Origin of the sequence: Prevotella disiens, assembly GCF_900454955.1 — a bacterium.
GTDB lineage: Bacteria > Bacteroidota > Bacteroidia > Bacteroidales > Bacteroidaceae > Prevotella > Prevotella disiens.
In genome coordinates this window covers 1845487-1903157 of record NZ_UGTL01000001.1, presented here as the reverse complement: position 1 = coordinate 1903157, position 57671 = coordinate 1845487, and the positions used below count along the sequence as shown (strand labels likewise).

Here is a 57671-nt window from a genome sequence, read left to right as displayed (position 1 = left end):
AGTTTGTCAGCCAATTAATGATAAGCATGCTTTGTTAGTTTATGAATATGGTACAAAAGTAACCAAATTCCGCTAAAAATCTGCAATATCTACCATAGTTTTATTTATTCTCAACGTTATTAGCATTTATTTTACTACTTTTGCATGTAAGAAATGAAATTGCAAATGCTCGACACTGAAAATATTATCATTCCTGCTGAAGAAGAAAAAAGCAGTATTCTTCGCACTGAAGGTCTTGTGAAACGTTACGGAAAGCGCACTGTGGCAAACGGTGTGAGTATCAATGTGCGTCAAGGAGAGATTGTTGGCTTGTTAGGACCAAATGGTGCAGGTAAGACAACGTCGTTCTATATGACCACAGGATTGGTTATCCCCAATGAAGGTCATGTTTATATTGACGACCAAGAGATTACGAATTACCCTGTTTACAAGCGTGCGAAGGCTGGTATTGGCTATCTTCCGCAAGAAGCAAGCGTATTTCGTAAGATGAGTGTTGAGGACAATATCATGAGCGTTTTAGAGATGACGAAACTCACAAAGGAGCAGCGTATTGAAAAAATGGAAAGTCTTATCAAGGAATTTCGTTTAGAGAAAGTGCGCAAAAACCTTGGCGACCGCCTTTCGGGAGGTGAGCGTCGTCGTTGCGAGATAGCTCGTTGTTTGGCAATCGACCCAAAGTTTATCATGCTCGATGAACCTTTTGCGGGTGTAGACCCTATTGCAGTGGAGGACATTCAGCACATTGTTTGGCGATTAAAGTTTCGCAATATTGGTATTCTTATTACTGACCACAATGTACACGAAACGCTAAATATTACCGACCGTGCTTATCTTTTGTTTGAAGGGCAAATTCTTTTTAAAGGAACACCAGAGGAATTGGCTGCCAACAAGATAGTAAAGGAAAAGTATTTGGGTACAGATTTTGTTTTGCAAAAGAAAGATTTCCAATTGTTAGACGAGCGAAAACGCGCCAAAGAAGCAGCTTTAGAACAAGAATAAATAGCTAAAAAGTTTTTCTAAAGACAGTAAAATCATAAAAACAAAATATAAATGGCAACAGTAGACGACAAGAAGATTATCTTCTCAATGGTGGGCGTGTCAAAGATTATCCCACAAAATCAAAAGCAAATTCTGAAGAACATTTACCTCTCGTTCTTCTATGGTGCCAAGATAGGTATCATCGGTTTAAATGGTGCGGGTAAATCAACTTTGATGAAAATTATTGCTGGTATTGAACAGCCTACATCGGGCGAAGTGGTATTTAGTCCAGGTTATTCTGTGGGTTATCTTCCTCAAGACCCACCTCTCAACGAAGAGAAAACCGTAAAGGAAAACGTGCAAGAAGGTGTTCAACACGTTTACGACGCATTGCGCGAATACGATGAAATCAACGTGAAATTCGGTTTGGAAGAATACTATGGCGACCCAGACAAGATGGATAAGCTCATGCAACGCCAAGCTGAAGTACAAGATGTTATTGATGCTACCGATGCGTGGAATATGGATTCTAAACTTGACCGTGCCATGGCTGCCTTGCGTTGTCCTAATGGCGACCTGCCTGTAACCAATCTTTCGGGTGGTGAACGTCGTCGTGTGGCTCTTTGTCGCCTATTGTTGCAAAAGCCAGATGTGCTTCTTTTGGACGAACCTACCAACCACTTAGATGCTGAAAGTATTGATTGGTTGGAGCAACATTTGCAACAATACGAGGGTACAGTCATCGCTGTTACCCACGACCGCTACTTCCTTGACGATGTGAGCGAGTGGATTTTGGAACTCGACCGTGGCGAAGGAATCCCATGGAAGGGTAACTATTCTTCATGGCTCGACCAAAAAACAAAACGCATGGAGCAAGAAGAAAAGACCGCCTCTAAGCGCAGAAAGACACTTGAACGTGAGTTGGAGTGGGTTCGACTTGCACCAAAAGCACGTCAGGCAAAGGGTAAGGCTCGTTTGAACTCATACGAACAAATGTTGAATCAAGAGCAAAAAGACCGTGAAGAGAAACTCGAAATCTTTATTCCAAATGGTCCTCGCTTGGGTAATAAGGTTATTGAGGCGCAACATGTGCAGAAGGCTTTCGGTGAAAAAGTATTGTTCTCCGACCTCAACTTCATGCTTCCACCTAACGGAATCGTAGGTGTTATAGGTCCAAATGGTGCTGGTAAAACAACACTCTTCCGTCTTATCATGGGCTTGGAAACCGCTGACGGTGGTAATTTTGAAGTAGGCGAAACCGTAAAATTGGCGTATGTAGACCAGCAACATAAAGATATTGACCCTAAAAAGTCGGTTTACGATGTGATAGCACAAGGCAACGAAACCATCAGAATGGGCGGTCGCGACATAAACGCGCGTGCTTACATTTCACGTTTCAACTTCTCTGGCACCGACCAAAGCAAACTTTGTGGCGTGCTTTCAGGTGGTGAACGCAACCGTTTGCAGTTGGCTTTGGCTTTAAAACAAGAAGGTAATGTGCTTCTTTTGGACGAACCTACCAACGATATTGACGTAAACACCTTGCGAGCATTGGAAGAAGGTTTGGAAACCTTTGCTGGTTGTGCTGTTGTCATCAGCCACGACCGTTGGTTCTTAGACCGTATTTGTACCCATATACTTGCTTTTGAAGGCAATGGCGAGGTGTTCTTCTTCGAAGGAACCTACTCTGAATACGAAATCAACAAGGCTCGCCGATTGGGCAATGAAGAAATAAAGAAAGGTCGTTACCGCAAATTGATGGAAGATTAAACCCTATTTATTCGGGGAATAAATACAGCAAAAATAAATCGAACACGGCACATCGAAAGAAATTCGGTGTGCCGTATTTTGTTTAATCGAGGTTTACTAAAATTCCATTGTTATGGCTTAGTAGAAAAAATGTAGGATTTGTATTTCTATATTTTGCCTATTTGGACTGCTTGTAGTAGCCTTGTAGGGGCGGAATTTATTCCGTTCCTCATAACTAAAAAATGATTTTTTAATTAGTAGTAACATGATAAAAGCTTATGAGGAACGGAATAAATTCCGCCCCTACAAATTTCCATTACTTCGCAAGCCCATTTCCTAATACAAAAAATAAATTATTTTCGTCTAACTGAGCTTGTAGAAAATATTCCCAACCTTTTTTCTTCTAAGTCTTCATTATTTGTTTGAAATCGCAAAGTGCCTATTTTTTACTTCAAAACAATAGGTTTTAGCGTGCAAAACAATAGGTTTTAATTTTATTCTATGTTTAATAGCGCCATCAACTCTCCTTGATAACGCCATCAAAATCGTTTCATGGGCTATCAAAATGAAGTTACCCAAAATGTACACTTGATGAAGCGAAAAATTTTGCAGTTTTCTTTTCATTGTTTTATGGTGGAGATGAAAAGTAAAACTTTGTTTTTATTTTAACAGTGTAACAATACAAAATTATAGTGTTCGTATAAGAATACTTAAAAATTGCAATGTGTGGTTTACAATACCATTACACAATGAGGAAAATGTGTGCAAAGTGTAAAAAAATATAATAAAAACATGATAAAATACTTGGTGGAAAGTAATAAAATACCTAATTTTGGCAACAATAAACCTAAAATATTAAATATTTTCCTTTCATGAAAACAGATTTTGAAATAGCCCACGAGGCAAAGCTCGAACTCATTGAGCGCATAGCAGAAAAAGCGAATATTCCAGTAAAAGAACTCGAACCATACGGAAAGTATATCGCTAAAGTGCCTTATCGACTCATTGATGATGAGAAAGTGAAGAAATCAAAATTAATACTCGTTACCGCTATCACACCAACAAAGGCGGGTATTGGTAAAACAACAGTTAGTGTAGGCTTGGCACTCGGTATGAATCGCATCGGAAAGAATGCTATTCCTGCCCTTCGTGAACCTTCATTGGGGCCATGCTTCGGTATGAAGGGTGGTGCTGCTGGCGGTGGTTACGCACAGGTGTTGCCAATGGAAAAAATAAACCTCCATTTCACAGGCGACTTCCATGCCATTACTTCTGCTAATAATATGATTGCAGCCCTTTTGGATAACTATATTTACCAACACCAAGACGAAGGCTTTGCCATGAAAGAAATATGGTGGCGTCGTGTCTTAGACGTGAACGACCGTAATTTGCGTACAATTATTACAGGTTTGGGTGGTAAAACAGACGGATTGCTAACCGAAGGCGGTTTCGATATTACCCCTGCATCGGAAATTATGGCTATCCTTTGTTTAGCAACCGATGAAGAAGACTTGCACCGTCGCCTTGATAATATCATTCTTGGTATCACTATTGAAGGCAAACCGCTTTACTTGCGTGAACTCAACGTAACGGGTTCTATCGTAGCTCTTTTACATGAAGCTATCAATCCGAACCTTGTTCAAACAATAGAAAATACACCTGCTATCATTCATGGTGGACCATTTGCCAATATTGCGCATGGTTGTAACAGTATTTTAGCTACGAAAATGGCAATGAATGCAGCTGATTATTGTATTACAGAAGCTGGTTTCGGAGCTGACCTTGGTGCTGAAAAGTTCCTTGATATCAAGTGTCGCAAGGCTGGTATTTCACCAGTTTTGACCGTTCTTGTAGCTACTGCACAAGCGTTGAAGATGCACGGCGGTATTGATGTAGCCGAAATTAGCAAACCAAACGTTGAGGGTTTGAAAGCTGGTTTATGCAATTTGGACAAACATATTGCCAACTTGAAATCTTTTGGACAGACAATTGTGGTTTGTTTGAATCGCTTTGCTACCGATACAGACGAAGAATTGGCTATCGTTAAGGAACATTGCGAAGCACAAGGCGTAGGCTTTGCTATCAATACAGCCTTTGGTGAAGGTGGTAAGGGTGCTGAAGATTTGGCACGTTTGGTAGTTGAAACCATCGAAAAGAAACCATCTCAACCTTTGAAATATGTTTATGAAGAAACAGACGATATAGAAACAAAGGTTCAAAAAATAGCAAAGAATATTTACGGAGCAGATAGAGTGATATTGCGCCCAGCAGCTAAACGTGATTTGGCACGTATCAAAGAACTCGGTTTCGATAAATTCCCTGTATGTATTGCTAAGACCCAATACTCATTCTCGGAAGATGCAAAGGCATATGGTGTACCTACCGATTTCTCAATCACCATTCGCGATTTCGTCATCAATGCGGGTGCTGAAATGATTGTAGCCATTGCAGGTACCATTATGCGTATGCCAGGATTACCAAAAAGCCCACAAGCAGAACGCATTAACGTCGTAAATGGAGTAATAGAAGGCTTGTCATAAAGCATTATCCATAATTGCAAAGTCTCGGGGAAGTTTCTTTCTCGAGGCTTTTTTTGTTTATTAATTACAAAATTAGCTACCCATTGGCGGAATTAGTTTGGCTATTATTCGGATAACTCATGTCATTTTGTTATCAGTTCACCAGATTTGAAGTAATAAAGCTGCTATATGATGTCATATTGTAAAAAAACATCTCATAAGAACCATTCCTTTTATCGTAAGCAACGATTTTGCTAAGTCATACGAAGCATATAAACGAAATAAAATGGAGTTGAATATGGTCGTGGCGAGAAATCTAAAGTTGCAAGCAAGCAATGATACTTTGTAGGGGCGTGATTTATCACGTTCCTCTCAGCAAATTATAGGGTGTTAGGAACGTGATAAATCACGCCCCTACAAAATACCATTACTTGCCAAACGTCAGCTATTGTACACTTTGAAAAAGAACATTATATTACGTCAAACTATGGTCATTTGTTTCCGAATTTTAAACAAGATTACCATTACGAACATTATTTTATGAGCATTTGCTTTCTTGTCAAATTCTTAAAAAACTTTTTTTTCTTATTATATATTGTGTAGTTAGGCAAAATTTGAGTACCTTTGCGCCTCGAAGTCTTTAGCGTAATTTAGTTTTACACGAAGGCGGATATACTTTTGATAAATAAATAATAAAATAATAAAACTTCAAAGATGAAAATTTCATTTGAAAATCCCGACAAAATCAATGGTCTTTTGACAATTGTTGTCGAAGAAGCTGATTACAAAGACGATGTTGAGAAGGCACTCAAAGACTATCGCAAGCGTGCCAATATGCCTGGTTTCCGTCCTGGACAAGTACCTATGGGCTTGTTAAAGCGTCAAGTTGGTCCACAAATTAAAATGGATACTATCAACAAGTTCTTAGGTGAAAACCTTCAAAAGTATATCGTTGATAACAAAATCCACATGCTTGGACAACCAATGGCATCTGAAAAGCAAGAAGCAGTAGAATTGGAAAATCCTGCTCCTTACACATTTATGTTTGACATTGCAGTAGCTCCAGAATTCAATATCGAACTTACAAGTAAGGATTCAATTGAATACTACGATATTAAAGTAGACGATAAGCTCATCGACCAACAAGTAGAAATGTTCGCAAGTCGTGCTGGACACTACGATAAGGCTAAAGAGTTTGACCCAGAAAAGCGCGATATGCTCAAGGGTGATATTCGTGAATTGGACGAAAAAGGCAATACACTCGAAGGCGGTGTAACTGTTGAAGGTGCGGTAATGATGCCACAATATATTAAGGTAGAAGACCAAAAGAAACTTTTTGACGGTTGCAAATTGGGCGATATTATTACTTTCAACCCACGCAAGGCTTACCCAAAAAGTGATGCAGAAATCTCTTCATTGTTAAAGATTGACCGTAAAGAAGTTGGAAACCACACTGGTGATTTCACTTTCCAAATCACAGAAATCTCACGTTTCGTAAGTGCTGAAAATAACAAGGAACTTTGGGACGCTATTTATGGTGCAGATGCAAATATTAAGGACGAAGCTGGTTTCCGTGCTGCTATCGCTGAAGGCATCAGCAAGCAACTTGAAAACGATTCAAACTACAAGTTCATGCAAGACGTTCGTGCATACGCAGAAAAGAAAGTTGGTGAATTGAAATTCCCTGATGAACTTTTGAAGCGCATTATGCAGGCTAACAACCAAGATAAGGACGCTGAATTTATTGAAAAGAACTTTGCTCCAAGCATCAATGAACTCAAGTGGCACTTAATCAGAGAAAAAATTGCAGTTGCTAATAATATTAAGGTGGAAGATGCTGACGTTCGTGAAAGCGCAATCCAAATGGCACGCGCTCAATTTGCACAATACGGCATGGATAATGTTCCTGAAGAATATGTAAACAATTACGCTAATGAAATGTTGAAGAAGCGTGAAACTATTGATTCATTGGTTGAAGCTGCACTTAATCGTAAGCTCTCTGCTGCATTGAAAGCGGTTGTTAAATTGAAGAAAAAGTCTGTTACAATGGACGAATTTAACAAACTTCTTGCTCCGGAACAAGAAGCTGCTGCTGAAAAACCAGCAAAGGCTAAGCGCACAAAGAAGGCTGATAAAGCTGAAAAAGAAGAAAAATAAACCGACTTTGCCTTTTTATAAGGTAGAGAAAGTTTCCTCATAAACAACAATATCCTTACTCAAACCATCTCGCTTGTAGATGTGTTCGATAAGGATATTGTTGTTTTTATTTGTTCTAAAAGTAAGAAATTAATCAAAATAAACCCACTCACCCAACAAAAAAGTTGTTATTTTATGCACTCATTCTCTTTTTTTTTATTATCTTTGTGTTAGAATACGGAAATTTGTCATGTTCGACATGGCATGTTTTTTGTATGAACGACTCAGGAAAGCAGATGTTGTTTCAGCTTTATAGTCAAACAAAATGAATAAAAAAGAATACGCAATGAACGATTTTAGAAAGTTTGCCACCCAAAAATTGGGTATGAACGGAATGGTATTAGATGATGTAACAAGCATGCAAAATCAGTACCTTAATCCATACATCTTAGAGGAACGTCAGTTGAACGTTACGCAAATGGACGTGTTCTCACGTTTGATGATGGACCGTATTATCTTCCTCGGTACGCAAATCGACGATTATACAGCCAATACTTTGCAGGCACAGCTCCTTTATTTGGACTCTGTTGACCCTGGAAAAGATATTTCAATTTACATCAATTCGCCTGGTGGTAGCGTTACAGCAGGGCTCGGCATCTATGATACGATGCAATTTATTACGAGCGATGTTGCTACTATTTGTACGGGCATGGCAGCTTCAATGGGCGCAGTGTTGCTCGTTGCAGGTCAAGAAGGCAAGCGTTCGGCCTTGCCACACAGCCGTGTTATGATTCATCAACCACTTGGTGGCGTGCAAGGACAGGCATCAGATATTGAAATAGAGGCAAAAGAAATCTTGAAATTCAAGAAAGAACTTTATACCATCATTAGCAATCACTCACACCAATCATACGAAAAGGTTTATCAAGATAGCGACCGTAACTATTGGATGACCGCAGAAGAAGCAAAAGAATATGGTATGATAGACCAAATATTAATAAGAAAAAAATAAGTCAATGCCACAGAAAAAATGTAGTTTTTGCGGAAGAAGTGAATCAGATGTACGCTTGCTCATAACAGGTTTGACAGGCTATATTTGTGAAGATTGTGCGCAGCAAGCTAACAACATCGTGCTTGAATCTGGGATATTAGGTGCTAAAGACGAAAAATTCAATGACATCGACATAAAAAAAGTGCCGAAGCCAAAAGAAATTAAAGCCTATTTAGACGAATATATCATTGGGCAAGACGAAGCAAAACGTTATCTTGCAGTGGCGGTTTATAACCATTATAAACGATTGCAGCAACCCAAAGAAGACGATGATGTAGAGGTTGAAAAGAGCAATATCATTATGGTGGGCTCAACAGGTACAGGTAAAACTTTGTTGGCTCGTACTATTGCAAAACTTTTAAACGTACCTTTTACAATTGTAGATGCTACCGTTTTTACAGAAGCAGGCTATGTTGGTGAGGATGTTGAGAGCATTTTGTCGCGTCTTTTACAAGTGGCTGATTATAATGTTGCAGCTGCTGAACGTGGAATCGTATTCATTGACGAAATTGACAAGATTGCACGAAAAAGCGATAATCCAAGTATTACACGCGATGTGAGTGGAGAAGGCGTTCAACAAGGTTTGTTGAAACTGCTCGAAGGTACTATGGTGAATGTTCCACCAAAAGGCGGACGCAAGCACCCAGACCAAGATTACATTCACGTTGATACTCGAAATATTCTTTTTATCTGCGGTGGCGCATTCGATGGAATAGAGCGCAAGATTGCTCAACGCCTGAATACCCATGTTGTGGGCTATAATTCAGTGCAGAATGTGGCAAAAATCGACAAGAAAGACTTGATGAAGTATGTACTTCCACAAGACTTACGTTCGTTTGGACTTATTCCTGAAATCATCGGACGTTTGCCAGTTCTGACCTATCTCAATCCTTTGGACAGAGAAGCGTTGCGAAAAATTTTGGTAGAGCCTAAGAATTCTATCGTAAAACAATATATTAAACTTTTCAAAATGGACGGTATAAACCTTTCATTTACTAATGAAGCATTGGATTATATTGTGGATAAAGCCGTAGAATATAAGTTAGGAGCGCGTGGATTGCGTTCTATTGTTGAGGCTGTGATGATGGAACAAATGTTTGAATTGCCGTCAAAACGTGTGAAAAAATACGAAGTTACGGCTTCATACGCAAAAGAACAATTGGACAAAGCGAAACTCAATAAAGTTGAGTAAGCTGAAATAAATATGCAAATTCGTCTCCATGGTGCTAAAAAGCATGGGGGCGAAGATGCAAAACCAACACTTTAGAAAGGAGAAACTAAACTTTAATATGGCACAAGAAGTCAATCTTACAGAGAAATTGAAGCACTTCTTTGGATTTGATAAATTCAAAGGTGCTCAAGAAGCGATTATTCGCAATGTCTTGGCAGGCAACGATACTTTTGTATTGATGCCTACAGGAGGCGGAAAGAGTCTTTGTTATCAATTGCCTTCGCTCATAATGGAGGGAACGGCAATTGTTATATCACCTTTGATAGCATTGATGAAAAACCAAGTCGATGTGATTAATGGGATTAGTGAGGAAGATGGTGTAGCTCATTACCTCAACTCTTCGCTCAAAAAGACCGAGATTGACCAAGTGAAAGCCGATATTCATAGTGGCAAAACAAAACTACTTTATGTTGCGCCAGAGTCGCTTAACAAAGAAGATAGCATTGAGTTTTTCCGCACTGTGAAGGTTAGTTTCTATGCAATTGATGAGGCTCACTGTATTTCTGAGTGGGGACACGACTTCCGACCAGAGTATCGCAAGATTAGACAAGCTGTAGACCAAATCGGGAAAGCGCCTATTATAGCTCTTACAGCAACGGCAACGGACAAGGTAAGGAGCGATATTGTGAAGAGTTTAGGCATTGAAGGTTGCAGCGAATTTAAGAGTTCGTTCAATCGTGCTAACCTATATTATGAGGTAAGACCAAAGAAAAACGAAGAAGATACCAATCGTCAGATTATAAAATTCATCAAGCAAAATCAAGGCAAAAGTGGTATTATCTATTGTCTTTCACGCAAAAAGGTGGAAGAATTGGCTGCGGTTTTGCAAGCAAACGAAATAAAAGCCGAACCTTATCATGCTGGTTTAGACTCTGAAACACGTTCCAAGACGCAAGATGACTTCCTCATGGAGAATATTGATGTCATTGTTGCTACCATTGCTTTTGGTATGGGCATTGATAAACCCGATGTTCGCTTTGTCATTCACTACGATATTCCAAAAAGTTTGGAGGGCTATTACCAAGAAACAGGGCGTGCTGGGCGTGACGGAGAAGAAGGAAAATGTATTGTTTTCTATTCTAAGAACGACCTCAAAAAGCTTGAAAAGTTCATGGAAGGCAAGCCTGTTTCTGAGCAAGATATAGGTCGCCAACTGTTACAGGAAACTGAAACTTACGCTGAATCATCGGTTTGTCGTCGTAAACTCCTACTTCATTATTTCGGAGAAGAATATCTTAAAGATAATTGCGGTATGTGCGACAATTGTTTGCACCCAAAAGAAAAGATAGAAGCGCAAGCACCATTGCTCATGGTACTAAAGGCTGTGAAAGCATTGAAGGAGAATTTCCGTCAAGAATATGTTATCGATTTTGTGAAAGGGCGTGGTACTGACGACATAAAAGACCATAAACACGACGACCTTGAAGAGTTTGGATTGGGCGAAAAGGAGGATACAAAAATTTGGAATCCTGTTATTCGTCAAGCATTATTGGAAGGGTATTTGAAGAAAGATGTAGAAAACTACGGACTTATTAAACTTACCGCAGCTGGCAAACGCTTCATGAAGAGTCCAAAATCTTTCATGATTGTTATGGACAAGGAGTTTAAAGCCGACGATGTAGACGAGAGTTTGGTAGGCGGAATTAGTGTTGCCGACCCAGAATTGTTTGCTATGCTTAAGGATTTGCGCAAACAAATGGCACGCAAATTAGGCGTTCCTGCTTACGTAATTTTCCAAGACCCATCGTTAGACCAAATGGCAATGATGTATCCAATCACGGAACAAGAGTTGCAAAACATACAAGGTGTTGGTGTCGGTAAGGCAAAACGTTATGGCGCAGAGTTCTGTAAGTTGATTCAAAAGTATTGTAAGGAGAAAAATATAGAACGTCCCGAAGAGTTACGCGTGCGTACTGTGGCTAAAAAGTCAATGCAAAAAGTGAAAATCATTCAAGGTATTGACCGCAAATTGCCATTAGATGACATTGCCATCGCCGAAGGATTAAGCTTTGACGACCTCCTTTCAAAGATAGAAGAAATCGTGTATAGCGGAACAAAACTTAACATTGACTATTTTTTGGAAGATGTTTACGATGATGACAAGATTGACGATATTTACGATTACTTCATGAATAGCCATACCGATGATATTGACGAGGCTCTGAAAGAACTCGATGACGATTACAGCGAAGAGGATATTCGATTGGTACGTATCAAGTTTATATCCGAAATGGCTAACTAAGCACGCTTTTTTAACATAACATTTGAGGGCTCATGATTCTTATTTGAATGATGAGCCTTCATTGTTCGAGACGATACAAATCCGTTGTGGATAGAAGAAAGCAATCCTTTCTTGCATAGAAGTCATCAATATAAAAGTGCGCTTACTTATACTTGTACTTTACCAAAGCAACAAGCCGTTTTGATGATGAAAGCAGGTTATACTCGAAACATCAATCCAATAGCTTCGGTTTACTATTTTAATCCAATAACGGGCGTATATCGAACGCATGAAGAAAACGTGAAAGGTGGTGATGACTATGAAATTAAGCTTGTTTTTGACAAAGGATTAGGCGACTCTTTCCATTCGGTAACCAACTTGACGACTAATATAGCATCGGATTGGATTGTATGGCGAAGTTAAAGCATTGGGAGTTTGTAAATCAAATGACCGATGAAATCCATTCAGGCTATCTTACCCCGAAATGAACAAACACCGCTTGATTTGGACTGCCAGTGCGAAGTGGTTGTTCTGGAAAAATAAAGGCTCACTTCAGTTAGGATATAACGATATTCTCAACCAACTTGTCTTCAAGCGCAGTAATATTACACCTACTTTGCGTTCTGAAACATGGCAAGATTTTATGCACAATTACGTTAGCCTCACGTTCAAATATACTTTCGATGCGAAAGGAAAGAAGTAGAAAAAGTCAGCTAAAAGGATAGAAAAGGGCTGGTGTTTTTGCATACAAATGCAAACTTAAAATTTAGTTCCTATTCTTTCGAAATTTAAAACAGCCTGTTTTGAAGTCCAAAAGCTATTGTTTTGAGTTCCAAAACAATAGCTTTTTTTTATGGGGATTTTTATCCATTTTCTTTGTATAACACAATTTACCCTCTCATTAGCGTCTTGCAGCAAAGACGATGAAGAAAGTTCTGATGGCTCTATCGTTGGCATTTGGAAAGTCGAAGAATATGCATTGAATGGTGTTAAGATGCCTATTGCTCCAGAAGACCTCTCATATTCAGAGTTTAAAAACAATGGAACAGTTGTAACCTATGAACTTGATGAAGATGGAAAAACATTTTTTGCAAACTCTCCAGAACCTTATTCTTATGATAGTGAAAAGCATCTCTTGACTATAGGTGATGAAACTGTAAAGGTTTTGAAATTGACTCAAAGCACAATGATAGTTGATGGTCAAATTATAGACGAAGATACTCATACCAAGGGAATGCAGAAAATGACTTTGAAGCGCGTTTCTAAAGTAGGAGAAAAATAATAATTGATAAAACCAATGCTATGAATTGCAAAAAATAGCATTGGTTTTATTTTTAGTTTAACTCTTTTAGAAGTCTATTTACTACCACTAAAAGCCTACGATTCTCACAAGCAAAAAAGAGTTTGTGCCGAACTTGCCGACTTAATCAAGTAGACTTATAATCTTTTGTCGTTAAATACTTTTAAATTCATGGTAGAAATTAGCAAAAATAATAATCTATCTGAAGAATAATTAGTAAATTTGCACGCAATAAATTTTCTAATATACACTATGTCTTCATTTGTTGCAGATAAAATCATCATGGACGGATTGACTTACGATGACGTCCTTTTAATCCCAGCTTATTCTGAGGTACTACCCAAAGGGGTAGAGTTGAAAACCAAGTTTTCTCGTAACATAGAACTGAATGTTCCTTTTGTTACGGCAGCAATGGATACCGTAACCGAAAGTTCTATGGCAATTGCCATTGCACGAGAGGGTGGTATCGGTGTGATACATAAGAATATGACCATCGAAGAGCAAGCCCGTCAAGTGGCAATCGTAAAACGTGCCGAAAACGGAATGATTTACGACCCTGTTACGATACGTCGTGGAAGTACCGTAAGAGATGCTTTGGCGATGATGGCTGAATATCATATTGGTGGTATCCCTGTTGTTGATGATGAAAAACATTTAGTCGGAATTGTTACCAACCGTGATTTGCGCTTTGAACGCCGTTTCGATAAGACGATTGACGAGGTGATGACACATGAAAATTTGGTAACAACACATCAGCAAACCGACCTTACTGCTGCTGCACAAATATTGCAAGAAAACAAAATAGAAAAGCTACCAGTTGTCGATAAAGACAATCGTTTGGTAGGTTTGATTACTTATAAAGACATTACCAAGGCAAAGGACAAACCAATGGCTTGCAAAGACGAGAAAGGTCGTCTGCGTGTAGCAGCTGGTGTGGGTGTTACTGTCGACACAATGGAACGTGCTTCAGCTTTGGTGGAAGCAGGTGTTGATGCCATTGTGATTGACACTGCACACGGACATTCACAAGGTGTAATTGGAAAATTGCGTGATGTAAAGACTGCCTTCCCTAATCTTGATGTTGTGGTGGGTAATATCGCAACAGGCGAAGCTGCAAAATTCCTCGTTGAAAATGGGGCTGACGCAGTGAAAGTGGGCATTGGTCCAGGTTCAATCTGTACAACTCGTGTCGTAGCAGGTGTGGGAGTGCCACAATTGAGTGCTATTTACGATGTTTATTCAGCCTTGAAAAGCACAGACGTTCCTTTGATTGCCGACGGTGGTTTGCGCTATTCGGGCGATGTTGTTAAGGCTTTGGCAGCTGGCGGTAGCTCTGTAATGGTAGGTTCGTTGGTTGCAGGTACAGAAGAATCTCCAGGCGACACCATTATTTTCAATGGTCGTAAGTTTAAGAGCTATCGTGGTATGGGTTCATTGGAAGCAATGGAACAGAAGAACGGCTCTCGCGACCGTTATTTCCAAGGCGATATAAGCGATAATAAAAAGTTAGTTCCAGAAGGAATTGCAGGTCGTGTACCTTACAAAGGCACTGTTCAAGAGGTGATTTACCAACTTGTAGGTGGTTTACGTTCAGGTATGGGTTATTGTGGTGCTGCTTCAATCGAGAAACTTCACAATGCACGCTTTACACGCATTACCAATGCAGGTGTCATGGAAAGCCACCCACACGACATAGCTATTACAAGCGAAGCACCAAACTATTCGCGTCCAGAATAATAAACACGCTCCACCCTCGTTATTTAAGTAAAGAGGGTGGGGCTTTGTTCCACTATAAAATAAAAATAATACAGCCTTCTTGATAAAAAAAGAGGAGGCAAAGAATGATAAACGTTTGAAATGAGAATAATATCATTGTTGTCTGCCGTAATGCTCAGTGGCACTATGGCTTTTGCACAGCAGGTTGACCCCGTCATTATGACAGTGAATGGTCAGCCTGTAAGTCGTTCAGAATTCGAATATTCTTACAATAAGAATAATTCGGAAGGGGTGATAGATAAAAAAACGGTAGCAGAATACGTTGATTTATTTGTCAATTACAAGTTGAAAGTTCAAGCGGCATTAGATGCAAAGTTGGATACGCTTACTTCTTTCAAGCAAGAATTTATGACCTATCGCGACCAACAAGTGCGTCCGACAATGATTACTGATGCTGATATTGAGGCTGAAGCACAAAAGATTTATAAGGAAACACGTGATAGAATAGAAGGTAGCGGTGGCTTAATACGCTGCGCCCACATCTTACTTTCTGCTGGACAAAAGGCAAGTGTGGCAGAACAAAAAGAAATTGCCGACCGTGCTGACTCTTTGTATAATGTTATTATGAAAGGAGGCAACTTTGCTGAATTGGCAAAGAAGTATTCAAAAGACCCAAGCAGTGCTGCTCGTGGTGGAGAATTGCCTTTAATTACAAGGGGACAGACGGTTCAAGCCTTTGAAGAAGCCCTCTTCTCAATGAAACCAGGTGAGATAAGCCACCCGATATTGTCGCCTTTCGGTTATCACATTATTAAATACGTTGCAAAAGAGCAATTCCAGCCTTACGATTCACTGAAAGCAGACATACATCAGTTTATTGAAGCAAGAAATTTACGCGAGCAAATTATCGACCAGAAGTTGCAGAAAATGGCAACAGAAGCAGGAAATGGTGTAACACCACAACAGTTGGTTGAGCAAAAACTCGCTGAAATGGAAGAGAAAGACCCTAACTTGAAGAACCTTGTGAGAGAGTATCATGATGGACTTTTATTGATTGAAATGAGCAGTCGTGAGGTTTGGGATAAGGCTTCTAACGATGAGGCAGGATTGCAAGCATACTTTAAGAAGCACAAAAAGCACTATGCTTGGAAAGAACCACGCTTCAAAGGTATCGCTTACCATGTCCAAAAGAAAGAAGATGTAAAGGCGGTCAAAGATTGTGTGGCTAAAATTCCATTCAAAGATTGGGGCGAAAAACTTCGTACCACCTTTAATAATGATAGTACAATCCGCATTCGTGTAGAAAAAGGATTGTTCAAACAAGGCGATAACCCATTGGTTGACAAGGAAATTTTTAAGCAAAATACAACTGTAAAGCCAGTTGAAAATTATCCTATCGATGCCGTTTATGGTAAAAAGTTAAAGAATCCAGAAGAAATGAATGATGTACGCAGCCAAGTAATCTCTGACTATCAAGAAAGTTTAGAGAAAGAATGGATAAAGGCTTTGCGTAAAAAATATACGGTAAGCGTCAATCGTGAAGTGTTGAACACCGTCAATAAACATTAAGGAAATAGGTTTTATGAATTTAAAGAAATATTGTGTTGCAGGAATCCTCGTTTGTACAGCCTTCACAATGATGGGTGTACCAGTAGGATTGTTATCAACTTCAAGTTACAGACCATCGACTGACACTGTGAAAACGGAGAGCGAAACCGCTGATAATGTGGTTGACCAAGTGCTGTGGGTGGTTGGTGATGAGCCAATATTGAAGTCTGATTTAGAAATGATGCGACTACAAGGAGAAGCAGATGGCATGAAATGGAAAGGTAATCCTAATTGTGCCATTCTCGAACAAATTGCTGTTCAAAAACTTTTCTTGCATCAAGCTGCATTAGACAGTATTAATGTAACCGAAGCAGAGATAACACAAGGCGTTGAACAACAAATCAATGCGTGGATTGCTATCCCTCAAATTGGTTCAAAAGAAAAGTTGGAGGAGTATCAACATAAGAGTATTGCACAAATTCGACAAGACCTACACGACGATTTTAAGAATCGACAGTTGGTGCAACGTATGCAAGAGAAACTCGTTGGCGATGTGAAAGTATCACCAGCTGAGGTGCGAGAATACTTTAAAAAGTTGCCTGTTGATAGCATTCCTATGATTCCAACAACGGTTGAGGTGCAACTTATAACGCAAACGCCAAGAATTGAACCTACCGAAATAGAAAGAATTAAGAACCAATTGCGCGATTATACCGACCGAGTTGTAAAGGGTGAAACTTCGTTTGAAACGTTAGCACGCCTTTATTCAGAAGACCCAGGTTCGGCACGTCAAGGTGGTGAGTTGGGATTTATGGGACGTGGTATGTTAGACCCTACTTTCGCAGCAGCAGCTTTCAATCTTACTGACCCTAAGAAGGTGTCAAAAGTTGTTGAAAGTGAGTTTGGATACCACATTATTCAGCTCATTGACCGCCGTGGAGATAAATTAAATTGTCGCCATATCCTTTTGAAACCAAAAGTTTCGGCAGATGCTCTGAATGCCGCAACTAATCGTTTGGATTCTATCGCCAACGATATTAAAGCTGGAAAATTTACTTTCGATGAAGCTACGATGATTATTTCGGACGACAAGGAAACTAAAAACAATCATGGATTGATGACCAATGTGCAAGGGCAAGCACGCACTTCACGTTTTGCAATGCGTGAATTGCCATCGGAAATAGCACGCAAAGTTGAGAATATGAAGGTGGGCGAAGTGTCAGAGCCTTTCTCTATGATTGACGGAAGAGGTAAACTTGTTGTCGTAATTGTGAAATTGAAAGGTAGAATAGACGAGCATCGTGCGACAATAACAGAAGATTTACAAGCCATGAAGGATATTGTGGCATTGAAAAAGCGTCAAGATATAATTCACAATTGGATTGTGAAAAAGGTGAAAGACACTTATGTTAGAATGTCGCCAGAGTACCGAGATTGTGATTTTGAATATGAAGGTTGGATTAGATGATTCTCTTGAATAAAGGAATAAAAGATATTTGCGGGCATAGAATCATAATGTTGATGATTCTATGCCTGTTTGGACTAAGTGTTTCTCTCCCTGTTTCGGCTCAAAAACCAAAAAAACAGCAGGGAGAAAAACTCTTTATTGACCATGCTGAGAATGTGCGTCACAACCAAATGGAGTTGCCTGATGTGCAAATTGCAAAAGGAAAAGTGAAGTTTCGCTACAAGGATATGACCCTATTATGCGATAGTGCATACCTCAATGAAAAGCAAAGTTCGTTCCAAGCATTTGGTCATGTTGATTTAAAACGCAAAGATGGAACTCACTTAACTTGCGGTCGTGCTTATTATGAGGGTATCTCTCAAATGCTGAAAGCCCGCGTAAAAGTGAAAGTTCGCCAACCTGGAAAGTCGTTGATTTGTGATAGTTTAGACTATAATATGGTGTCAAATATCGCTAATTATTTTGGCGGACGTGGCACTTTAAATTATGCGGGCAACGTGGTTGTAGCCGACCAAGGCGATTATAATACAAAAACTCATGACGCCAACTTTTACGGAAATGTGTTTATTCGTACACCCAAATATCGAATAAATACACCGACTGCACACGGAAATACGGACACTGGATTGATGCATGTAGTAGGTAAATCGGTGATTAGAACTACAAAAGGCGAGGTGGTAAATACCAATGATGGTATTTATAACAGCAGAACTGACAACATGCAACTGAATGGTTTCTCGACAATTAAGTCGCGTGAACGAGACGTTGAAGGCAATAATATTGTTTATAACAGTGCTACTGGCGATGCTGAAGGTCATGGAAAAGTGAAGATTTATGATAAAATAAATCAGCGAACCATGACGGGTGAGGACATTTATTACAATAGTAAAACGGGTCAAACCAAAGGAAACGGCAATGTAAAGATTGTTGACCATAAGCTAAAACGTACCATAACGGGCGAATCGGTCGTGTATAATGCGAATACAGGGCATAGCGAAGGGCATGGGAATGTGAAGATTGTGGACGAAATTAAGCAGCGTACCATAACGGGCGATGACCTTATTTACAATAATAAAACCCGTGAAGGCGAAGGAAAAGGCAATGTTTATTACATTGATACAAAAAGTAAACATGCTTTTAAGGGTGATTTTATTCATTACACCGATTCGGCTGCAATTGCTTACGGAGGTACTCCTGGGACGGTAGCCAAAGACTTTTCACAAGGCGATACGCTCTTTGTGCATGCCGATACAATCAGTATGAAGGCTTTTAACGTGAATACTCCACAAGTTTATCGTAAGATTTTTGGAGTGGATAACGTGCGTGCTTATCGTACAGATATGCAAGCTGTTTGTGGGTTCTTTATCGCAAATACGAAAGATTCGTGCCTGACAATGTATGATGAGCCTATCGTTTGGAATGCAAATCGACAACTTTTGGGCGATTCCATAAAGGTTTATATGAACGATTCTACCATTCGAGAAGCCCATATTTATGGCAATGCGATGTCGATAGAACAGCTTACAGACAAGCAATACTACAATCAAGTGCGTTCAAAGACCATGCATGCACAATTTATTGAAGGTAAAATTAGGACTGGTCAGGCCATAGGAAATGTTGAAACAATCTATTTTCCAGTAGATGACAAAGATAAATCGTTGACGGGATTGAACTATTTGGAAACCGATACGATGCGTTTTTTCATGTCGCCTGAACGGCAATTGCAAAAAATATGGACGAATAAATTTACGTCAACACTCTATCCGATGACGCAAATTCCACCAGATAAGTTGCTATTACCCAACTTCCATTGGTACGAAGATGTACGTCCGAAAGATAAAAATGATATTTTTAGGAATGTAGCACGAAAGGCGAAAACAGATGTTAGACCCAAAGAAGTGGCTGCTCCGCCTATTCAACAAATTTCAAAATAGTATCAAATAAAGTCCAAATGATATTCTTTCATCAACCTAAACCGCGTCGTTTTCATCATGAGTTCATCTATTACGATGAACGAAAGGAACGATTGAAGAAGATGAAAGAATATGTTCAAGCTGAAAAGGAAGGTTGCAAAGTGGAAAAGAAGTCGGAGAAACAGGGTGGTGAATATCACGAAATTAGTTTCCGAACCTCACCCAATAGACGGCAAACTGCCAATCATCGGTTCATGACAATTGTTGGAATTACCACATTGTTAACCCTTTTGATAGTTTTTTTATTTGCCTATTTTATGTAAAGATAATAAGAATGAGCGATATAATTCAACTTTTACCCGATAGTGTAGCCAATCAAATTGCGGCTGGAGAGGTGATTCAACGACCTGCTTCGGTTGTAAAAGAGTTGGTTGAAAATGCTATTGATGCTGGCGCAACAACGATAAACGTAATTATTGTTGATGCAGGGCGTACTTCAATTCAGGTTGTTGATAACGGAAAAGGTATGTCTGAAACCGATGCGCGCATTTCTTTTGAACGCCATGCAACCTCAAAAATTAAAAAAGCTGACGACCTTTTTGCATTGACAACAATGGGATTTCGTGGCGAGGCGTTGGCTTCAATCGCTGCGGTGGCACAAATTGAATTGAAAACACGTCAAGAAACTGAGGAGATAGGTACACTTCTAAATATTTCAGGAAGTAAATTCGTGGGACAAGAACCCTGCTCGTGTGCCGTTGGGAGCAGCTTTAAAGTGGATAACTTATTCTTTAATGTACCCGCAAGGCGTAAGTTTTTAAAGTCGGATACAACCGAACTCAACAATATTATTTCGTCTTTCGAGCGCATAGCCTTAGTCTATCCGAACATTTCTTTTACACTTCATTCGAATGGAGTAGAAATCTTTTCATTAAGAGCATGCGGCTTGCGTCAAAGAATCGTGGAAGTTTTTGGTAAGAAACTGAATCAAGATTTGCTTCCAGTAGAGGTAAGTACAACGCTTTGTCATATCCATGGGTTTGTTGGTAAACCAGAATCAGCAAAGAAAAAAGGTGCGTTGCAATATTTTTTTGTCAACGACCGTTACATGAAACACCCTTATTTCAATAAAGCCATCGTTACAGCTTTTGAACGTTTATTGCCATTTGGCGAGCAAGTGCCTTACTTTATCTATTTCCAAGTGCCTGCTGAAAATATTGATGTCAATATTCACCCGACCAAAACGGAAATAAAATTTGAAAACGAACAGGCCATTTGGCAAATCTTAATGGCTGCAGTAAAAGAAGCGTTAGGTAAGTTTAATGATATTCCTTCAATTGATTTCGATACGGAAGGGAAACCTGATATTCCTGTTTTCAATCCTTCGGCAAATACAAACGCACCCAAAGTCAATTATAATCCCAATTATAATCCTTTTAAAGAAACGCAAGTTGGTCGAAATACCATTCCTGCTGACGATTGGCAAACATTATATCAAAATCTTGGAGATGATGAAATGATGCCCAATGCAACCCCTCGTACTGATAATAATAATGGGGAGCAACACATTTTCACCCCTTCCGAATCGGGGAAAAGTGATTTAAGAAGTGGAAATGTAGCTGAAGAACGCTCGCCAGCCCACTATCAATACAAAGGTTGTTACATTATGACAGCGGTAAAATCAGGCTTAATGATAATAGACCAACATCGTGCACATGTGCGTATATTATATGAGTTGTATTTGAAACAGCTCAAAAACCATACGGCGCACACCCAAAAATTGCTTTTCCCTGAAATGATTACGTTTCCAACTCATAACGTTTCATTATTAGAAAAGGTCATTTCTGAAATGAAACTCATGGGTTTCGACTTGAGTAATATGGGGAGGAATAGCTATGCCGTTAATGGAATTCCAACGGGAATAGAGGGATTAGATATTTCAAAGTTGGTAGGCGAAATGGTCAATTCTGCCCTCGAAGAAGATGTTACTGTTGATGAAGAAATAAAGAAATCATTAGCTTTAAGCCTTGCAAAGAACGCTGCAATTCCTCATGGACAGGTGCTAAATAATGATGAAATGGAGAACATTGTTAATCAATTGTTTGCATGCAGTAATGTAAATTATACACCAAACAGAAAGGTAATATTAACAATATTACGGCAAGTTGATATAGAAAAAATGCTGAATTAGGGTTGTTTTTTAGTTGATTACTTAAAATTTTTACAATAAAAGACTTTTTTTAATAAGAATGACTCGCAATATAAAAAATAATGCTTACCTTTGTTGCGTGATTTGAGTTTTAACTTACTATAGACTTAGAGATAATAGATTATTTGATATTATAATAAATAAAGGTTATGAAAAAAATTTTAATGGTATTGGCATTTGCTGGCGCATCGGTTGCTGGCTTTGCTCAAGAAGAAGTGCCTACTTTAAAGAATAGTGTTGCCACTAACTCTTTTTGGGACAATTGGTTTGTTCAAGTAGGTGGACAATGGAGTGTGTGGTACTCAGGTCAAGAACATGGTGCTGATTTCAAAATTAATCCATTTAAGGCATTCCGTGGTAACCCTGGAGTAGGACTTTCTATTGGTAAATGGTTTACTCCTGGACTTGGTCTTCGTGTTAAGGCACAAGGTATTTGGGGTAAGCGTGTAGGCGATACTGACGATGTTAACTCAAAGGTTGACAATGGTAACAAGTATTGGTTGGCTCAAGGTCATGCTATGTTTAATCTTAGCAATTTGTTTTGTGGTTACAATGAAACTCGCGTATGGAACATCATTCCATTCGTAGGTGCTGGTATAGGTCGTTCTATGAGCAAGGACTATTATGGTATGGTTCTTAGTGCTGGTATTCAATCTTCATGGCGTTTGAGCAAGGTAATGCGAGTATATGCAGAACTTGGCTATAACCGTATGGAAGGTGATATTGATGGTTACGACCAATACTATGGAAATCGTGGTTGGGACTCACATGATAACAACCTCTACGCTGAATTAGGTCTTCAATTCAACATTGGCAAATCTACATGGTCGCATACTCCAGACGTTGATGCTATCAACGCTCAACACCAAGCAGCTCTTGACGCTTTGAATGCACGTCTTCGTGATGCTGAAGCAGAAAATGCACGTCTTCGTGATGCTCTTGCTAACCAAAAACCTACTGAAACAGTTTCTCAATCAGTTAAGGAATTGATAACAACTCCAATTTCAGTATTCTTTAATATTGACAAGACAAATATTGCATCTAAAAAAGACCTCGTAAATGTACAAGCTCTTGCTAAGTATGCAATTGACAACAACAACAACCTCCTTGTTACAGGTTACGCAGATAGTGCAACAGGTTCAGCTAAACACAACCAATGGTTGTCAGAACAACGTGCTAAAACTGTTGCTGGTGAACTTGTTAAGATGGGTGTAAGCTCAGATAAGATTACAGAAGTTGGTAAGGGTGGTGTAGACACATTGTCTCCTATCTCTTTCAATCGTCGTGCAACTGTTCAAGTTACTGACTAATTTAGAAGAAGAACTAAAATAAATAAAAGTGTTTGCCAATTTGGTAAACACTTTTTTTCGTGCTGATAGTTGAGGTCGATACGATTTACAAATTCAAAAGTGCCTATTTTGGAGAGCAAAACCTATTGTTTTGAAGTCAAAAACAATAGGTTTAAGTTTCGTGGATAGCAACCGCTTGGGTATGTAACATCAAAGAACAAACATACACTCTTGATTTTAAAATAAGAATTACTATTTTTTAGTCCTCTACAAAACTCTATTTATTTCCAAACGATACGATTAGTTATTAATGAGTTGTGTTAAGAAAAACTTTGTATAAGAGGGTTTTATAAAGGTTTCATTTTGTATATTATGAAAAATAAAAAAAAACAACTACTCTTTGATATTTTTCATACCTTTGCATCTGATAAATGTATTAAGCAGCGTGGCACTCAAGACGCCGATGCTCCCTATTCGTTCACCACAGAGAGAAGACGATAACAGGTGAGCGGCTATCAAACACAAAAGTGGGAGGGAAACCAACAGTTCCCTCCCACTTTATTTCATGTCATGAGTAGTTGCATGGCTATTCTCGGCACGCATGCCGAGGGTTACCACACGCTTCCCCAATTCTTATCGTTGCTGCCTTCCTCTTCGTCCCACGAGTCCAAGTCGTCGCCCTGCCACTGCTTTCCATTGGCTTCATCCGTATTTTCATCTTTTCTTGGAATTCCTAAACTTTCCGCTAAGGGGTTAATTGTTTCCATTTTGATGATTTCGGTGCATGGCGACAGGTAGGTGCGTCTGTCGCCAGCTGTGCTGTTTACATTTATATTATCTCTGTTCATCTTTATTTCGTCTTTAATGTTTTCTTACCCTTCATGATATACATGCCCGATGGCAGACTGTCGAAGTTGGTGCCAACATAGCGCCCGTCGATGGTGTATATGCGCTGTGCGCCTTGCTGTACATCGGTGTTTCCTGTCACATCGTTGATGCCCGCTGTTTGATTGTCCTCCTCAGTGAGTAACACAAACTGATTGGCGGCAGCAATAGTCGACTTAGGCATAATGATTCCGCGGAAAGGAGGTATGAGTTTATCCACACCCGTCTTACCTGGCATTCTTTTCCACATATCGTTTCCATTTTCATCGCGACCCAGCGTCCAAGGGTTGTTAGCCGACGTATCCTGTCCATCCCCACGTTGAAGCTTTTCGGTGCTTCCAGTGAACACGTAGCTTTGGTCATTTTTTCCTTCAGTAAAGAACTTTGGCTTGAGTCTGTTAAATCTCTTATCCTTGTCATTGCCAGACGCAGCTATTACCACTGTATTGTCAATCGCTTTGAACTCCTGAGAGGTGTGGTTCTTATTATCTGTAATGCGCAGCAAATAGGGTCTGTTCGCCTCAAGCTTGCTACCGTCGGGGATTGAATTGAACATATAAACTTCTTCCATTATATAATTACCAGTGTATTCGTTTATTTTACCCGTGCTTCTCTCTGTTTGTAAGTCCAAATAGTATGCGCGAATGCCCTGTGGTAATGTCACGGCGTATGGCAGGAAAATGGTGAAACAGTTCTTGCCAGAGGCAAAGTCAGAGAAGTCGCGGTAGGAGGTTAGAGAATTGTCTCCTTCATAATGAGCAACCGTTAAATCAGTGTTGTAACCACGATTTATGGTTGTGTTGTTAATGGTCATGTTGCATCTGTTGTAAACCACCTCATTGGCTTTGATGTCACAAAGGAACTCGTATTCTGCACCATCTTGCAAGCTCAGCTTGGTGCATGTACCGTTGCTCTTAACAAAGTTCACATCTTGACCATCCGCAATGGTGATGCCCGTTGCTTCAGGAAGAAACACGAGAGTATGAGTTGGCAGTCCTGCCGTGATAGTATGCGAATTAGATTCGCGTGACAAATTCTGCAGTTTGTTTTTGAACTCAGTGTTGTTGACGTTGCGCAAGTCTATAAATTCCAAATCGGTGCAACCTTCAAGAATTCCCACACCAATCTTGCAGTTGGCACTGCCCTTCAAGGTAAATCCTGTCAGATTGGTATTTCCTGCAAAGGCACCATTGCCTACTTCCTCAATTTGCTCTTCAATTACAAAATCACCTGACATAACGCCATTTTCGAAAGCCCTTGCGCCTATTTTCGTTACGTTAGACAATTCGTTGAAACTTTTGATACCAGTATTTGCGAAAGCTCTTTCTTCTATTGTAGTCACAGAAAGAGGAATGTAAAAATTTTCTTTTGCAGTAAAGGCTTTTTCAAACATGCCTGCAGGAATCGTTTTTGGACCCTCTTCTAAAACAGGTGTAACTTTTTTATGAAGTTTATAAGAACTTAGATCAAACGAATATTCTGCAAAGGATTCCACACCCGAACGTTGGTCAGTGCCTGCGGGCAAGTTTTTATACATCGCCTTAATTTTGTTATCTTTGGGCTGTTCACCAATCTTCGCTGTTGCAGGAATAGGTGTTGTTATATCAAATTTGTCTCCCTTGAAAGCCTGATACCCCAAGAACGTTATATTTGAACACTCAAATTTTGACTTTGAAAAACTTCCCTCAAAGGCTTGGGGACCGATGGCAGTTGCACCAAGAATTTTGATTGGTTGAAATTTTTTCGAATATTTATATTTTTTCGGTTTTCTACCCTTTAGTTCAATCTCACTATAAGGTGCCAAATTGGTTTTGTAGAAGGCACGCCAACCGATGTACTTCAGATTTGCTGGGAAATTTATCATCGTGACACTGCATTGATAAAAGGCGGCATCCTCAATGGCTTCTATCGATTCAGGAAGCTCCACATTATCAATTCCTCTTTCATTGATGAATGCATAGGAGCCGATGGCTACCACTGTCCAGTCCTCATTGTTATACTTGACAGTAGCAGGAATTATTACTACAGGAATTTCATGTTTTGTATCTGCTTCTGAATTTTTTGAATCAAATGGTTTGTCTGTTATAAATTCTTCTACTAACGTAACTTTCGGTGTCCCGTTGTAGCCTTTCCACTGGTCAGGGAGTTTAGCCGTTGCATTGGCTAACTCCTGCTGTGTTGCTTGCTCCGTTGCAGCATTTGAGTTTGCCCATGTCACTTTCACGGTTTTGGCTGTGGCATCTACCACCTGATACCAATAGCCATCGACTTGGAATCTGTCGCCCACGTTCTGTGCAGTGATAGGCAGAGCCGTTATCATTAGCAGCACAAGCGCAAGCCATGCGCTGCGGTACTTCGCTTTGTTGTTGTAATTTTGTTTCATCATTCTAAATAATATTTAATTGTTGTTTTATGTCGTTGGACTGTTACTCCTGAAAAGAATTGATGAATACCTGTTTTATGAGACTCCACAATTCGATGCAAAGATACACAAAAGCATCGGTTGTAACAAATACAACTTGTATTATTTGCACATATTTAACAGAAATATGATAGCAACGGATTTACACGGAGTAACACGGACAACCTCCGTGAATATCCGTGAAGCTCCGATGCAAAAGTTTTATTGGTGTTCGATAAAAATAAAAGTGCGTGTGAATATCAAGCGTATTTCTAAAGCGAAGTGAAAACAATAGGTTTGCTTTTTCCTTATTTTTCTAAGAATTTAGAATCAATGTATTTCGTGAATGTTTCCCGATACATATCGCCAATAGGAATATTTGTATTATCGCCAAGAATTACTCGGTTTTTAATAATTTCCTCTATTTTTAGCAAGTTGATAATCCATGAGCGATGTATGCGCATGAAATTTTTTGGTAAGTTTTCTTCCATTTTCTTCATACTTAGAAGTACGATTAATGGTCGTCGTTCGCTATCAAAATGTATTTTAAGATATTCTCCCATTCCCTCAATGCAGCGTATTTCGTTTACATTGATACGCACAACTTTATGTTCATTTTTTAGAAATAGAGTGTCGTCATTAGGTAAAGCTACTTCTTCAACTTCTTTGTTTAAAAGTTCGTATTGACGTTTTACGCGCTCGGCAGCTTGCTGTAAATCGGCTAATCCAAAAGGTTTTAAAAGATAATCGACTGCTTCGACTTTATAACTTTCTATCGCATAATCACTGTATGCGGTGGTGAAAACGATGAGAGGACGTTCTTCTAAGGAACGAACAAAATCGAGCCCATTTAGGTCAGGCATGGTAATATCAATAAAAATAGCATCTATTTTTGTTTTTTTCATTACTTGCTGCGCTTCAATCGCATTTTGGCATTCGCCTACAAGTTCTAAAAAAGGTGTACTTTTAATATACGATGCTAATTGTTGTAGTGCCAAGGGTTCGTCATCAATGGCGAGTGTTTTAATTTTTATATCCATATTAAATTTTAATCTGTTGTTAAAGTTTTCATTTTAAATTTGTTTTATCGTTCAGAGGCAAATCTAATGTAACTTGATAGAAATCTTTTTCTTCAACGATAGTGAGTTTATGATTGTTTGGATAAATTAAATTTAATCTTTGTTTTGCACTTTTTAATCCTAAACCACCTTGCTCGTTCTTGGCATTTTGTGGCTTTTTATTAAAACAAGTGAAACATATTTTTTCGTCTTTTACATTTAACGAAATATCTATGGTGCATTCTTGTTGATAGGTTACACCATGTTTGAACGCATTTTCAACAAAGCAAATGAGCAACAAGGGAGGAATTTCTCCAACAGAAAAATAGTCTGGTATCTTGAAATTTACCTTCACTTTCTCAGTGTATCGCATGCGCATGATAGTGATAAATCTACCGATAAATTCGCTTTCTTTTTGCAATGGGATTAGTTTATGGTTGCCTTCATACAACACATAACGCATCATTTTCGATAATACAATAATTGATGTTTTAGCTTTTTCAGGGTCAATATCCACCAATGCATGAATATTGTTGAGCGTGTTCATGAAAAAATGCGGGTTTATTTGGTATTTCAAGTATATTAACTGCTGCTCTAAACTTTTTTGTTGTAATGCACGCAACTTTTCAAAGTCTTCATTCGAATAGAAAAACATCTTCACACCGAAGTTCATACCAAACATTAAAATAACGATAAGTACATGAACGACTAATACTTGTGCAGCAATGTGGGGAGGAAGAATTGATATGTCGTTGTGTAAGTTGGCTGCAATTTCACTCTCTGCTATACTTTGAAAGAAATGATTATGAACTAATACAGGATGAAAAAAATATTGTGCAATTGTAAAAAGAATAAGTAGAACAAATAAAAAAGCAAAATATTGTTTGCGTTTTTTTTGGTAAACAATTTTGGGAAGTAGGAAAATATTATGAATGAGAAAAACAATAAAGAATAATGCCAATATTTTCCAAGCACTTATGACATGATTCCAATTGAAAGGTTCATAGGTGTCTGTAATGCGTAGCAGCATAGCCATAATGGGGATTGTAAACACTACAAACCAAATTGTAAGATATAAGGTATTTTCTTTATGTTGCTCAATGTAGTTACGAATAGATTTTATCATTTTTTTATTTTTCTACATTTAATAATTCTTTAAGGGGACTCAACCTTTCGTATATATGGAGGTGTTTTATTTGACCAACATTGTTTGGAAATGAAATAAATAGCATTCTTATAGCCTATTGGTTGTAGCCCTAACTATGTTTTGCAAAGTTACAAATTTAAATCAAAGCAAATGCTAATAAGCAACCCAAAAAGAAATAATAATTTTATCTTTAAGCATAAAAACACAAAAAAGATAATAAATAATTTGTGTATTAACAAAAGTTAGCGTAACTTTGTATCCGAAAAATGCGCCTGTGGCGGAATTGGCAGACGCGCTAGACTTAGGATCTAGTGATTTACATCGTGCAGGTTCGATTCCTGTCAGGCGCACATTTTTTATCATTTACGGATAACTCTCACCGATTTAATTCACTTTTAAGAATTATGACTTATTCTAATAAGGGCTTACTTGCATTGGTAATAACACTTTTTTTTTCACCAATGTTAGCTAAAACGTATGGTCAAAAAGTAGCACTATACTATAATAAGGTTGAAAATTTAAAGTTTGGCGACCGATTAAGTCTTCGTACAAATGTTATTGATTGGATTGTATTGACTCCTAACTTCGGTTTGGAATACATACTCGGCAATAAAAGTTGGAACAAGTGGACATTAAGCCTTGACGGTAAGGTAAATTGGAAGACACAACCCAAAGATTTAACTTATAATGTTTATGATATTTACGATGGAAAAGTGGCGTTGCGTAAATATTGGCATGGAAAAAATCCACGCCGTGTGTTCTATTGGGGTGTATATGGAGGTGCCAATAAGTTTGATATAAAGTTTTCGGAAACTGGAAAAAGAGGAAATGCTTTTACAGGCGGATTGATGTTTGGTACAGTTACACAACTTTATGGTTATCAAAATGGAGCAAGTCTTGATCTTGATTTGGGCATTAATGCTGGTGTGGTTTATGCAAAATATGATGAATATCACCGAGAGGTGCAAAATAATCAGCATATTTACAATATTACAACACCGCAAAACGGCTACAAATTAACATTTGACCCATTGGTTTATGCTGCCTCAACCGACATAGTACGTGTAGGATTGGTTTATCATTTTGGAATAAAAGTTGCCAACCGATACAAGAAACGCATTGTTGTTGATGAACAATATCGTTTAGAAAAAGCCAATGAGGCATATCGCAAAGACACCTTGCGTGAAGCAAAAGCAGAGCGAAAGAAAGCTAAAGAAATAGAAAGAAAACGCAATAAACGTTTGAAAGAATACGACAAAGCACAAAAACAAAAGGAAAAAGCTGCTGAGAAAGCAGCAAGAAGAAACGAGGAAGAAAAGAAAGGAAATAAGAAATGAAGAAAATAATTACCACTTTCTTGAGTTACATGGCAATGGTTGCTGCTCATGGACAAGCGATTTCGGTAAATACAGACGTGGCTATGGCTGCTTTACAAACCTATAATATAGGCGCTGAAATGACCATTGGCAATCGTTCTACTTTGGGATTAAGTGTCTTTACAAATAATAAACCTTATTGGAACAAAGAAGCAAAAGCTATAGGAGTACAACCAGAATATCGCTATTATTTTGGTGGTCGCCCTATGTATCACCACTTTGTGGGGGTGAGTGCATTGGCAATGGATTACGATGCGAAATGGAAAAATACTCGTCACGATGGTTTTGCAGTGGGAGCAGGATTGACTTTTGGTTATGTTGTTGCCTTGTCTAATCGTTGGACTATTGATGCTCATGCTGGTGTAGGCATGATTATATTTCATGAAAAGAAAATTACTGATGGATTTCCCGACCTAAAAACAACAGTAGGTTCTGTTGCAAGAGATGGTTTTAAAGGTACAATCTTGGCTCCAACAAAAATAGGAATAACCCTGTCGTACATAATTAGATAAGGAGAAGATATGAATATTAAAACAAAACGTTGCCTTATTCTTTTTGCAATATTACTATCTGTCATCGGAAAAGCTAATGCACAGGTATTGCATATTACTGGTAACATCTATAAAAACATGAAATCAGCTGAGGGTGGATATAGCAAAGTACCACTTTCAGTGCCCGTTTATATTTTCGATAATCGCAACGAAGCCAATAAACAAGCTGATAGCTTTCGTAAGAAAAGTAAAGATATAAGTCAAGAGGTTACTATCCGCAGCAACGCAACGGTCAATTCTGATTATGAAGGACACTTTGAAGCTGATATTTCGGCTAAGGGGGCTATCATGGTTATTAATGAGGGCGAAGTGAAAGTGGTAAACATCAGCTCTAAATTGCAATATGATATTGTATTTGCAAGTAGAGAAAAAACCATTTTATTAAAAGGAACAACAGTCTTTGGTAAACGAAACGGATTGGATATTGTTGAAATGAAGCCAATTGACGATGGACCTAACTTACATTGGGACGTTACAGTGAAGTTGCCAGAGTGGTACACGAAAGAGCATTCACGATTGATTTTCCAACCAATGGTAATTAATTGTGAGGAAGAAGATACCATTCAGTATCTTGAGCCATTGGTTTATGAAGGCAAAAAATATCATAATAATCAAATAAGAAGAAAGAGTTTCGATTACAATCGCAACGATTCCTTGCACAATTATTTCATTGAAAACAACCCAACAACCACTGACGAGTTTACTTTTCATTGGGAAGTAACCTATCCAAAGCCTAATCCTAATAAAAGTTACAAGTGGGGTTCGGTATTGAGATTAGAAGATTATACACACATTTATTTTGAAGATAAATCGAAAAACGGTACTTGCAATACTCGAAAACCATGGAAATTATTAGATGTTTCAATGGCTATGAAGGAAATAAAACTAACGCCTGATTATTACGAACAGGCTCGTGCGCAGTTGAGAGAAGTGCCACGAGATTTGCAATTAACCTTCAATGTGGGTAGTGCGGAACTAACTCCCGATGCTTCAAACCAGCTGAATTTAGAACAATTAGTAAGAGAATTAAAATCATACGGTCGAGCATTGATGAATTTCACCGTACAAGGAACATCGTCGCCAGAGGGTAATGCTGTGTTTAACACTAAATTGGCGAATGCAAGAGCAAATAAAGCATTGCAAATCATTGGTAGTCAGATTTCAAGTGCAGGCTTAGAAGTAAAAGAACCATTGGTTTACACATGGTTTGATGTTGCCGATTCGCTCAAAGCACGAGGTTTGGAGGAAGAAGCAAATACACTTCGCAATTACGCTTTCAATAATAATGCAAGTGGAATAAAGGAGATGCAAGCCAATTCGGCAGTGCAAGAAATCATGCAAAACCAGCGTTTAATGCGTTGTACTTACACTTTAAGACAAAACAAAGTACTCGAACCGCAAGAAGCATTGTGGACTTACTATAACGATAGAGATTATCAAAAAGGTGGGAAAAGTGTTTTTTCAAATGGCGATTACTATAATTTGTTTACACAAATAAAAGATTCTACTGAATTGCGCAAATTAACTTATCGTGCTTGGGAGGAAATAAAAGTGCGCAGAACAGCCGCTTATAGTCCCTTTGCAGCCTATATTGCCAATCGTGTAGCTTGTTATGCAATTCAAACTGACTCAGTAGACCTTTCTATTCTTGCCCCTTTTGTAGATATGAAAGCAGGTTTAGAAGTTACACGCCCTATATCTTTCGACAATAATTACCGATATATGGTAAATAGAAAAGAAATTGTAGCTAATCAAGCCATTATGCTTTTCAAGTCAATGAAATTGGGCGAAGCCTATCATTTGGCAAGCAAATTGCCTGATACCAATGAGTTTAAAGAAATAAAGATGTTCATTGACCTTGAAACATTATTCTTTAAACAAGGCAAAACACCCGATGAGGAACGCAGAGCAAAGGAGGCTTTAAGCTATGTTCTTAATTCTAATCCAGAGAATTATGCGATATTGAATTTCGAATTGGCACCTGAGTTAGGTAAAACATACGAGGAATTAGAACCATTAATTGATGCTTTGCCTGATAATAGTGCAAAAAAATGGTATATGAAAGGTATCATTGAAGCAGGGAAACCAGAGATGAGTGATGACGAATTTATGGAATTGACAGGAAAATATGGTCCAGATGTAGCTTTGAGAATGAGCGATACAAGCAATCCAGCCCACTTGGCTTATTTCCAACATAGTTTCGATATGAATCCACAATATAAAGGTTATTTCAATTCTGATGCAAATTTACCTGATGATATACGCAAAAGAAACCCATACGATGAAAAGAAAGCTGACCAATACAGGCAGAAATTCATAGATTTAATGGTTTTGGCAGGTAAAATGGAAGCACCAAAAAATGAGGAAAGCGGAGCTGAAGCGAACAATAATAATACATTTGAAGAAGAAAATAGCACCGAAATGACAAAGAATGCAACAAAGGAGGTTGAAAAATGAAAAGAATAACAACATTGTTCATTGCGCTTTGCAGTATTTCAGCAACCTTTGCACAAATACCAACCACACTTCCGACCGACACTTTGGCAAGAGATTTGACCGATTTGGAGGAAAAAATGGTTGCTGCAGACATTACAACACAGAGCGATACAGCTTATTATGGATTCAAGAAACAACAAAGTTTCAATGCTTTAGATTATAGTTTAGACAAAAGACACCGTTATGCTGGCGACAAATGGGCAAGGGGAAATTTTGGCAAACATACCTTTTTTCAATTTGGGGCTAACGCTATAATGTATCAACACAATAACGATTACGAGCTAACAACACAAGCAGGATTGCATTTTAAGGTTGGAAAAGACCTGAGTCCGATGAGTTCTTTGCGCATTGGAGTAGGGGGGGAGTTAGGTTATATCACCAGTAAGCCAAATGTAAGCTGGACAATGCGTGCTGATGCCGACTATCTTTTCAACTTTTCAAACTATCTTTTGGGCTATCGTCCTGACCGTCCTTTAAGTGTTTCTGGTATTCTTGGTTTTGGCATACAACAATCTCATCTTACAAAATATGCAGGTTCTGAAATAGTTAATGCTATGAAAGAAAAGGCATTTTCCTTTAATTTACATACAGGTTTGCAGTTTAAATTTCATGCTGGAGCCCATGCTGCAGTGGCTATAGAGCCTTATATCATGGCTGGAACAGAAGGAATGGATTTAGCAAAAGCAAGCAAATTCAATCATTTTGGTATTGGTTATGGGGTAAATCTTTCTTATATTTGGTATTTCTACAATAATATGTCAGCAGAAAATAATGCTGGCGATTTTAAAAAACGTTTCAATTCGCATAATCGTTTGTTTCTTAATGACCCAAATAAAGCCTCATGGCGTCGTCCATGGTTCTTCCAATACAGCATAGGACCAGCCTATTGGCAGCGCACACCATTAAAAACAAGCGAAACTTTAGGATATAGCATTAGTGCAAGTTTAGGTCAATGGCTTTCTTCAGCGATTGGTGTGCGTGGTGGTGTTGTTATTTCTAACGCTCCATGGACTAAATCTGAAGAGACAATATCGTTGCTTGGCAAGTCTGGAATATTCTTCGATGCAATGGTAAATCCATTTGGTTTCACACGATACTATAATTGGGATACCCCATTTGGAATCAATTTCTTTGGTGGATATGAAATGGGACAGCTCCAAATGGTACATGCTGATATTGATGAAAAAACCTCTGGTAAATATGCAGGTTATCGTTTGGGCACTCAATTATGGGCAAAACTAACTAACGACCTCCGTCTTACATTTGAACCAAGTTATATTTTTACGGAACATTTCGACCGCAATGATGGGCGAGTACGTTATGACCAAATGGATTATAAGTTGGGTTTAACGATGCTTTTCCGTGGTAAATCACATCGTAATTACGATATGCTCCCTGCTAAAAACGACCTTCCTGAATATGGATTTTTTATGGGTGGAGGTTTCGGTTGGAACACTACTGTTAGTAAATGGAGATATGCAGAAAAAAATCGTGGCCTAATTTTAAATGCAAACGCTTTTGTTGGCTACAATTTTAATATGTATCATGGTGCAAAAATCATGATGGATTATGTTGCAAATCCTATTTGGCAACGCAGTGGAAATCATGATTTTGAGAAATTCACTTATAAGAATACGTTTATTTCAGCCGACTATCAATTTAATCTTCTCAATGCTATGGCGGGCTATAAACCAGGACGTCGTTGGGGAGTAAATATCTATGCAGGACCTTCTTTGGTATTAAGTAAGACTGGAAAGAAAATAGATTTAGGTGGAAACTTTGGCGGTATGCTTTCTTATCGTGTCCTTCCTTATCTTTCATTGTTCTATAGTCATACGGTTTATTGGATGCCTGCTGAACATTATAATTCTGCCCAAATTTATACAACCCCAGGGGCTGTATCCAATGTACTTACCTTTGGTGCGCTTTATCATCTTGATGGATTCTTCAAAACAATAAAGAACTTGCCTTGGAAAAATGCTCCGTCAGCTGGACAATCACGCTTTTTCTTAGATTATGGATATGGTTACGCGCTCTATCCTATGTTGCCAAGCAAAGCGAAAGACTCGTGGGGAACAACCATGCAACTGTCTTTGGGGTGGTGGTTAAACTCATTTTTGGGTGCAAGAGTGGGTTTAAATATGGCAAAAGGTATCGATATGACCACTACACACACTGAAGATAATCGAACAGAAGATGTGCATCACGCTATTGGTTTAGGTTCTATTGCAGGCGATATTCTATTAAATCCGTTCGGACTTAATAAGAATTACAATTGGAAATCGTTAGTTGGTGTAAACTTTTTAATGGGTTATCAAAATGGTTGGCTCGTAATGAACGATGCAGAACATACTATAAAAGGTTCTAAAATTACCGTGAGTGGCTTCCGTTTAGGTTTGCAATTATGGACACGATTGAGCCGTGATTTGCGTTTTACAATAGAACCAATGTATTCTACTTTGAATGCTCACAATAATATTTACATTAGCGAAGATGGGAAAAATCTTTATCGCACAGCCGAAAACACGGCTACTCCTTTGCGTTTAGGCAATACTTTTTCGGTGCGTTTCGGACTCTCTGCGCCACTTAATCGTATTGGCAGACACGAAGATGCCGATATGACCTCTTTTGCATCGAAGAACCCTCAACGCTTCTTTGCTGGCATTGGTGGTGGTTGGAACATACTTTTAACCAAACATCGCTTGGCGAATGATGGTGCAAAGATAAACTTTACAGCCTTTGCAGGTTATCGTTTAAATGAAGTTTCAGCTCTCCGTTTGGGTGCAAATTATATTATGGATAACAATAAGTATGCTTATATTGAAAAAGATAAAGCTTATTTTGAGGAAGATAAGAAGAACATTGCCTTTATAGCAGCTGACTTCCAACTCGACCTTTTGGCTTATTTTAGAGGTTATAACCCTAAACGTCAGTGGAATGTAAACCTATATGTTGGTCCTGCAATTGCTATTGAAACGAGCAAAGACCACAATAAAGATGGTGCTATTAATTTAGGTTTGACTGCGAAGCATCAACTCTCTCGTAATTTTTCGTTGTTTTACAACCACGATATATATCTTATGGGATTCTTAGGACAGCCTACTTTATTACCAGGAACTAATCTTGTTGGTAACGTAACCGCATTGAATTGTATCAATTTTGGTTTGATGTATAATTTTAATCTTCCACTATTCTAACCCAAGTTTAACGGGCATAATTATTTTTCATAAATTTTCAGTGTGTTTTGAGGGTTTCAGGTTTGCTAAGTACTTAATAATCAGCCGTAGCGTTTTCTGAATACGGAGTAAATCTGATTTGTAGGACACCAGCATATCAATTTTTTTTTGTTACTTTGCACCTATGCACGCAAATGTACAGACACGTTTTAATCCGGCAACTGGTGAAAAGGCTCTTTATTATAGACTAAAAGAGTCATATCGTGACGTGGCTGGACACGTACATTCGCTCATTCTGCTCAATATTGGTTTTGAACCTTCTCTCACAGCCTTGCAGGTGAGAAGGATTGCTTTTGCACTTACAGAGCGTTTTAAGAACAGAGGAACTAATTCTTTATTTGGCAAGCATTTGGAGGGACTTACTGAACTGGAACAGGCTAAGGCGGATGAGTGGTGGCAGCGGATGAAAGAGGAAGGTGGAATTGATAGATTCGATAAGAAGGAACAGAAAGCAAGAAAGGAGTCTGAACGTTATATCGATCTTGCTACGGCAGAACATACTGACGCAAGGAATGTTGGTGCAGAATGGCTCTGTAAGCAGACCATTGATAAGCTGGGACTGGAAGAGTTCCTGCGTGACCAAGGATGGAGCAACCATTCTATCCACACCGCACTCTCTGCGCTCATCATCCGGACTGTGTATGCCGTGTCTGAACGTTCCTCGTATTATTATCTCAGGGATAATTCGGCTGCCGCCGAACTTTACACTGGTTCGCAAGACTGGACTCCGGGTATCAATGCCCTGTACAAGGTAACGGACAAACTCTATGAACTCAAAGAGAAGATAGAATGTCACTTGTGCAATGTAACAGATAACCTTTTTAATATAGATAACAAGCTGATGCTCTTTGACTTGACAAATTTCTACTTTGAGGGTAGTAAGCGTGAAAGCAAGAAGGCACAGTTTGGTAGGTCAAAAGAGAAGCGATCAGATTGTAAACTTCTCGTCCTGGCCCTGTGTATCAATAAGGAGGGCTTCATACGCTATTCTTCTATCCTGGAAGGTAATACGGCTGACCCTAAATCACTGCCTGATATGATAGATACGCTGGCAGACAAGAATCCTGTACAAAAAGAAAAATCGCTTATTGTGATGGATGCAGGTATTGCAACCGGAGAGAATCTAAATCTTATTAAGGCAAAGGGTTACAACTATCTCTGCGTATCTCGCACCAAGCTGAAAGATTACACGCTCAGTGAGGACCATAAGAGCGTGATGGTAAAAGACGCCCGAAAGCAAACAATAACGCTCAACAAGGTACACACCGAAGGTGAGGACTACTATCTTGAGATAACCTCTCCATCTAAGGCTATGACCGAATCGTCAATGAACAAACTTTGGCGTGAAAGGTTTGAGACAGAGCTGAAGAAGATAAATGATGGTATTGCAAAGAAAGGTGGAACGAAACTCTACGAGAAGGTTGTAGAGCGTACGGGACGAGCCATACAGAAATATCCTTCTATCGCAAGATACTATGCGATAGACTACATTAGAAACGAAGAAAAACCAAAGGAAATGCTACGTGTAGACTGGAAGCTCAAAGACCTCTCAGCCATCGAGTCCGGACACGGCGTATACTTCCTACGGACCAATGTAGAAACACTCGACGAGCGTACCACATGGGACTATTACAACCTCATACGGGAAATCGAATGTACCAACAGGCAGTTGAAGACCGACCTGAACCTCCGTCCTATATATCATCAGACCGATGACCGGAGCGATGCGCATCTTTTCTTCGGTCTGCTTGCCTACTGGGTGGTAAATACCATCCGCTGCCAGTTGAAGCGAGAAGGCGAATCCTGCTATTGGACCGAAATCGTGCGGAGGTTGAGCACCCAGAAACTTGTAACCACGGAAGGTAGGAACCCGTTAGGAGACATCGTACAGATGCGACAATGCAGCAATCCCTCAAAGCAGGCAACTGCTATATACGATAAATTAAAACTGAAATATGCACCATTCAGAAAAATAAAAATTTGTAGGACACAGAGTCCATAGCCAAAACTGAAAAAGTATAATAATAGCAAGATTCTACGATGATAGGTGTTAAACTTGGGCTAAGTAAAAGATAAACCAAAAAGAAAAAATGGATTCTCATTAATAAAACGTTGAGAATCCATTTCTTTTTTTATTTGATAAAATCCTCTCATTATAGAGTTTATCAATACTGAAACACTATTTATCAACTTTTGAACAATATATTGATGAAAGAAAGTGGTAAGGCTACATTGTCTAAGTGCAAGGCATTGGCAAATAAAGGGGCTATTTCTTCATCTTTAAACCCTGCAATTCCGCAACCAATGCGTGTAACAAGAAATGTTTTTTCTGTGTGTTGGCATGCAAAATCTATGAATTGGTCAATATAAGGTTTTATTACTTCAACGCCACCGTGCATGGTTGGAACGGCATAACTTTGTCCTTGCATTCCAACTCCGTTTCCCCATTCTGCTCCAAACTTTTCTAATGCTATTCGGGCAGCACCGCCACCATGATAGCCTTGCAGGTTACTACCAAAAACAAATATCTCGTTGGGTTCAAGCGATGTGATATGACTGCTTGCAACCCTTACTACATTCATTGTTTTTAAATTGTCCATCGGTTTATTGATTTAAGATTATTGCCCTGAAAATATTATTTATTCGTCCTCATCGTCAGGGTCAGCCCATACCACTTGTACACCTGTTGCGAAATCTTGTGTACTTTTGCGGGTATGTGGGTTGCGTCGGCTGGCTGGAAGGAACTTACATTTCACACCTTTTATATTCTTTTTTATATCGAAATCTTCACGATTTTCTACGGGGTCGCTCTCTACTGTAAGGTGGAAACGACCTAAACCGTCTAAAACGACAGTATTTCCTTGGCTAAGACTGTAACTTATTTCGTCTACCAAAGCCATAATAATGCCCGTAACTTCGCCTCGTGTGAATGAAGTGTTCTCTTGAATCGCTTCGGCAAGGTCTTGTGTCGATGTTGTACCACTGCTAACGACACGAGCATGCCATTTTCCACCACGATTTTCTTCTTTGAATTTGCTTTGTTGTAATCTGATACTTATTGCCATACAATATGATTTAAGATTTGAATGTCATTGCAAATTTACATATATATATTGCAATGAAAGAATAATTAATAAACTATTTGCACTTAAAATTTAATTTATTTTTCCGCTAAAAGTGAGAAAAATTAGAAAAAAGGAGTAGGCGTATATAAAAATATACTCACTACTCCTTTACTCAATTTTTTGATTTTAAGACTAATATTTTATTTTCAATCCTACATAATAGCAGCGTGGTAACTGCGGACCATAGATGTAATTGGCATCACGATTCCATCCTTTGTCAATATCACGTTGATAAACGTTGCCAATATTCTGTATACCCATGTTCAATTCAGCCTTTACTTGTTTGTAAATTTCAAAGTCGTAACTTGCTTTAAAACTTAAAGTAAGGAACGAAGGTGTATTAACGGCTATTGGTTTTGATACGCCTGACCCTGCGGCATGACCTATTAACATTTTGCCATTATAGTTTCCAGAAAGCGCAAACGATAGATTTTTTACAGGCGAACTTTGCATCGTGAAGTAGCCATATACATTAGGTGTACGTAAAAATTTCTTTTCTGCTGGTGCATTTTCGTCCCATTCCACAGCATTTTTATATTCGCTACGCTGCAAAGTGAGTCCGCTTTGTAGTTGGAACCACTTTGTAAAAGCAGCTTTACCTTCTATATTCATACCCCATACTGATGCTTTATTGGCATTGAAACGCTCCATAATTCTAATATTGTTGTCGTCATGTTCGTTTAAAACACGTTGTGCGAAAACATTATTTAGATGAGTATAAAACATTTCAACCAACAAATTGGCTTGCACATTGCCAAAGTTGTGATACATATCTGCCGATACGCTGATACTATTTGAACGTTCTTCTTTCAAGTTTTTTGCCAAATAAGTCTTGATACGCTCGCCCCCTGCCATACTTGTATGGAGGTCTTCATCGAATGTTTGTGGCGCACGGAATCCAGCAGCGTAGGTTAAACGTATGTTGAAATTGCGACTTGCATTAAAACGAATGTTGGCTCGTGGACTAAAAATCAAGTGGTTTATCAAGTTGTGCTTGTCGAAACGACCGCCTAAGAGCAATCCCCATTTATCGTTTTTCCATTCGTTCTGCACAAACATACTACCTGTTCTAACCGTTTGGCGTGTAACAACATCATAGCCCAAAGCATGGTCTTTCAACGCATCGTAAGTATATTCAGCTCCCAAAGTCAAGGCTGCTGGCATGAAAAATAATTGTCCAAAATTATGAACAAACTGCATTCCACCCATGATATTCGTATCATGCGTTTTGCTATATGCCTTCAATGCCTCCGCTTTACTTTCGTCAGAACCATCGCCTGTGCCGCCATAATAACTATCGCGCGACACGATTTGGAACGAAGTATAGGCAGTAAAATGATTCAAACCATTCGGTGTAAAGAGGTCGTAGCTGATAGAACCACCATTAATATTATGGTCTAACTTTTCTGCAATGTTGGATTCATGGGGTGGCAAGTGAAGATTGTTGCCACCACGACGAAACTCGTTGAGCGCATGGTATTGCAATTTAAGTTTTGAAAAATTGTTCAATCGCAAGAAAGCACCCAAACCAATGGTTTTATTAATAAGCTTTGGCAAATCGGTAAACCCATCATTATCACGGTCATAGCCACCACGATTTCTGCTTTGTCCATAGACCGAAAAACCTATTTTATTATCGCTCGACACAATGGAAGTGTTCAAAGTGGTGTTGTTATCAACCGTATGCCCACCTTGAAAAGCGGTAAAAGTATGAGCAAGTTCGGCAAAATTGCTGATAGGCTCTTTGGTTATGATGTTGATAGTACCACCTATTGCCGATGAACCATAGAGCGCTGAACCACCACCACGCACCACTTCAACTCTCTCAATCATATTTGCTGGAATTTGCTCCAACCCATAAACGCCTTGCAAAGCCGAGAAAACAGGGCGTGAATCGATGAGTATTTGTGAATAGTGTCCGTCTAATCCATTGATTCTCACTTGCGAAAAGCCACAATTGGCACAGTTGTCTTCTGTGCGAACCCCTGGTTGGAAGTTGAGTCCTTGTGCCAAACAAGTAGAATTGGTAAGGTTAAACATTCTACTATCGATAACATTGACCAGCGTTGGAGCATTGCGGCGTAAGGAAAGACTACGATTGGAAGAAACTACTACTTCGTCTAACGAAATTTCATCGGCCGTTAAAGCAAAGTCGAGTGTAGTATTTGTATTTTCCTTTACCGTTATTTTTCGCGTTTCGGTGTGGTATCCTGTTGAGCGTATTTCAATAGTTTGCGCCCCTAAGGGGAGATTTTCTAAATGAAAATAGCCTTCCGCATTGGATACACTAACTATCATTGTTCCAACAACTTGTATCGTAACGTGCGACAAAGGGTCGCCTGTGGCTTTGTCAATAATATGTCCCACTACGTTAGTATTGGTTTTCAACTCTCCATTAGCACTTGCCATGAGTGGCAAGACCGACAATAACACTGCAAGAAGCCAGTGTTTGCCATGAATACATTTTGTGTAATGTCCTTTCATATCGTTTTTTTTAGTTATTAATTCTTTGTACTGTGAACCTTTTGCATAAATACTATTGCCCTTGGTCTGCAATTTTCCCCTGCAAAACTGCATTTTTTTTATGGGGGAATCATTTTTTGGAGCTTCCGCTTATTAGTTTGTAGCTTGCAGACAAATAAATCAATGAATTACGGTTGCAAAGGTAAGGGTGAAAAACGACTTGTGCAATACCTAAAATCGTTGATTTTTATTAAACTATTTAGACATTGTATAAATAATAAAATAACTTTTAAATCAATTAATCGATTGTTTTTCAATGTTTTACTCACTACCTAATAATTAGTAGTCTAATGTTTTATTTAAAAAGAAGATAGAAATAAAATCCGCATTTCTTATTCTCTGATAACGCTTTATACAACAAAAAGACAAGTAGAGAAATGGGTAAAATGTGAAAAATAACACTGAAATTATCCGTATTATGTGAAATTTACCCCTAATTTTATAGGGCATTATGTGAAAAACGACACTAAAAATGGCGGTTTTATGTGAAAAAAGCACAAGAAAGCATGCCAAATTCCGTGAGAATGGTATATTTGCATTATCATAAAATGCGATTAAGATATGGAAAAACTCCTTAGAAGAAAGATAGATACTTATTTGGAAGCATGGAAAAATAACCCTGAACGAAAGCCACTTATTGTAAAAGGTGCTCGTCAGATAGGGAAAACTCGTTCCATAGAAGCCTTTGCAGCGCAGAATTATAAGCACGTTATCGAAATAAACTTTGTAGAACAAAAAAAATATAGAGAAATTTTTGATGATAGTTTTGAGGTTGATACCATTCTCAAAAACATCTCTTTGCTCAATCCTGCGTTTGAATTTGAGCCTAAGGAAACCATATTTTTCTTTGATGAGTTGCAAGCATGCCCTAATTGCGCCACATCGCTGAAGTTTTTTAAACTTGACGGACGTTTTGATGTTATTTGTTCTGGCTCGCTCATGGATATACATTACAAAGAAATAGAGTCGAATAGCGTTGGTTACAAAGAAGATTACGAAATGCACTCAATGGATTTCGAGGAGTTTCTATGGGCGGAGGGTTATGATGAGCATTTTATAGCCGACCTTTACCAATCGATGATAGACCTAAAACCGCTTTCTCAGTTGCAAATGGATATTCTTTTCAGTCTTTTCCGTGATTATGTAACAATAGGAGGAATGCCCGAAGTGGTCAATACATATATAAAAAATAAAAATTTCAGTGGCACATTGGCTATTCAGAAGCTGTTGCTGAAAGATTATGAAGAGGATATTACAAAGTATGTTGAGGGTTTGGATAAAGGAAAAGTTAAGGCGGTATATAACCATATTTCCACCTTTCTTGCCAAAGAAAACAAGCGTTTTCAGGTTACAAAAATTGGCAAAAATGCTCGAAACAGGGATTACATCAGTTGTGTGGAATGGCTTGCCGATGCAGGCGTTATCAATATGTGCTATTGCTTGAGCCAACTCGAACTTCCTTTGAAGGGGAACTACGACCCTAAACTCTATAAAATTTATTATAAAGACACAGGATTGCTTATTGCGTCGCTTGACGAAGAAGCACAAGAAGACTTGCGAGCTAACAAGAATTTTGGTACATACAAGGGTGCTATTTATGAGAACATTGTAGCCGATATGCTTGTAAAACAGGGTTATAACCTCTATTATTATAGTAGCAATAAGCCTGCACTTGAAATGGACTTCTTTGTTAGAGATGCCAATTCTTTAATTCCTATCGAAGTAAAAGCAAACGATGGGGCAACAATATCGCTCAACAAACTATTAAAAGACAAGAAATATACCGATATAAAATACGGAATAAAGTTGGGATATAAGAACATTGGGTTTAATGGAAAATTCTATACTTTTCCTTATTTCTTGACTTTCCTACTAAAGAAATTTATTTCGGCAAGTTGAAAAAACATACAAATGAATAATTTTAGACGATTTTTAAAAAAACTTTCGTTGGCTTTGTTGTACCTTTGCACCCATGAATGGAAACGGCAAACTTGGGAAAGTAGGGGGGAGTGGCTGGATAGCGCATGTGGTAGCCCTCTGTGTGATTATGATTTGGGGCGGAACGTTTGTCAATACGCGTGTGCTGATTGACAAAGGGTTGCTTCCTGAAGAAATATTTGTATTGCGCACCGTGGTGGCTTACTTTTGTATTTGGTTTATATCGCCAAAGAAAGTTTTTAGCAACTCTGTGAAAGACGAATTGATAATGGTATTGTTAGGTATTTTTGGTAGTTCGCTTTACTTTTTGACAGAGAATTATGCGCTAAAATTAGCTGTCGTAAACGATGTTAGTTTTATTGTTTGCACGGCTCCGCTCATCACTTTAATCCTTGCTTTGTTCTTTTTTAAAAGTGTGAAAGCGAGTGTTCCCGTTGTTGTGGGGTCGCTGTTGGCTTTGGCGGGTGTTGGTATTGTTATTTTTAATGGTCATTTTGTGTTACATCTCGACCCGTTGGGCGATTTCTTAGCGTTAGTCGCAGCAACAAGTTGGGCGATTTACTCGTTGGTGATGAAGAATTTTTCGGCGCGTTATTCTTCTGTTTTCATTACTCGTAAAGTATTTTTCTATGGACTCATCACAATCATGCCTGTTTTTGCCGTACACCCTTGGTCGTTTGCTTTTGAAGATTTATTAAATCCGAGTATCGGACTTAACTTGCTCTATCTTAGTGTGATTGCTTCGTTTGTCTGTTTTGCTGCGTGGAGCTGGGTTATTTCACATTTAGGGGCATTGCGTGCGTCAAACTATATTTACTTCAATCCTGTAACAACGGTGATTATGAGTGAGTTGGTGTTGAATGAACATATGACTTCGATAGCTTTTGTTGGTAGTGCAATGATACTTTTAGGCGTGTTTGTTTCGAACAAAGCTAAGAATATAGGTTAATTCTTGTTGCAGTATTATTCTATTTTTTGCGTGAATAATTATTGCTTTTTCTCAAATAGGCTGTTTTATGGTTCAAAACAATAGGTTTTGCACAATAAAATAGCCTATTTTTTGATTTAAACCGCCGACCTCAATTTTTCTTGTCGGCTAAATCTTTTAAAAGGCCTCGCGATATTTATTTTCGTCCTTATCTTCCAACATGGAAAGATAGCTATTATAGCGACTTTCGGCGATGTAATGCTCTTCCAATGCTTTTCTAACAGCACAACCAGGCTCGTGCGTGTGCGTACAATTATTAAAGCGGCACGATTCAGAGAACTTGAATATTTCACGAAAATAACTCGTAAGTTCCTCTTTGTCAATATCGAATGTGCCAAAACCTTTAATGCCTGGCGTATCAATAACGTAGCCTCCTTCGGGCAATTCAAGCATTTCGCTGAAGGTAGTCGTGTGCATTCCCGTGTTGTGGGTATCAGAAATTTCGGCTGTACGTAAGTTTACGTTGGGCAAAAGTTTATTGATGATAGTTGATTTCCCCACGCCACTATTGCCACTCATGAGCGTAACTTTGCCAGCGAGCAACGGACGGAGTTTCTCTATGCTTTCTTCTGAATCATTTTCAGCAGTAGCTTGAACTGTAACACATTTATAACCAATGCTTTCATACAATTTTATAACAGCCTCTTGATACCTTCGCTCGTCCTCATTGAGTAAGTCGTGTTTATTGAATACCAGCACAACGGGTACACGGTAAGCCTCTGCGCCAGCCAAAAAGCGGTCGATGAATGTTGTGGAAGTCTCAGGATAATTGATGGTAACAATCAGGAATGCTTGGTCTAAGTTGGCGGCTATAATGTGGCTTTGCTTGGATAGATTAGACGATTTGCGTATAATGTAGTTCTTACGGTCTTCTATTTCTGAAATAAAAGCTGTACCTTCTTGATTGATAATGATTTGAACGTAGTCGCCTACTGAAATAGGATTGGTAGAGCGAATTCCTTTTAATCGGAAATTGCCCTTTATTTTACTTTCGATAGTTCGCCCATCATCGGTTTTCACCGTGTACCAACTACCTGTATTCTTTATTACTAAGCCGCGCATAAAAACAAAAATTCCCTTATTCTCCTATGAAAGAGAATAAGGGAAAGGGGTTATACAGTCATGATTTCTTTTTCTTTTTCAACGAGAAGTGCGTCTATTTTCTTGATATATTTATCGTGAATCTTCTGTAATTCCTCTTCAGCATCTTTTTCTAAGTCCTCTGAAAGTCCGTCTTTTATGGCTTTCTTGAATTTATCTTTGATGTCTGAGCGTACGTTACGTACCTCTACTTTTGTGCGTTCGCCAATCTTGTTGCTTTGTTTTACAAGGTCACGGCGGCGTTCTTCGGTAGGTTGTGGAAGACTGAGGCGAATAATTTCTCCGTTGTTGTCGGGTGTGATGCCAACATCAGAATCCATAATAGCCTTTTCAATGTCTTTGATAGCTTTTTTGTCCCATGGCTTAATGGCGATAGTGCGTGGGTCAGGTACTGTTACCGATGCTACTTGGTTCAAAGGAACTACAGAACCATACGAATTGACACGTACACCATCGAGAATTGCTACGTTGGCACGACCTGCACGAATACGTTGCAACTGCTCGTCGAGATACATTGCAGCCATTTCCATACGTTCTTCGGCTTCGCTTAATGTTTCTTTAACGTCTATCATATATTTGTCGTTTTAATTTTCTATTCTACAAATTTAGGTATTTATTCGTAATTGTGCAAAAATATAGTGTCTTTTTCTATCATTAGGCGTATATTTCTGCTGCCAAAATGCGCATAGCTTCTTCCAAATAGTGGGCATCGAGGTCATCGAAAGCATTGAGTTCTTTGCTGTCAATATCGAGTACGCCAATGGTTTTGCCCTGCTTGTTGTGAATAGGAACAACAATTTCTGAGCGTGAAAGCGAACTGCAAGCGATGTGTCCAGGAAACTCTTCAACATCAGCAATGACCAAAGTTTGGTTTTTAGCAAATGCTGTACCGCATACACCTTTACCCACAGGAATGTTGAAACAAGCTGTTGTGCCTTGGAAAGGACCTAATTTGAGCGTTTTTTCGCCTCGCAAAAAGTAGAAACCCGTCCAAAAAAATGTGTCAAAAGTGTAATGGAGTGCTGCCGCAACGTTGGCTAATACTCCAATTTCATTATCACTTTCTCCTTCTATTAAAGCCGCAATTTGCTTCAAAAGTAATTCGTATGTTTCTTTTTTATTCATTGACTTTTTTGTATTTTATGCTGAAAATTCTTTCAGTTCAGTTTCCACCATATTTGTTAGTTTAACAAACTGAGCAATGGTCAGTTGTTCTGGGCGTTTTGTCATGATGTCTTGTTCGTAAAAACCTTCTCGTGGCTTTGTAGTAAAGATTTGTCGAAGACTAACACGAAGCATTTTTCTGCGTTGATTGAACACTGTTTTGACCACACGCTTGAATAATTTTTCATCGCAACCAAGCTCAGTTACATCGTTTCGTGTAAGAGAAATGACGGCACTTTTTACCTTTGGAGGTGGATTGAATACGTTTTCGTCTACGGTGAATAGATATTCCACATTGTACCATGCCTGCATCAATACCGAAAGAATGCCATACGTTTTGTTTCCTGGTTGGGCTGCCATACGCAAAGCTACTTCTCGCTGAATCATACCCGTGCAACAAGGAATTAAATCCTTGTAATCAAGCATCTTAAAGAATATTTGCGATGATATGTCGTAAGGATAATTGCCTGTTAAAACAAATTTTCTTCCCTCGAAAACGTTTTCAAGTTGCATGCGAAGAAAGTCTTCTCCTAAGATGTTTTCTCGTAGGGTGGGGAACTTTTCGTTAAGATATGCAACACTTTCTGCATCAATTTCCACCGCTTTAACCTCTCGTGGCTTTTCCACAAGATATTGTGTCAATACGCCCATGCCTGGTCCAATTTCCAAAACGGGTATGCCTGGACATTCGTCCACGGTGTCGGCAATGCGCTTTGCGATGTTTAAATCGGTTAAAAAGTGCTGTCCGAGATTCTTTTTCGGCTTTACTGATTTCATAAATTATCTTTATTTGCCCACAAAGATAGAAATTTTATTTTGTATTTAAAAGCATTTATAGTATCTTTGCTTTCCGAATGGGAACGAAGAAATGGTTGAATGGCATAATAAAAATAGTGCTGCCCTTGATTTTGGGTGGTGGCATTCTCTATTGGATGTATCGTGGCTTCGATTTCTCACAGATAAAATATGTAATGCTTCACGAGATGAATTGGACTTGGATGTTGCTTTCCATGCCCTTTGGCGTTCTCGCACAAGCCTTTCGGGGGTGGCGTTGGAAACAAGCCTTAGAGCCAGCAGGCGAGAAAGCCCGCAATTCAGTTTGTGTAAATTCCATTTTTCTCTCTTATGCCGTTAGTCTTGTCATTCCGCGTGTAGGCGAATTTGCTCGATGTGGCGTGTTGAGCAGGTATGATGGTGTCTCTTTTTCGAAAGCATTGGGGACAGTGGTAACCGAAAGAGCTGTTGATACGTTGATAGTAGTGCTGATTAGTGCTTTAGCCTTTCTTTCGCAGATAAAAGTTTTTACTAATTTTTTCTTCAAGACAGGCACACGTTTAGACGATATCTTCACTTTTTTTACCCCAATGGGGTGGCTTGTAACAGGAATTTGTGGTATAGCAGTTCTGATTTTAATCTATTCGCTCCGCCGACATTTCCCTATATATAAAAAGGTGAAAGATACTTTATCGGGTATTTGGCAAGGTGTGATTTCGTTAAAAGGCGTAAAGAATATTCCATTGTTCATCTTTTACAGTTTGGCAATATGGGGAAGTTACTTTTTGCACTTCTATCTTACGTTCTATTGCTTTGCAGAAACAAGTTCGTTGAGCATAACTTGTGCTTTGGTTTGCTTCGTTGTAGGTTCTGTTGCAGTCATTGTTCCAACGCCAAACGGTGCAGGTCCGTGGCATTTTGCAGTGAAAACGATGCTCATTCTTTATGGAGTTGTCGATGTGCAAGCACTCTATTTTGTGCTAATTGTACATACTTTGCAAACACTTTTGGTTGTTTTCCTTGGCATTTATGCTTGGATTGCTTTAGCTTTCACACGGAAAATAGTAGCCAATATTCAATAATTTAAAAATCAAAAGAATAAGAAATATATACTAACCGTTAAAATAAAAATAACTATGAGTGAAATTAGAAACCTCAGCCCAGAATATCTCTGGCGCAACTTTGATGATTTAACACAAGTTCCACGTCCTTCTGGACACATGGAAAAGGTTCAAGCATTCTTGCTCGACTTTGCAAAGAAAGTTGGCGTAGAAGCTTTTGTAGACGCAGCAGGCAATGTGGTAATGCGCAAGCCAGCTACTCCTGGTTACGAGAATAGAAAAGGCGTAATACTTCAGGCTCACATGGACATGGTTCCACAGAAGAGTCCTGATAGCAACCATAATTTTGAAACCGACCCAATCGTAACTCACATTACAGATGGTTGGGTTTATGCTAACAATACTACTCTTGGTGCTGACGATGGTATCGGTGTTGCAGCCATTATGGGTATTATGGAAGACAAAACCTTGAAGCATGGCCCTATCGAAGGTCTTATTACAAGAGATGAAGAAAATGGTATGTTCGGTGCAAACGACCTCCCAGCAGGTGAATTGAACGGCGATATTCTTCTCAACTTAGACTCTGAAAACTGGGGTAAGTTTGCCATTGGCTCAGCTGGCGGTATCGATATTACTTCTTCTTTGGAATATAAGGAAGAAGAAAACGACCAAGAAACTGCTGTAAAAGTTACTTTGAAAGGCTTCCGTGGTGGACACTCTGGTCTTGAAATTCACGAAGGTCGTGGCAATGCGAACAAAGAAATGGTACGCTTAGTGCGCAAGGCTATGGCTGAACTCGGCGTTCGTTTGGCAGCATGGCAAGGTGGAAATATGCGTAATGCTATTCCATTCAAAGCTGAAGTAGTGCTTGCTTTGGCTAATGACAAGGTTGCAGCCCTCAAAGAAATGGTTGAAGCGCAACGCCAAATGCTTGAAAGCGAGTTCAAGACTATCGAAAGCAACATTGAATTCTTTGTTGAAGAAGTTGAAAAACCAGCTGCACTTGTTCCAACAGAAATCCAAGATAACGTTATCAATGCTATCTATGCCGTTCATAATGGTGTTTTGCGCATGATTCCAGTTTATCCAAATGTTGTTGAAACATCTTCAAACCTTGCTATCATTGATATTGATGCCAACAAGACAAACATCAAAATTTTGGCTCGTTCGGCTCGTGAAGACATGAAAGAATATCTTGCAACACAAATTAAGAGTTGCTTCGATTTGGCTGGAATGAAGACCGAATTTAGTGGTAGCTATGTTGGTTGGGACCCAAATCCAGACAGTGAAATTCTTAACTTGTTGAAGAAAATTTATAAAGACCAAACAGGTGAAGATGTAATTGTACAAGTTGACCATGCTGGTCTTGAATGTTCAATCATTCTTGGTAAGTATCCACACCTCGATGTTGTAAGTCTTGGCCCTACAATCCGTAGTCCACACACAGCAACAGAGCGTTTCAAGATAGATACAGCAGAACCTTTCTGGAAATTAGTTGTGAAGACTTTGGAAGAAATACCTGTAAAATAATTTACTGAATATTAGGCGATTATAAACTTATAAGTCCGTTAGGCAAGCTAAAAACTTAGTGTTTTACTTGGCTTAACGGATTTTTTTTTCTACATTTGCACTCGTAAACCAATATTTTAATTCAAAAATGGACGATTACCCTTCGAATATTTTAAACAAATAACGTGGGATAGCAATTTTATGATATTGCTAATCCCCACCTAACTAAACTTGGAGATTAGCAAATGAAGACATATTGGAACATTAGCGGAAAGCTAAACACTATAAAGGAGTGGCAGCCTAACTGCTGGATACAAGTAACTTGTCCTACCGAACAAGAACAACAAGAGTTGGAAGAAACTTTCAACATTCCCGATTATTTTCTATCTGACATTAGCGATACCGATGAACGTGCCCGTTATGAGTACGATGACGGTTGGATGTTGATAATCCTTCGTATTCCTTACGTTAAGGAAATACGCTCTCGAACACCTTATACCACTGTTCCGTTGGGTATCATTCACAAGCGCGATGTTACCATAACAGTTTGCAATTTCGAAACAAACATGATGCTCGACTTTGTTTCTTTCCAGCAAAAGCGAGGCGCAGGTTTTACCGACTATGTTGATATGATTTTCCGCCTATTCCTTTGCTCGGCTGTATGGTACTTGAAACGATTGAAGCAAATCAGTAGTTTGATAGACAAAGCCAAGCATAATCTTGATAAAGAAGTGAACAATGAAAGTCTTATCGGGCTATCACGTTTGCAAGATTCGCTCACTTATTTCGTAACATCTATTCGTGGTAACGAAAATCTTTTGGCAAAACTAAAGTTTAAGTTGCAAGTTGATGAACTCGATGCCGACCTTATTGAAGATGTAAATATTGAGATGAGTCAGGCGAGAGAAACAACCAGCATTTATTCCGATATTCTTGAATCGACAATGGATACTTATTCGAGCATCATTAACAATAATATGAATACGATTATGCGTACCCTTACGTCCGTGTCTATTATCATGATGTTCCCTACTCTCATTGCTTCGCTTTTCGGAATGAATGTTATTAATGGCATGGAACACAGCCGTTGGGGATTTATGGTTGCACTTACTATTTCTGTTTTCGTGTCAGGACTCACATGGTGGATACTCCGTCATAAACGTTTGATATAAACAGCAGCGTAAAAGCAATGTTTTCAGTATTCCCAATATATAAAACACGATTCATAGCATAACAAAAGACAATAAAAAAGTAAAGCCCTCTGCTTCGAAACAGAGGGCTTTATTGTTTTATTTTAGTTTTTTTCTACTTGGTAGTAGCTGTAGTTACTCTTTTGCAAGCAATAATAGCCTTTACATCTCCTCCAAGTATTGGCATAGTACCCTCGAATTGCAATTCAGTTTCTGTCAATTTCAAAATCTTACCATTGATAGAAGCCAATGAAATCGTGCCGTCTTTATCGTTATACTTGTATTCAACAGGTTGCTTGAAAATGTTAAGTCCTGGAAAATTAAAGTTCTCGGCATACACTTTGCCATCTGTCTTAAATTCCAATGTTGCAGCTGTACCCATTTGTGGGATTTCCATTCCGTTCACATTGATTTTTTCAATCTGCCACTTTCCAATAATTGAAGGTGTATTTGTTACTTCATCATCACTTCCGCATGATGCTAAAGAAAACGAAAATACTGCTAAGAGCGAGAAAAGAAACCAATTTCTTAAATTTGTTTTCATAAGTTTTGAATGATGTTTTTATTGTTAATTACAAATTAGACTGAATTATTACAATTCGATTTGCAAAGTTATAAAATTTGAATGGATTGTACGAATAAATCTATTGCTTTTTATTTGGCTCCGATTTAATACCTTTGCATTATTTCATTATTTTATTTAAAAAAAAGATGAGTCGTGTTGTTTGCGGCAATCAGTGGAATTAAGCTTATTTTTCTTATTATAATCTATTTAAATTTATGGAATATAGACCAATGTCATTTTCATTCATTTATTTTACCTATTGTTTTGAAGTTCAAAATAGCCTGTTTAGAGTTCCAAAACCTATGGTTTTGAGGAGTGAAACAATCGTTATGAAAATAATATTTGTAACACATTGATTTATAGAGATATACAAATTGGTCAAAATTTCTGTAAGTTTTGTCTTGAAAACAGTGGATAGTATAGGTTTTCGAGTAAATATACAGAACATAAATTTTTGATAAAATCAAAAGAAAAATATAGGTATTTTTGCTTATAATTTGTATTTATCGGTAAATATACCTATTTTTGCAGAAATATATGCAATATGATAGCTACAATTTCTGCCGATATTATCGAATCCACATCACTATCGCGAGAAGATTATAATCTTCTTTTGTCTGTTATTAAAGATGAACTCAGTCGATTGGAGATTTCCATTCCTGGTGCTTGGGGACGCATTGTGCGTGGTGATAAATTACTATTTTTTTTGTGGTAAACTTAAAAAAAGTCAATTAAACTTAGGTAGATTAAAAGTTTTTATCTAAGTTTGCACATTAATTAATATGTTGACTTATAGGAAAGCACAAATGTGTAAACTATACCAACAAAAGCAATGAATAATCGAATCATAAACTAACAGTGAAATGATGGACTCTCAAGAGAATGCCCTTAATCAGGGAATGGAAGAAACAAAGCAAGAAAATGCAGTTGTTTCACAAAACGTACAAGAAAACGAAAACCAAGAATTAAGGGACAATGACACCCTCGCCGAAAAAGTCTATACCTCTAAAAAAGAGATTGTAGAACGTACAAAAGTATTGGCAGAGAACGAGGAAATGCCAGAGAAAGCAGAAATTGACCATCTAAAGACATCGTTCTATAGAATTCATACCGCTGAGCGTGATGCTCAACAGAAAGCTTATCTTGAAGCTGGTGGTGCTCCTGAAAATTATCAAATAATGCCCGATGAAGAGGAAGAAGCCTTCAAAGCAGCAATGAATATTATAAAGGAAAAGCGACAAAAAGCATTCTTAGCACAAGAAGAACTAAAGCGCGAAAACCTAAAAAAGAAGGAAGCAATCATCGAAAAAATTAAAACGATGGTTACAACCCCTGAAGAAGCCAACAATAATTTCCAAGAATTTAAAGCATTGCAGCAAGACTGGAAAACCATTAAGCCCGTTCCTGCTGAAAATGTAAACGAATTGTGGAGAAATTATCAACTCTATGTTGAACAATTCTACGATTTGTTGAACCTCAATCGTGAGGCGCGCGAATACGATTTCAAAAAGAATCTTGAACTTAAAACTCAACTTTGCGAAGCTGCAGAAAAACTTGCAGACGAGCAAGATGTAGTAAGTGCATTCCATCAATTACAAGATTTGCATCAAGAATATCGCGAAATTGGTCCAGTAGAGAAAGACCTTCGCGACCAAGTTTGGCAACGTTTTAAGGCTGCAAGCACTGTTATCAACAAGGCACATCAACAGCATTTTGAAGCATTACGAGCAAAAGAAGAAGAAAACCTTGTAAAGAAAACCGAACTTTGCGAAAAGGTTGAAACCATTGTAAAGGCAGAACGTAAAAGCTCTTCCGATTGGGAAAAACATTCAAACGAAATTATTGAAATTCAAAAAGAGTGGAAAACAATCGGGTTTACACCACAAAAAATGAATACAAAAATCTTTGAACGTTTCCGCAAAGCATGTGATGACTTCTTCACAGCCAAAGGAGAATTTTTCAAAGAATTAAAGGAACAATTTTCAGAAAACGCAAAACGAAAGAAAGAACTCGTTGAAAAGGCGCAAGAATTAAAAGATTCAACAGATTGGAAGCAAACTTCTGAAAAATTAATTGCGCTACAAAAGGAATGGAAAACCATCGGAATGGTACCTAAAAAGTTAGGCGACCAACTTTGGAACGACTTCCTTACAGCTTGTAACCACTTCTTTGAAGCACGCAATGCAATCCATGCTGATGAGCGAAACGAGGAAAAAGAAAACCTTGTAAAGAAGAATGAAATCATCGAAAAGTTGAAGCAACTCGCTGAAACAACCGTGGATAACTTGCAAGAGGAAATCAAAAAACTCACCGATGAATTCAATTCTATTGGTCATGTGCCATTCAAGGAAAAAGATAAGATGTTCAAAGAATATCGTGAAATCCTTGATAAACTCTACAATACCCTCCATATTAAGGCGTCACATCGTCGTATGGACAACTTCCGCAACAACTTAAAGAAAGTAGCACAACGTGGTGAAAACGCTATTGACAACGAACGTGGACGCTTAATGCGCCATTTTGAACAGTTGAAGCAAGAAATAAATACTTACGAAAACAATCTTGGCTTCCTCAACATCAGTAGCAAAAAGGGCAATAGTCTTATAGATGAAATGAACCGTAGGGTTCAAAAACTCAAAGATGAGTTAGCTGAAACAAAGCAAAAGATTAAGACTATCGATGCTGAAAAGAAAAATTAATTCATAGAAAATATATTGTTTAAACGGCATTCCAATCTCATGGAATGCCGTTTTTAGTGCCGTTTTTTATGAAAAATTGGGCTAATGTGCCAAAACTCGATGCTGTCTTGCGAAAAAAAGTGCGATTTTAGAATACGAAAAAAGCCAAATAACAACGCTGTTATTTGACTTTCAATTTCGTTGGGATACTCGGACTCGAACCAAGAATGACAGGACCAGAATCTGTAGTGTTACCATTACACCATATCCCAATACATTTGCACTATTTTATAATTTCAAGTGCAAAGGTAATAACTTTTTTGCGAAGTGCAAAAATTATGACTGCTTTTTTTATTTTACCCCCTTTCGATGTATGTTTGCTTCTCTTTCGTTTCTCAAAAGGGCTTACATTTTCGCTTTTTTATTACGATTTGACAAATTGTCATATTGTTATCTTAATGCGACAAATATGTAAAATAAAACAAATTTATTTTGTGTATCAGTTCTTTTGCCGTACCTTTGTAACATATATTATTTAGAAAAATTGATGAACGATACAAAGAATTTAGTAGAAACCATAACAAAAGGTATTCAAGAGAAAAAGGGACATGGCATAGTTATTGCAGATTTATCAAAGATTGATGGCACAATCTGCCAATATTTTGTGATATGCCACGGAAATTCTCCACAGCAAGTGGAAGCCATAGCAGAATCGGTTAGCGATTATGTGCGTGAAATTCATGGAGAAAAACCTATTAATTGCGCAGGATTGGGCAATAATCTGTGGGTGGCAATAGATTACGCTGACGTGCTTGTGCATATCTTTATCCCTGAGACAAGAGAATATTACGACCTTGAACACTTATGGGAAGATGCAAAATTGACACGTATCGCTGATTTAGATTAAGGCTGTTGCCATCTCAACAACAGTAATTATTTTTATTAAGTGAAGTAAATGGACAAACAAAACCCAAACAACAAGCCCAACATGCCAAAGATGCCAAAGTTCAATATGAACTGGTTGTATGTTATGGCGCTTATCATTGCTATCTTGTTCTTCTCGTCAAGGGGAGTAGATGCAGTGTTTTCAAGTGGCGATGGAATGAAAAAAGATTACACAACTTTTGTTTCTTACATCAATAAAGGATATGCAACGCGTGTTGTAATCAACAAGAAAGAAAGCACTTTGCGCATGTATGTGGCTCCAGACCATGTGCGCGAAATTTTCAAACAAGGTGTCGATAAAATGGGAAAGAACCCTTCTATTAGTGTAGAAATTGGTTCTGTTGATAATCTTGAAGTGTTTTTGAATGCTGCTGTCAAGCAAAAAAAGATTACAGGGTATAGCTATGAGAACAAGGACGAGCATGGATTTTCTCAAATTCTAATAAATTTAATCCCATGGCTTTTAATCATAGGCTTTTGGCTTTTCATTATGCGCCGCATGAATGGCGGCTCGGGCTCTGGTGGCGGCGTGTTTAGCGTTGGAAAATCGAAAGCTAAAATCTATGAAAAAGGTGGCGAATTGGGCGTTACGTTTAAAGATGTAGCAGGTCAAGAAGGTGCAAAACAAGAAATCCAAGAGATTGTTGAGTTCTTGAAAAATCCACAAAAATATACCGAATTGGGTGGTAAAATTCCTAAGGGAGCATTGCTTGTAGGTCCTCCAGGAACTGGTAAAACCTTATTAGCTAAGGCTGTTGCAGGCGAAGCAGGTGCTCCATTCTTCTCAATGAGTGGTTCCGATTTCGTTGAAATGTTTGTCGGTGTCGGTGCAAGTCGCGTTCGTGATGCATTCCGTCAGGCAAAAGAAAAGGCGCCATCTATCATTTTTATTGATGAAATAGATGCCGTTGGTCGTGCTCGCTCTAAGAATCCGTCAATGGGCGGTAACGATGAACGTGAAAACACCTTGAATGCTTTGCTGACAGAGATGGACGGCTTTGGTACAAATAGTGGAGTCATCGTGTTAGCAGCTACAAACCGTGTTGATATGTTGGACAAAGCGCTGTTGCGTGCAGGACGTTTCGACCGTCAAATCCATGTAGATTTGCCTGATTTGCCTGAGCGAAAAGCAATATTCCAAGTGCATTTACGTCCTTTGAAGTTAGATAATAATCTTGATATAGACCTTCTTGCACGTCAAACACCAGGCTTCTCGGGTGCCGATATTGCCAACGTATGTAACGAGGCTGCCCTTATCGCTGCTCGACATAATAAACCTTCAGTAGGCAAACAAGACTTCTTAGACGCTGTAGACCGTATTATTGGTGGTTTGGAAAAGAAGACAAAGATTCTTACACAAACTGAAAAGCGCACCATTGCCCTTCACGAAGCAGGTCATGCTACCATTAGTTGGTTCTGCGAACACGCTAATCCGTTGGTAAAAGTTAGCATTGTGCCTCGTGGTCAAGCCCTTGGCGCAGCTTGGTACTTACCAGAAGAACGACCCATTACGACCAAAGAGCAGATGTTAGACGAGATGTGTTCATTATTGGGTGGTCGTGCTGCCGAAGAATTGTTTACAGGACACATTTCAACAGGAGCTATGAACGACCTTGAACGTGCCACAAAGAG

General features: G+C 38.6%; 46 protein-coding genes and 2 tRNA genes (2 of these 48 only partly in view). 33 read left to right on the top strand and 15 right to left on the bottom strand.

The features are described from left to right. Positions 1 to 28, bottom strand: partial view of an MlaE family ABC transporter permease gene (locus DYI03_RS08380; protein WP_021669410.1) — the 5' portion only. 719 nt of this gene lie to the left of the window's left edge; 28 of the gene's 747 nt are visible here — the first part of the coding sequence; its start codon is at positions 26 to 28; its stop codon lies off the left edge, out of view. Between the two features lie 137 nt (positions 29 to 165). Here DYI03_RS08380 and lptB point away from each other — a divergent pair, with 137 nt between their 5' ends. Then, on the top strand, positions 166 to 999 hold the full coding sequence (lptB, locus tag DYI03_RS08375) for an LPS export ABC transporter ATP-binding protein (RefSeq protein ID WP_025064707.1): 834 nt from the start codon (positions 166 to 168) through the stop codon (positions 997 to 999). A gap of 51 nt (positions 1000 to 1050) precedes the next feature. Further along, positions 1051 to 2748, top strand: coding sequence for an energy-dependent translational throttle protein EttA (ettA, locus tag DYI03_RS08370; RefSeq protein WP_004356957.1), 1698 nt, complete (start codon positions 1051 to 1053; stop codon positions 2746 to 2748). Between the two features lie 393 nt (positions 2749 to 3141). On the opposite strand, the gene DYI03_RS08365 is transcribed toward ettA, so the two are convergent. Next, on the bottom strand, positions 3142 to 3351 hold the full coding sequence (locus DYI03_RS08365) for a hypothetical protein (protein WP_021669412.1): 210 nt from the start codon (positions 3349 to 3351) through the stop codon (positions 3142 to 3144). 248 nt (positions 3352 to 3599) lie between these two features. On the opposite strand from DYI03_RS08365, the gene DYI03_RS08360 reads away from it, so the two are divergent. From DYI03_RS08360 to DYI03_RS08290, 15 genes are all read left to right on the top strand, one after another. Next, positions 3600 to 5267: a formate--tetrahydrofolate ligase gene (locus DYI03_RS08360; protein WP_004356727.1), complete on the top strand. Its 1668-nt coding sequence runs from the start codon at positions 3600 to 3602 to the stop codon at positions 5265 to 5267. 693 nt (positions 5268 to 5960) lie between these two features. Further along, positions 5961 to 7403: a trigger factor gene (gene tig / locus DYI03_RS08355; RefSeq protein ID WP_021669413.1), complete on the top strand. Its 1443-nt coding sequence runs from the start codon at positions 5961 to 5963 to the stop codon at positions 7401 to 7403. Between the two features lie 325 nt (positions 7404 to 7728). Next, positions 7729 to 8394 (top strand): ATP-dependent Clp endopeptidase proteolytic subunit ClpP, encoded by a 666-nt coding sequence (clpP, locus tag DYI03_RS08350; RefSeq protein WP_025064635.1) that lies wholly within the window; start codon positions 7729 to 7731, stop codon positions 8392 to 8394. A 4-nt stretch (positions 8395 to 8398) separates the two neighbouring features. Continuing rightward, on the top strand, positions 8399 to 9625 hold the full coding sequence (gene clpX, locus DYI03_RS08345) for an ATP-dependent Clp protease ATP-binding subunit ClpX (protein ID WP_021669416.1): 1227 nt from the start codon (positions 8399 to 8401) through the stop codon (positions 9623 to 9625). Between the two features lie 97 nt (positions 9626 to 9722). Then, complete coding sequence (gene recQ, locus DYI03_RS08340; RefSeq protein WP_025064634.1) at positions 9723 to 11906, top strand: DNA helicase RecQ; 2184 nt, start codon at positions 9723 to 9725, stop codon at positions 11904 to 11906. 84 nt (positions 11907 to 11990) lie between these two features. Continuing rightward, positions 11991 to 12308: a hypothetical protein gene (locus DYI03_RS08335; RefSeq protein ID WP_004356870.1), complete on the top strand. Its 318-nt coding sequence runs from the start codon at positions 11991 to 11993 to the stop codon at positions 12306 to 12308. Positions 12309 to 12369: 61 nt separating this feature from the next. After that, positions 12370 to 12588, top strand: coding sequence for an outer membrane beta-barrel protein (locus DYI03_RS08330; RefSeq protein ID WP_021669419.1), 219 nt, complete (start codon positions 12370 to 12372; stop codon positions 12586 to 12588). Between the two features lie 150 nt (positions 12589 to 12738). Continuing rightward, complete coding sequence (locus tag DYI03_RS08325) at positions 12739 to 13167, top strand: lipocalin-like domain-containing protein (RefSeq protein WP_021669420.1); 429 nt, start codon at positions 12739 to 12741, stop codon at positions 13165 to 13167. A 270-nt stretch (positions 13168 to 13437) separates the two neighbouring features. Then, positions 13438 to 14922, top strand: a complete 1485-nt coding sequence (gene guaB, locus DYI03_RS08320) for an IMP dehydrogenase (RefSeq protein ID WP_004356747.1) — start codon at positions 13438 to 13440, stop codon at positions 14920 to 14922. Positions 14923 to 15042: 120 nt separating this feature from the next. Further along, positions 15043 to 16470: a peptidylprolyl isomerase gene (locus DYI03_RS08315; protein WP_025064633.1), complete on the top strand. Its 1428-nt coding sequence runs from the start codon at positions 15043 to 15045 to the stop codon at positions 16468 to 16470. 13 nt (positions 16471 to 16483) lie between these two features. Beyond that, positions 16484 to 17917, top strand: a complete 1434-nt coding sequence (locus DYI03_RS08310; protein ID WP_021669422.1) for a peptidylprolyl isomerase — start codon at positions 16484 to 16486, stop codon at positions 17915 to 17917. Beyond that, complete coding sequence (locus tag DYI03_RS08305; RefSeq protein ID WP_021669423.1) at positions 17914 to 19851, top strand: OstA-like protein; 1938 nt, start codon at positions 17914 to 17916, stop codon at positions 19849 to 19851. The genes DYI03_RS08310 and DYI03_RS08305 overlap by 4 nt, the downstream gene beginning before the upstream one ends. 17 nt (positions 19852 to 19868) lie before the next feature. Continuing rightward, the gene (locus DYI03_RS08300; protein ID WP_021669424.1) at positions 19869 to 20153 is read left to right on the top strand and encodes a hypothetical protein; all 285 of its coding nucleotides are present in this window, start codon (positions 19869 to 19871) and stop codon (positions 20151 to 20153) included. Between the two features lie 11 nt (positions 20154 to 20164). Next, entirely contained in the window at positions 20165 to 22021 is a 1857-nt protein-coding gene (gene mutL, locus DYI03_RS08295; protein WP_021669425.1) for a DNA mismatch repair endonuclease MutL, read from the top strand. 167 nt (positions 22022 to 22188) lie between these two features. Next, positions 22189 to 23349, top strand: a complete 1161-nt coding sequence (locus tag DYI03_RS08290) for an OmpA family protein (RefSeq protein WP_021669426.1) — start codon at positions 22189 to 22191, stop codon at positions 23347 to 23349. 590 nt (positions 23350 to 23939) lie between these two features. On the opposite strand, the gene DYI03_RS08285 is transcribed toward DYI03_RS08290, so the two are convergent. Both DYI03_RS08285 and DYI03_RS08280 read right to left on the bottom strand, forming a co-directional pair. After that, entirely contained in the window at positions 23940 to 24176 is a 237-nt protein-coding gene (locus DYI03_RS08285; RefSeq protein ID WP_021669429.1) for a hypothetical protein, read from the bottom strand. Positions 24177 to 24178: 2 nt separating this feature from the next. Next, a complete protein-coding gene (locus DYI03_RS08280; RefSeq protein ID WP_021669430.1) occupies positions 24179 to 26599 on the bottom strand; it encodes a leucine-rich repeat domain-containing protein in 2421 nt (806 codons plus the stop codon). Between the two features lie 163 nt (positions 26600 to 26762). Here DYI03_RS08280 and DYI03_RS13450 point away from each other — a divergent pair, with 163 nt between their 5' ends. After that, a complete protein-coding gene (locus DYI03_RS13450; protein ID WP_154655477.1) occupies positions 26763 to 26900 on the top strand; it encodes a hypothetical protein in 138 nt (45 codons plus the stop codon). A 22-nt stretch (positions 26901 to 26922) separates the two neighbouring features. Here the strand turns inward: DYI03_RS13450 and DYI03_RS08270 are convergent, their stop codons facing one another. Continuing rightward, entirely contained in the window at positions 26923 to 27654 is a 732-nt protein-coding gene (locus DYI03_RS08270) for a LytR/AlgR family response regulator transcription factor (protein WP_021669432.1), read from the bottom strand. A gap of 28 nt (positions 27655 to 27682) precedes the next feature. Then, on the bottom strand, positions 27683 to 28798 hold the full coding sequence (locus DYI03_RS13680; RefSeq protein WP_021669433.1) for a sensor histidine kinase: 1116 nt from the start codon (positions 28796 to 28798) through the stop codon (positions 27683 to 27685). Between the two features lie 289 nt (positions 28799 to 29087). Here DYI03_RS13680 and DYI03_RS08260 point away from each other — a divergent pair. The 6 genes from DYI03_RS08260 (at position 29088) to DYI03_RS08235 (ending at position 38480) form a co-directional block, all read left to right on the top strand. After that, a tRNA-Leu gene (locus DYI03_RS08260) sits at positions 29088 to 29169 on the top strand. A 111-nt stretch (positions 29170 to 29280) separates the two neighbouring features. After that, the gene (locus DYI03_RS08255; RefSeq protein ID WP_242401829.1) at positions 29281 to 30156 is read left to right on the top strand and encodes a DUF3575 domain-containing protein; all 876 of its coding nucleotides are present in this window, start codon (positions 29281 to 29283) and stop codon (positions 30154 to 30156) included. Further along, positions 30153 to 30707 carry a DUF3575 domain-containing protein gene (locus DYI03_RS08250; RefSeq protein WP_021669436.1) on the top strand — a complete coding sequence of 185 codons (555 nt, stop codon included), beginning with the start codon at positions 30153 to 30155 and terminating at the stop codon, positions 30705 to 30707. Before DYI03_RS08255 ends, DYI03_RS08250 begins: the two co-directional genes overlap by 4 nt. A gap of 9 nt (positions 30708 to 30716) precedes the next feature. Further along, positions 30717 to 33203 carry an OmpA family protein gene (locus tag DYI03_RS08245; RefSeq protein ID WP_021669437.1) on the top strand — a complete coding sequence of 829 codons (2487 nt, stop codon included), beginning with the start codon at positions 30717 to 30719 and terminating at the stop codon, positions 33201 to 33203. Continuing rightward, positions 33200 to 36439, top strand: coding sequence for a hypothetical protein (locus tag DYI03_RS08240; protein ID WP_021669438.1), 3240 nt, complete (start codon positions 33200 to 33202; stop codon positions 36437 to 36439). Before DYI03_RS08245 ends, DYI03_RS08240 begins: the two co-directional genes overlap by 4 nt. Positions 36440 to 36602: 163 nt before the next feature. Beyond that, positions 36603 to 38480, top strand: a complete 1878-nt coding sequence (locus DYI03_RS08235) for an IS1634 family transposase (protein ID WP_115367885.1) — start codon at positions 36603 to 36605, stop codon at positions 38478 to 38480. 184 nt (positions 38481 to 38664) lie between these two features. Here the strand turns inward: DYI03_RS08235 and DYI03_RS08230 are convergent, their stop codons facing one another. The 3 genes from DYI03_RS08230 to DYI03_RS08220 all read right to left on the bottom strand — a co-directional run bounded on the left by DYI03_RS08230 (position 38665) and on the right by DYI03_RS08220 (position 42087). Continuing rightward, positions 38665 to 39060, bottom strand: a complete 396-nt coding sequence (locus DYI03_RS08230) for an A1S_2505 family phage non-structural protein (protein ID WP_025064701.1) — start codon at positions 39058 to 39060, stop codon at positions 38665 to 38667. Positions 39061 to 39117: 57 nt separating this feature from the next. Then, positions 39118 to 39543, bottom strand: a complete 426-nt coding sequence (locus DYI03_RS08225; RefSeq protein ID WP_004356708.1) for an HU family DNA-binding protein — start codon at positions 39541 to 39543, stop codon at positions 39118 to 39120. A gap of 192 nt (positions 39544 to 39735) precedes the next feature. Beyond that, positions 39736 to 42087, bottom strand: coding sequence for a TonB-dependent receptor (locus DYI03_RS08220; RefSeq protein WP_025064700.1), 2352 nt, complete (start codon positions 42085 to 42087; stop codon positions 39736 to 39738). 600 nt (positions 42088 to 42687) lie between these two features. On the opposite strand from DYI03_RS08220, the gene DYI03_RS08215 reads away from it, so the two are divergent. Both DYI03_RS08215 and DYI03_RS08210 read left to right on the top strand, forming a co-directional pair. Further along, complete coding sequence (locus tag DYI03_RS08215; RefSeq protein WP_021668149.1) at positions 42688 to 44025, top strand: ATP-binding protein; 1338 nt, start codon at positions 42688 to 42690, stop codon at positions 44023 to 44025. 73 nt (positions 44026 to 44098) lie between these two features. Continuing rightward, entirely contained in the window at positions 44099 to 45013 is a 915-nt protein-coding gene (locus DYI03_RS08210) for a DMT family transporter (RefSeq protein ID WP_021668150.1), read from the top strand. 156 nt (positions 45014 to 45169) lie between these two features. On the opposite strand, the gene rsgA is transcribed toward DYI03_RS08210, so the two are convergent. The 4 genes from rsgA to rsmA all read right to left on the bottom strand — a co-directional run bounded on the left by rsgA (position 45170) and on the right by rsmA (position 48094). Beyond that, positions 45170 to 46114 (bottom strand): ribosome small subunit-dependent GTPase A, encoded by a 945-nt coding sequence (gene rsgA / locus DYI03_RS08205; RefSeq protein WP_021668151.1) that lies wholly within the window; start codon positions 46112 to 46114, stop codon positions 45170 to 45172. Between the two features lie 50 nt (positions 46115 to 46164). After that, positions 46165 to 46725, bottom strand: coding sequence for a ribosome recycling factor (gene frr, locus DYI03_RS08200; protein ID WP_004356929.1), 561 nt, complete (start codon positions 46723 to 46725; stop codon positions 46165 to 46167). Positions 46726 to 46807: 82 nt separating this feature from the next. Next, the gene (locus tag DYI03_RS08195; protein ID WP_021668152.1) at positions 46808 to 47278 is read right to left on the bottom strand and encodes a GAF domain-containing protein; all 471 of its coding nucleotides are present in this window, start codon (positions 47276 to 47278) and stop codon (positions 46808 to 46810) included. Positions 47279 to 47293: 15 nt separating this feature from the next. Continuing rightward, entirely contained in the window at positions 47294 to 48094 is an 801-nt protein-coding gene (gene rsmA, locus DYI03_RS08190; protein WP_021668153.1) for a 16S rRNA (adenine(1518)-N(6)/adenine(1519)-N(6))-dimethyltransferase RsmA, read from the bottom strand. Positions 48095 to 48171: 77 nt separating this feature from the next. Here rsmA and DYI03_RS08185 point away from each other — a divergent pair, with 77 nt between their 5' ends. The 3 genes from DYI03_RS08185 to DYI03_RS08175 all read left to right on the top strand — a co-directional run bounded on the left by DYI03_RS08185 (position 48172) and on the right by DYI03_RS08175 (position 51833). Then, on the top strand, positions 48172 to 49173 hold the full coding sequence (locus tag DYI03_RS08185; RefSeq protein WP_021668154.1) for a lysylphosphatidylglycerol synthase transmembrane domain-containing protein: 1002 nt from the start codon (positions 48172 to 48174) through the stop codon (positions 49171 to 49173). Between the two features lie 54 nt (positions 49174 to 49227). Further along, positions 49228 to 50682, top strand: coding sequence for an aminoacyl-histidine dipeptidase (locus DYI03_RS08180; RefSeq protein WP_004356909.1), 1455 nt, complete (start codon positions 49228 to 49230; stop codon positions 50680 to 50682). Positions 50683 to 50906: 224 nt separating this feature from the next. Beyond that, positions 50907 to 51833, top strand: a complete 927-nt coding sequence (locus DYI03_RS08175; protein WP_004356738.1) for a magnesium transporter CorA family protein — start codon at positions 50907 to 50909, stop codon at positions 51831 to 51833. Positions 51834 to 51966: 133 nt separating this feature from the next. Here DYI03_RS08175 and DYI03_RS08170 read toward each other — a convergent pair whose 3' ends face one another. Continuing rightward, positions 51967 to 52395, bottom strand: coding sequence for a lipocalin-like domain-containing protein (locus tag DYI03_RS08170; RefSeq protein WP_021668155.1), 429 nt, complete (start codon positions 52393 to 52395; stop codon positions 51967 to 51969). 565 nt (positions 52396 to 52960) lie between these two features. On the opposite strand from DYI03_RS08170, the gene DYI03_RS13445 reads away from it, so the two are divergent. Both DYI03_RS13445 and DYI03_RS08165 read left to right on the top strand, forming a co-directional pair. Continuing rightward, entirely contained in the window at positions 52961 to 53131 is a 171-nt protein-coding gene (locus DYI03_RS13445) for a hypothetical protein (RefSeq protein ID WP_021668156.1), read from the top strand. Positions 53132 to 53279: 148 nt separating this feature from the next. Beyond that, entirely contained in the window at positions 53280 to 55115 is a 1836-nt protein-coding gene (locus tag DYI03_RS08165; RefSeq protein WP_021668157.1) for a DUF349 domain-containing protein, read from the top strand. Between the two features lie 180 nt (positions 55116 to 55295). On the opposite strand, the gene DYI03_RS08160 is transcribed toward DYI03_RS08165, so the two are convergent. Next, positions 55296 to 55366: transfer RNA gene (locus tag DYI03_RS08160), tRNA-Gln, on the bottom strand. Between the two features lie 275 nt (positions 55367 to 55641). Here DYI03_RS08160 and rsfS point away from each other — a divergent pair. Together rsfS and ftsH are read left to right on the top strand one after the other, a co-directional pair. After that, positions 55642 to 56001 carry a ribosome silencing factor gene (gene rsfS, locus DYI03_RS08155; protein ID WP_004356890.1) on the top strand — a complete coding sequence of 120 codons (360 nt, stop codon included), beginning with the start codon at positions 55642 to 55644 and terminating at the stop codon, positions 55999 to 56001. A 48-nt stretch (positions 56002 to 56049) separates the two neighbouring features. Continuing rightward, a protein-coding gene (ftsH, locus tag DYI03_RS08150; protein WP_021668158.1) for an ATP-dependent zinc metalloprotease FtsH crosses the window boundary here: on the top strand, positions 56050 to 57671 show its 5' portion. Its footprint extends 457 nt past the window's final position; the window shows 1622 of its 2079 coding nt (coding positions 1-1622); the start codon lies at positions 56050 to 56052; its stop codon lies beyond the right edge, outside the window.

Excerpts from the sequence above, each read along its gene's own strand:
- lptB (WP_025064707.1), top strand. The coding sequence starts at position 166 with ATGCTCGACACTGAAAATATTATCATTCCTGCTGAAGAAGAAAAAAGC.
- ettA (WP_004356957.1), top strand. The coding sequence starts at position 1,051 with ATGGCAACAGTAGACGACAAGAAGATTATCTTCTCAATGGTGGGCGTG.
- DYI03_RS08365 (WP_021669412.1), bottom strand. The coding sequence starts at position 3,351 with ATGAAAAGAAAACTGCAAAATTTTTCGCTTCATCAAGTGTACATTTTG.
- DYI03_RS08360 (WP_004356727.1), top strand. The coding sequence starts at position 3,600 with ATGAAAACAGATTTTGAAATAGCCCACGAGGCAAAGCTCGAACTCATT.
- tig (WP_021669413.1), top strand. The coding sequence starts at position 5,961 with ATGAAAATTTCATTTGAAAATCCCGACAAAATCAATGGTCTTTTGACA.
- clpP (WP_025064635.1), top strand. The coding sequence starts at position 7,729 with ATGAACGATTTTAGAAAGTTTGCCACCCAAAAATTGGGTATGAACGGA.
- clpX (WP_021669416.1), top strand. The coding sequence starts at position 8,399 with ATGCCACAGAAAAAATGTAGTTTTTGCGGAAGAAGTGAATCAGATGTA.
- recQ (WP_025064634.1), top strand. The coding sequence starts at position 9,723 with ATGGCACAAGAAGTCAATCTTACAGAGAAATTGAAGCACTTCTTTGGA.
- DYI03_RS08330 (WP_021669419.1), top strand. The coding sequence starts at position 12,370 with ATGAACAAACACCGCTTGATTTGGACTGCCAGTGCGAAGTGGTTGTTC.
- DYI03_RS08325 (WP_021669420.1), top strand. The coding sequence starts at position 12,739 with ATGGGGATTTTTATCCATTTTCTTTGTATAACACAATTTACCCTCTCA.
- guaB (WP_004356747.1), top strand. The coding sequence starts at position 13,438 with ATGTCTTCATTTGTTGCAGATAAAATCATCATGGACGGATTGACTTAC.
- DYI03_RS08315 (WP_025064633.1), top strand. The coding sequence starts at position 15,043 with ATGAGAATAATATCATTGTTGTCTGCCGTAATGCTCAGTGGCACTATG.
- DYI03_RS08310 (WP_021669422.1), top strand. The coding sequence starts at position 16,484 with ATGAATTTAAAGAAATATTGTGTTGCAGGAATCCTCGTTTGTACAGCC.
- DYI03_RS08305 (WP_021669423.1), top strand. The coding sequence starts at position 17,914 with ATGATTCTCTTGAATAAAGGAATAAAAGATATTTGCGGGCATAGAATC.
- DYI03_RS08300 (WP_021669424.1), top strand. The coding sequence starts at position 19,869 with ATGATATTCTTTCATCAACCTAAACCGCGTCGTTTTCATCATGAGTTC.
- mutL (WP_021669425.1), top strand. The coding sequence starts at position 20,165 with ATGAGCGATATAATTCAACTTTTACCCGATAGTGTAGCCAATCAAATT.
- DYI03_RS08290 (WP_021669426.1), top strand. The coding sequence starts at position 22,189 with ATGAAAAAAATTTTAATGGTATTGGCATTTGCTGGCGCATCGGTTGCT.
- DYI03_RS08285 (WP_021669429.1), bottom strand. The coding sequence starts at position 24,176 with ATGAACAGAGATAATATAAATGTAAACAGCACAGCTGGCGACAGACGC.
- DYI03_RS08280 (WP_021669430.1), bottom strand. The coding sequence starts at position 26,599 with ATGATGAAACAAAATTACAACAACAAAGCGAAGTACCGCAGCGCATGG.
- DYI03_RS13450 (WP_154655477.1), top strand. The coding sequence starts at position 26,763 with ATGATAGCAACGGATTTACACGGAGTAACACGGACAACCTCCGTGAAT.
- DYI03_RS08270 (WP_021669432.1), bottom strand. The coding sequence starts at position 27,654 with ATGGATATAAAAATTAAAACACTCGCCATTGATGACGAACCCTTGGCA.
- DYI03_RS13680 (WP_021669433.1), bottom strand. The coding sequence starts at position 28,798 with ATGATAAAATCTATTCGTAACTACATTGAGCAACATAAAGAAAATACC.
- DYI03_RS08255 (WP_242401829.1), top strand. The coding sequence starts at position 29,281 with ATGTTAGCTAAAACGTATGGTCAAAAAGTAGCACTATACTATAATAAG.
- DYI03_RS08250 (WP_021669436.1), top strand. The coding sequence starts at position 30,153 with ATGAAGAAAATAATTACCACTTTCTTGAGTTACATGGCAATGGTTGCT.
- DYI03_RS08245 (WP_021669437.1), top strand. The coding sequence starts at position 30,717 with ATGAATATTAAAACAAAACGTTGCCTTATTCTTTTTGCAATATTACTA.
- DYI03_RS08240 (WP_021669438.1), top strand. The coding sequence starts at position 33,200 with ATGAAAAGAATAACAACATTGTTCATTGCGCTTTGCAGTATTTCAGCA.
- DYI03_RS08235 (WP_115367885.1), top strand. The coding sequence starts at position 36,603 with ATGCACGCAAATGTACAGACACGTTTTAATCCGGCAACTGGTGAAAAG.
- DYI03_RS08230 (WP_025064701.1), bottom strand. The coding sequence starts at position 39,060 with ATGAATGTAGTAAGGGTTGCAAGCAGTCATATCACATCGCTTGAACCC.
- DYI03_RS08225 (WP_004356708.1), bottom strand. The coding sequence starts at position 39,543 with ATGGCAATAAGTATCAGATTACAACAAAGCAAATTCAAAGAAGAAAAT.
- DYI03_RS08220 (WP_025064700.1), bottom strand. The coding sequence starts at position 42,087 with ATGAAAGGACATTACACAAAATGTATTCATGGCAAACACTGGCTTCTT.
- DYI03_RS08215 (WP_021668149.1), top strand. The coding sequence starts at position 42,688 with ATGGAAAAACTCCTTAGAAGAAAGATAGATACTTATTTGGAAGCATGG.
- DYI03_RS08210 (WP_021668150.1), top strand. The coding sequence starts at position 44,099 with ATGAATGGAAACGGCAAACTTGGGAAAGTAGGGGGGAGTGGCTGGATA.
- rsgA (WP_021668151.1), bottom strand. The coding sequence starts at position 46,114 with ATGCGCGGCTTAGTAATAAAGAATACAGGTAGTTGGTACACGGTGAAA.
- frr (WP_004356929.1), bottom strand. The coding sequence starts at position 46,725 with ATGATAGACGTTAAAGAAACATTAAGCGAAGCCGAAGAACGTATGGAA.
- DYI03_RS08195 (WP_021668152.1), bottom strand. The coding sequence starts at position 47,278 with ATGAATAAAAAAGAAACATACGAATTACTTTTGAAGCAAATTGCGGCT.
- rsmA (WP_021668153.1), bottom strand. The coding sequence starts at position 48,094 with ATGAAATCAGTAAAGCCGAAAAAGAATCTCGGACAGCACTTTTTAACC.
- DYI03_RS08185 (WP_021668154.1), top strand. The coding sequence starts at position 48,172 with ATGGGAACGAAGAAATGGTTGAATGGCATAATAAAAATAGTGCTGCCC.
- DYI03_RS08180 (WP_004356909.1), top strand. The coding sequence starts at position 49,228 with ATGAGTGAAATTAGAAACCTCAGCCCAGAATATCTCTGGCGCAACTTT.
- DYI03_RS08175 (WP_004356738.1), top strand. The coding sequence starts at position 50,907 with ATGAAGACATATTGGAACATTAGCGGAAAGCTAAACACTATAAAGGAG.
- DYI03_RS08170 (WP_021668155.1), bottom strand. The coding sequence starts at position 52,395 with ATGAAAACAAATTTAAGAAATTGGTTTCTTTTCTCGCTCTTAGCAGTA.
- DYI03_RS13445 (WP_021668156.1), top strand. The coding sequence starts at position 52,961 with ATGATAGCTACAATTTCTGCCGATATTATCGAATCCACATCACTATCG.
- DYI03_RS08165 (WP_021668157.1), top strand. The coding sequence starts at position 53,280 with ATGATGGACTCTCAAGAGAATGCCCTTAATCAGGGAATGGAAGAAACA.
- rsfS (WP_004356890.1), top strand. The coding sequence starts at position 55,642 with ATGAACGATACAAAGAATTTAGTAGAAACCATAACAAAAGGTATTCAA.